Origin of the sequence: Congregibacter sp., assembly GCF_045107095.1 — a bacterium.
Classification (GTDB): domain Bacteria; phylum Pseudomonadota; class Gammaproteobacteria; order Pseudomonadales; family Halieaceae; genus Congregibacter.
In genome coordinates this window covers 1-52,996 of the sequence record NZ_JBGCFU010000002.1, presented here as the reverse complement: position 1 = coordinate 52,996, position 52,996 = coordinate 1, and the positions used below count along the sequence as shown (strand labels likewise).

Annotated in this window: 52 protein-coding genes; 19 read left to right on the top strand and 33 right to left on the bottom strand. The window is 54.5% G+C overall.

The annotated features are described in order from the left end of the window. Together AB8B76_RS00580 and AB8B76_RS00575 are read right to left on the bottom strand one after the other, a co-directional pair. A partial coding sequence (locus AB8B76_RS00580) for a DEAD/DEAH box helicase (protein WP_405268727.1) occupies positions 1–1,695 on the bottom strand: 1,695 nt, incomplete at its 3' end. A 119-nt stretch (positions 1,696–1,814) separates the two neighbouring features. Then, complete coding sequence (locus tag AB8B76_RS00575) at positions 1,815–2,717, bottom strand: PA4780 family RIO1-like protein kinase (RefSeq protein WP_405268724.1); 903 nt, start codon at positions 2,715–2,717, stop codon at positions 1,815–1,817. A 215-nt stretch (positions 2,718–2,932) separates the two neighbouring features. Here AB8B76_RS00575 and AB8B76_RS00570 point away from each other — a divergent pair, with 215 nt between their 5' ends. From AB8B76_RS00570 to AB8B76_RS00545, 6 genes are all read left to right on the top strand, one after another. After that, complete coding sequence (locus AB8B76_RS00570; protein WP_405268721.1) at positions 2,933–3,841, top strand: MBL fold metallo-hydrolase; 909 nt, start codon at positions 2,933–2,935, stop codon at positions 3,839–3,841. Between the two features lie 112 nt (positions 3,842–3,953). After that, positions 3,954–4,970, top strand: a complete 1,017-nt coding sequence (locus AB8B76_RS00565) for an ABC transporter permease (protein ID WP_405268718.1) — start codon at positions 3,954–3,956, stop codon at positions 4,968–4,970. Between the two features lie 3 nt (positions 4,971–4,973). After that, complete coding sequence (locus tag AB8B76_RS00560; RefSeq protein WP_405268716.1) at positions 4,974–6,041, top strand: ABC transporter permease; 1,068 nt, start codon at positions 4,974–4,976, stop codon at positions 6,039–6,041. A 21-nt stretch (positions 6,042–6,062) separates the two neighbouring features. Then, complete coding sequence (locus AB8B76_RS00555; protein WP_405268714.1) at positions 6,063–8,024, top strand: extracellular solute-binding protein; 1,962 nt, start codon at positions 6,063–6,065, stop codon at positions 8,022–8,024. Between the two features lie 3 nt (positions 8,025–8,027). After that, on the top strand, positions 8,028–9,008 hold the full coding sequence (locus AB8B76_RS00550; RefSeq protein WP_405268711.1) for an ABC transporter ATP-binding protein: 981 nt from the start codon (positions 8,028–8,030) through the stop codon (positions 9,006–9,008). Continuing rightward, the gene (locus AB8B76_RS00545) at positions 9,005–10,000 is read left to right on the top strand and encodes an ABC transporter ATP-binding protein (protein ID WP_405268708.1); all 996 of its coding nucleotides are present in this window, start codon (positions 9,005–9,007) and stop codon (positions 9,998–10,000) included. The genes AB8B76_RS00550 and AB8B76_RS00545 overlap by 4 nt, the downstream gene beginning before the upstream one ends. A gap of 15 nt (positions 10,001–10,015) precedes the next feature. Here the strand turns inward: AB8B76_RS00545 and AB8B76_RS00540 are convergent, their stop codons facing one another. From AB8B76_RS00540 to AB8B76_RS00505, 8 genes are all read right to left on the bottom strand, one after another. Next, entirely contained in the window at positions 10,016–10,660 is a 645-nt protein-coding gene (locus tag AB8B76_RS00540; RefSeq protein WP_405268705.1) for a sulfotransferase family protein, read from the bottom strand. A gap of 81 nt (positions 10,661–10,741) precedes the next feature. Next, positions 10,742–12,292 (bottom strand): amidohydrolase family protein, encoded by a 1,551-nt coding sequence (locus AB8B76_RS00535; RefSeq protein ID WP_405268701.1) that lies wholly within the window; start codon positions 12,290–12,292, stop codon positions 10,742–10,744. Then, positions 12,289–12,903, bottom strand: coding sequence for a GNAT family N-acetyltransferase (locus AB8B76_RS00530; protein WP_405268699.1), 615 nt, complete (start codon positions 12,901–12,903; stop codon positions 12,289–12,291). Before AB8B76_RS00530 ends, AB8B76_RS00535 begins: the two co-directional genes overlap by 4 nt. Then, positions 12,896–13,678 (bottom strand): SDR family oxidoreductase, encoded by a 783-nt coding sequence (locus AB8B76_RS00525; RefSeq protein WP_405268697.1) that lies wholly within the window; start codon positions 13,676–13,678, stop codon positions 12,896–12,898. The genes AB8B76_RS00530 and AB8B76_RS00525 overlap by 8 nt, the downstream gene beginning before the upstream one ends. Before the next feature lie 98 nt (positions 13,679–13,776). Then, on the bottom strand, positions 13,777–14,574 hold the full coding sequence (locus tag AB8B76_RS00520; RefSeq protein ID WP_405268695.1) for an enoyl-CoA hydratase/isomerase family protein: 798 nt from the start codon (positions 14,572–14,574) through the stop codon (positions 13,777–13,779). Between the two features lie 33 nt (positions 14,575–14,607). Further along, entirely contained in the window at positions 14,608–15,570 is a 963-nt protein-coding gene (gene meaB, locus AB8B76_RS00515; RefSeq protein ID WP_405268692.1) for a methylmalonyl Co-A mutase-associated GTPase MeaB, read from the bottom strand. Positions 15,571–15,581: 11 nt separating this feature from the next. Next, positions 15,582–15,968: a cobalamin B12-binding domain-containing protein gene (locus AB8B76_RS00510; protein ID WP_405268689.1), complete on the bottom strand. Its 387-nt coding sequence runs from the start codon at positions 15,966–15,968 to the stop codon at positions 15,582–15,584. 9 nt (positions 15,969–15,977) lie between these two features. Next, the gene (locus AB8B76_RS00505; protein WP_405268686.1) at positions 15,978–17,633 is read right to left on the bottom strand and encodes a methylmalonyl-CoA mutase family protein; all 1,656 of its coding nucleotides are present in this window, start codon (positions 17,631–17,633) and stop codon (positions 15,978–15,980) included. Positions 17,634–17,778: 145 nt separating this feature from the next. Here AB8B76_RS00505 and AB8B76_RS00500 point away from each other — a divergent pair, with 145 nt between their 5' ends. The 5 genes from AB8B76_RS00500 (at position 17,779) to AB8B76_RS00480 (ending at position 24,901) form a co-directional block, all read left to right on the top strand. Next, complete coding sequence (locus AB8B76_RS00500) at positions 17,779–18,954, top strand: iron-containing alcohol dehydrogenase (protein WP_405268683.1); 1,176 nt, start codon at positions 17,779–17,781, stop codon at positions 18,952–18,954. A 29-nt stretch (positions 18,955–18,983) separates the two neighbouring features. After that, on the top strand, positions 18,984–19,688 hold the full coding sequence (locus AB8B76_RS00495) for a TetR/AcrR family transcriptional regulator (protein WP_405268680.1): 705 nt from the start codon (positions 18,984–18,986) through the stop codon (positions 19,686–19,688). Positions 19,689–19,699: 11 nt separating this feature from the next. Further along, the gene (locus AB8B76_RS00490) at positions 19,700–21,325 is read left to right on the top strand and encodes an AMP-binding protein (protein ID WP_405268677.1); all 1,626 of its coding nucleotides are present in this window, start codon (positions 19,700–19,702) and stop codon (positions 21,323–21,325) included. 86 nt (positions 21,326–21,411) lie between these two features. Further along, positions 21,412–23,610: a TonB-dependent receptor gene (locus AB8B76_RS00485; protein ID WP_405268674.1), complete on the top strand. Its 2,199-nt coding sequence runs from the start codon at positions 21,412–21,414 to the stop codon at positions 23,608–23,610. A 109-nt stretch (positions 23,611–23,719) separates the two neighbouring features. Beyond that, a complete protein-coding gene (locus AB8B76_RS00480; RefSeq protein ID WP_405268671.1) occupies positions 23,720–24,901 on the top strand; it encodes a class I SAM-dependent RNA methyltransferase in 1,182 nt (393 codons plus the stop codon). Positions 24,902–24,911: 10 nt separating this feature from the next. Here AB8B76_RS00480 and AB8B76_RS00475 read toward each other — a convergent pair whose 3' ends face one another. Together AB8B76_RS00475 and AB8B76_RS00470 are read right to left on the bottom strand one after the other, a co-directional pair. Beyond that, positions 24,912–25,229: an AzlD domain-containing protein gene (locus tag AB8B76_RS00475; protein WP_405268668.1), complete on the bottom strand. Its 318-nt coding sequence runs from the start codon at positions 25,227–25,229 to the stop codon at positions 24,912–24,914. After that, positions 25,226–25,957 carry an AzlC family ABC transporter permease gene (locus AB8B76_RS00470; protein WP_405268665.1) on the bottom strand — a complete coding sequence of 244 codons (732 nt, stop codon included), beginning with the start codon at positions 25,955–25,957 and terminating at the stop codon, positions 25,226–25,228. Before AB8B76_RS00470 ends, AB8B76_RS00475 begins: the two co-directional genes overlap by 4 nt. Positions 25,958–26,014: 57 nt before the next feature. Between AB8B76_RS00470 and AB8B76_RS00465 the strand changes: the two genes are divergently transcribed. Next, positions 26,015–26,926 carry an alpha/beta hydrolase gene (locus tag AB8B76_RS00465; protein ID WP_405268662.1) on the top strand — a complete coding sequence of 304 codons (912 nt, stop codon included), beginning with the start codon at positions 26,015–26,017 and terminating at the stop codon, positions 26,924–26,926. On the opposite strand, the gene AB8B76_RS00460 is transcribed toward AB8B76_RS00465, so the two are convergent. The 3 genes from AB8B76_RS00460 to AB8B76_RS00450 form a co-directional block, all read right to left on the bottom strand. Continuing rightward, entirely contained in the window at positions 26,923–27,177 is a 255-nt protein-coding gene (locus AB8B76_RS00460; protein ID WP_405268660.1) for a YkoF family thiamine/hydroxymethylpyrimidine-binding protein, read from the bottom strand. The two genes, AB8B76_RS00465 and AB8B76_RS00460, sit on opposite strands and share 4 nt — an antisense overlap. A gap of 91 nt (positions 27,178–27,268) precedes the next feature. Beyond that, the gene (locus AB8B76_RS00455; RefSeq protein ID WP_405268657.1) at positions 27,269–27,844 is read right to left on the bottom strand and encodes an ACP phosphodiesterase; all 576 of its coding nucleotides are present in this window, start codon (positions 27,842–27,844) and stop codon (positions 27,269–27,271) included. Positions 27,845–27,862: 18 nt separating this feature from the next. Further along, a complete protein-coding gene (locus AB8B76_RS00450; RefSeq protein ID WP_405268654.1) occupies positions 27,863–28,258 on the bottom strand; it encodes a hypothetical protein in 396 nt (131 codons plus the stop codon). 171 nt (positions 28,259–28,429) lie between these two features. Between AB8B76_RS00450 and AB8B76_RS00445 the strand changes: the two genes are divergently transcribed. After that, positions 28,430–28,993 carry a CIA30 family protein gene (locus AB8B76_RS00445; protein ID WP_405268651.1) on the top strand — a complete coding sequence of 188 codons (564 nt, stop codon included), beginning with the start codon at positions 28,430–28,432 and terminating at the stop codon, positions 28,991–28,993. Here AB8B76_RS00445 and AB8B76_RS00440 read toward each other — a convergent pair. Genes AB8B76_RS00440 through AB8B76_RS00425 form a run of 4 tightly spaced genes read right to left on the bottom strand, consistent with a single transcriptional unit; the run spans position 28,990 to position 33,877 of the window. Next, positions 28,990–30,027, bottom strand: coding sequence for a DUF2955 domain-containing protein (locus tag AB8B76_RS00440; protein WP_405268648.1), 1,038 nt, complete (start codon positions 30,025–30,027; stop codon positions 28,990–28,992). The genes AB8B76_RS00445 and AB8B76_RS00440 overlap by 4 nt on opposite strands. 48 nt (positions 30,028–30,075) lie before the next feature. Then, positions 30,076–31,185 carry an HlyD family secretion protein gene (locus AB8B76_RS00435; RefSeq protein ID WP_405268645.1) on the bottom strand — a complete coding sequence of 370 codons (1,110 nt, stop codon included), beginning with the start codon at positions 31,183–31,185 and terminating at the stop codon, positions 30,076–30,078. Then, on the bottom strand, positions 31,182–32,735 hold the full coding sequence (locus AB8B76_RS00430; protein ID WP_405268642.1) for an efflux transporter outer membrane subunit: 1,554 nt from the start codon (positions 32,733–32,735) through the stop codon (positions 31,182–31,184). The genes AB8B76_RS00435 and AB8B76_RS00430 overlap by 4 nt, the downstream gene beginning before the upstream one ends. Positions 32,736–32,749: 14 nt before the next feature. Then, the gene (locus AB8B76_RS00425) at positions 32,750–33,877 is read right to left on the bottom strand and encodes an AI-2E family transporter (RefSeq protein ID WP_405268639.1); all 1,128 of its coding nucleotides are present in this window, start codon (positions 33,875–33,877) and stop codon (positions 32,750–32,752) included. A gap of 170 nt (positions 33,878–34,047) precedes the next feature. Between AB8B76_RS00425 and AB8B76_RS00420 the strand changes: the two genes are divergently transcribed. Continuing rightward, the gene (locus AB8B76_RS00420) at positions 34,048–35,232 is read left to right on the top strand and encodes an endonuclease/exonuclease/phosphatase family protein (RefSeq protein WP_405268636.1); all 1,185 of its coding nucleotides are present in this window, start codon (positions 34,048–34,050) and stop codon (positions 35,230–35,232) included. A 33-nt stretch (positions 35,233–35,265) separates the two neighbouring features. Here AB8B76_RS00420 and AB8B76_RS00415 read toward each other — a convergent pair whose 3' ends face one another. Next, on the bottom strand, positions 35,266–36,501 hold the full coding sequence (locus tag AB8B76_RS00415) for an NADH:flavin oxidoreductase/NADH oxidase family protein (protein ID WP_405268633.1): 1,236 nt from the start codon (positions 36,499–36,501) through the stop codon (positions 35,266–35,268). A gap of 148 nt (positions 36,502–36,649) precedes the next feature. Here AB8B76_RS00415 and AB8B76_RS00410 point away from each other — a divergent pair, with 148 nt between their 5' ends. Both AB8B76_RS00410 and AB8B76_RS00405 read left to right on the top strand, forming a co-directional pair. Then, positions 36,650–37,120 carry a Dps family protein gene (locus tag AB8B76_RS00410; RefSeq protein WP_405268631.1) on the top strand — a complete coding sequence of 157 codons (471 nt, stop codon included), beginning with the start codon at positions 36,650–36,652 and terminating at the stop codon, positions 37,118–37,120. Between the two features lie 55 nt (positions 37,121–37,175). After that, positions 37,176–37,601 carry a hypothetical protein gene (locus tag AB8B76_RS00405; protein ID WP_405268628.1) on the top strand — a complete coding sequence of 142 codons (426 nt, stop codon included), beginning with the start codon at positions 37,176–37,178 and terminating at the stop codon, positions 37,599–37,601. A 384-nt stretch (positions 37,602–37,985) separates the two neighbouring features. Here the strand turns inward: AB8B76_RS00405 and AB8B76_RS00400 are convergent, their stop codons facing one another. From AB8B76_RS00400 to AB8B76_RS00390, 3 genes are all read right to left on the bottom strand, one after another. After that, positions 37,986–39,497 carry a diguanylate cyclase gene (locus tag AB8B76_RS00400; protein ID WP_405268625.1) on the bottom strand — a complete coding sequence of 504 codons (1,512 nt, stop codon included), beginning with the start codon at positions 39,495–39,497 and terminating at the stop codon, positions 37,986–37,988. Between the two features lie 77 nt (positions 39,498–39,574). After that, positions 39,575–39,865 (bottom strand): EscU/YscU/HrcU family type III secretion system export apparatus switch protein, encoded by a 291-nt coding sequence (locus AB8B76_RS00395; RefSeq protein WP_405268622.1) that lies wholly within the window; start codon positions 39,863–39,865, stop codon positions 39,575–39,577. Next, complete coding sequence (locus AB8B76_RS00390; protein ID WP_405268619.1) at positions 39,862–40,986, bottom strand: flagellar hook-length control protein FliK; 1,125 nt, start codon at positions 40,984–40,986, stop codon at positions 39,862–39,864. Before AB8B76_RS00390 ends, AB8B76_RS00395 begins: the two co-directional genes overlap by 4 nt. 160 nt (positions 40,987–41,146) lie before the next feature. Between AB8B76_RS00390 and pomA the strand changes: the two genes are divergently transcribed. Genes pomA through AB8B76_RS00375 form a run of 3 tightly spaced genes read left to right on the top strand, consistent with a single transcriptional unit; the run spans position 41,147 to position 43,435 of the window. After that, positions 41,147–41,905, top strand: a complete 759-nt coding sequence (pomA, locus tag AB8B76_RS00385; protein ID WP_405268616.1) for a flagellar motor protein PomA — start codon at positions 41,147–41,149, stop codon at positions 41,903–41,905. 29 nt (positions 41,906–41,934) lie between these two features. Further along, positions 41,935–42,831: a flagellar motor protein MotB gene (locus AB8B76_RS00380; protein WP_405268613.1), complete on the top strand. Its 897-nt coding sequence runs from the start codon at positions 41,935–41,937 to the stop codon at positions 42,829–42,831. 4 nt (positions 42,832–42,835) lie between these two features. Next, complete coding sequence (locus AB8B76_RS00375) at positions 42,836–43,435, top strand: PilZ domain-containing protein (protein ID WP_405268610.1); 600 nt, start codon at positions 42,836–42,838, stop codon at positions 43,433–43,435. A 180-nt stretch (positions 43,436–43,615) separates the two neighbouring features. On the opposite strand, the gene AB8B76_RS00370 is transcribed toward AB8B76_RS00375, so the two are convergent. The 10 genes from AB8B76_RS00370 to fliP all read right to left on the bottom strand — a co-directional run. Next, on the bottom strand, positions 43,616–44,428 hold the full coding sequence (locus tag AB8B76_RS00370) for a flagellar motor protein MotB (RefSeq protein ID WP_405268607.1): 813 nt from the start codon (positions 44,426–44,428) through the stop codon (positions 43,616–43,618). A 2-nt stretch (positions 44,429–44,430) separates the two neighbouring features. Beyond that, on the bottom strand, positions 44,431–45,228 hold the full coding sequence (locus AB8B76_RS00365) for a flagellar motor protein (RefSeq protein ID WP_405268605.1): 798 nt from the start codon (positions 45,226–45,228) through the stop codon (positions 44,431–44,433). 11 nt (positions 45,229–45,239) lie between these two features. Beyond that, positions 45,240–45,950 (bottom strand): RNA polymerase sigma factor FliA, encoded by a 711-nt coding sequence (locus tag AB8B76_RS00360; protein ID WP_405268602.1) that lies wholly within the window; start codon positions 45,948–45,950, stop codon positions 45,240–45,242. 18 nt (positions 45,951–45,968) lie between these two features. After that, entirely contained in the window at positions 45,969–46,793 is an 825-nt protein-coding gene (locus AB8B76_RS00355; protein WP_405268599.1) for a MinD/ParA family protein, read from the bottom strand. A gap of 138 nt (positions 46,794–46,931) precedes the next feature. Beyond that, positions 46,932–48,059, bottom strand: a complete 1,128-nt coding sequence (gene flhF / locus AB8B76_RS00350) for a flagellar biosynthesis protein FlhF (protein ID WP_405268597.1) — start codon at positions 48,057–48,059, stop codon at positions 46,932–46,934. 38 nt (positions 48,060–48,097) lie between these two features. Beyond that, the gene (gene flhA / locus AB8B76_RS00345; RefSeq protein ID WP_405268594.1) at positions 48,098–50,272 is read right to left on the bottom strand and encodes a flagellar biosynthesis protein FlhA; all 2,175 of its coding nucleotides are present in this window, start codon (positions 50,270–50,272) and stop codon (positions 48,098–48,100) included. Further along, entirely contained in the window at positions 50,259–51,413 is a 1,155-nt protein-coding gene (gene flhB / locus AB8B76_RS00340; protein ID WP_405268591.1) for a flagellar biosynthesis protein FlhB, read from the bottom strand. Before flhB ends, flhA begins: the two co-directional genes overlap by 14 nt. 15 nt (positions 51,414–51,428) lie before the next feature. Next, positions 51,429–52,199: a flagellar biosynthetic protein FliR gene (gene fliR, locus AB8B76_RS00335; protein WP_405268588.1), complete on the bottom strand. Its 771-nt coding sequence runs from the start codon at positions 52,197–52,199 to the stop codon at positions 51,429–51,431. A 5-nt stretch (positions 52,200–52,204) separates the two neighbouring features. Beyond that, the gene (gene fliQ / locus AB8B76_RS00330) at positions 52,205–52,474 is read right to left on the bottom strand and encodes a flagellar biosynthesis protein FliQ (protein ID WP_405268585.1); all 270 of its coding nucleotides are present in this window, start codon (positions 52,472–52,474) and stop codon (positions 52,205–52,207) included. Between the two features lie 9 nt (positions 52,475–52,483). Beyond that, the coding region (fliP, locus tag AB8B76_RS00325; RefSeq protein ID WP_405268582.1) for a flagellar type III secretion system pore protein FliP at positions 52,484–52,996 on the bottom strand (513 nt) is incomplete at its 5' end.

Sequence of the window (52,996 nt, the reverse complement as noted above, 5' to 3'; positions counted from 1 at the left end):
CTTCTGCCCACTTACCCAGACTGTTTGCAGGTGTTTGAAGATTTCCTTGGGCATTCCCTCGGGCAAATCCACAAAGCTATGATCGTCTTCAATCTGAATGCGTCCGATGTACTCCGCATCAACTTCCGCTTCGTTGGCAATAGCACCCACAATATTGCCGGGCTTAACGCCGTGCTGATGACCTACTTCGACGCGGTAGCGCTGCATCCCTACATCAGCGTCTTTACCCACCGCCTCTTTATCACGACGGGGCTTAGGCGCTCTTTCTGCGTCACGTGCTTTTCCGCGCTCTTTGCGGCTATCCCTGTCCTTATTTCGATCCTGCCCTCGACTCTCTCGCACAGGTCTATCTTTAAACTGCCGAGCTGGCTCAGCTGCCGGTGTAGCTGGGGCCTTGCCCTGATTCATCACAACCAGTGCCGCGGCAATATCGATAATCGGGACGCCAAACTCCTGCTGATAGGATTCGACCAGGGCTCTCGCAGATTCTCTATCCTGCGTATCGAGCGTCTCGGTGATTCGCGCCTTAAAACGTGCAGCACGTTTGTCACTGACCTGCTCTGGAGTCGGCAGTGCCATGGCCTCGATCTTTTGCCCCGTCACCCGCTCGATGGTGCGCAGTAAACGACGCTCACGATTAGCCGCAAACAAAATCGCTTCACCGGTGCGCCCTGCTCGCCCCGTGCGCCCGATGCGATGGACATAGGCCTCGGGATCGTTGGGGATGTCGTAGTTGATCACGTGACTGATGCGCTCCACATCCAGCCCCCGCGCAGCGACATCCGTCGCCACCAAAATATCCAGACCGCCCCTCTTCAGGTTCTCAACGGTTTTCTCGCGAAGGTTCTGGGGGATGTCGCCATTCAAGGCTGCGGTGGCGTAACCACGAGCCGATAGCTTGTCTGCAAGTTCCTGGGTCGCGATACGCGTTCGCACAAATATGATCACGCCGTCAGAGTCTTCCGTCTCCAGAATACGTGTGAGCGCATCGAGCTTGTGCATACCGCCCATCATCCAGACTCGCTGACGTATGGACGCATTGGTCACAGTCTTAAGCTTGATCGTAATCTCTTCGGGCTTGTTTAAATGCTTCTTGGCGATACGCCGAATAGCGTCAGGCATCGTTGCCGAAAACAGGGCAATCTGTCGTTCGTTTGGCGTTTGCTCGAGAATCCACTCCACATCGTCGATAAAGCCCATGCGTAGCATTTCGTCAGCTTCATCCAGTACCAAAGTCTTCAGCTCAGACAAATCCAAAGAACCACGACGCATGTGGTCCATCACGCGACCCGGCGTGCCAACAATCACGTGAACGCCGCGCTGTAACTGGCGCAGCTGTGTTCGATAGTCCGAGCCACCATAGATAGGCAGAACCTTGAAGCCTTTACTATGTCGCGCGTACTTCTGAAAGGCTTCGGCCACCTGAATAGCAAGTTCGCGAGTAGGCGCTAGCACCAGCGCCTGAGGCTTGTTCAGCTTGGGATCGAGGCGCGCCAAAATGGGCAGCGCAAAGGCCGCCGTCTTACCGGTGCCGGTTTGGGCCTGCCCTACCAGATCCTTGCCCTCAAGAAGAGGAGGAATAGTCATGGTCTGAATGGCAGAAGGTGTTTCATAGCCCACATCGCTGAGTGCTTTCATCAGAAATACAGGAAGTTGCAGCTCATCGAAGCTGCCTGGGGTCGTTGGGGTGCTCATGGGAATTACCGAAAGAAAGTATGCTGCGCCCGGCTTCGCAACAAACCCTTTAACGGGGTCACACGCGAGCACACAGGCAAAGGGTAATTATACAACTTAAGCGTCACGCAGAGTTGTGACTAATTAAGCCCTTCCTGGTAGTCCTCTCCGGGCTCTTTTTCTGGTTCTTCGTCGCTTTCCGCCGCCTTGAGACGCCGCTGGCGAGCCTCTTCCTCGGCGAGCACAGCGCGAATCTCTGCCATCACAGAGTCCGTATCCGCTTCGTGAGTATCAAGCTCGGCCCACCCCGTAAGCTCGTGTTCCGGATTCAGATCGCCTTCTTCAAACAGACCCCAGAGCTCTTCGGCATAGTGAGTGTCGAGCAATTCCGGGGCGAACTGCGCGTAATACTCAGTGACATTGCGGATATCACGGGTAAGCATGGATTGCGCGTTGTTGTTCCCAGCCGCATCCACCGCCTGCGGGAGGTCAATAATTACCGGGCCGTCTTCATCGACCAAAATGTTGAACTCAGATAAATCGCCGTGAATCAAACCGGCCGCCAGCATCCGCAACACGTACTGCATCATTAATGCGTGATCTTCGCGAGCCTGCTCCGCGGACATGGACACGTCGTTCAGTCGTGGCGCGACATCGCCATCTTCGTCGGTGACCAATTCCATGAGTAGTACGCCATCGAAGCAACCGAAGGGCTGGGGAACACGAACGTCGGCGCGCGCCAGACGATAGAGAGCGTCCACCTCCGCGTTTTGCCAGGTTTCCTCCTGTTGCTTACGCCCGAACTTTGAGCCCTTTTCCATAGCGCGGGCACGGCGACTATTGCGCACCTTACGACCCTCGGTGTACTGGGCGGCTTTTTTAAAGCTACGCTTTACGGCATCTTTATAAATTTTGGCGCAGCGCATCTGCCCTGAGCTGCGAACGATAAATACATCGGCCTCTTTACCGCTCATCAGCGGACTGATGACTTCGTCGATAATCCCCTCTTCCATCAGAGGCTGAAGGCGCTTTGGTGTCTTCATGGCTAAACGAGTAAGTTCCGAATTATGTAAGGGAAAACCAATCCTGACACTCTGCCATATAAACGCGACGACTTCGATGCTCCACGAAGGGCCTCGGAGTTGACCCACGGTGAGTGCGTCGAGCAGCTACAATGACCCTGCAGATGCATCAATTATAAGAGCCACGGAGAAAGCCCATTAAAAATCCCGATATTGCGCAGCACGGAGCTGCGCCTTTGATCCGAGCAGATACGACGCGCGCAAAACTGGCATTAGTGGCTGCTCTCTGGGTTGGTTCAGCACCGCTCTTTGCGCAGTCGCAAATGGAAGACACGCGAATCGAAGCGCAGCAGGTCGCTGACGGGATCTACATGATCACAGGCCGCGGTGGCAACATGGGCCTCAGCACCGGAGACGACTCGACCTTTCTCATCGACGATCAGTTCGCACCACTGACGGACAAGATCGTCGCGGCGATCGCCGGCATTACAGATCACCCCGTTGAATATATTCTGAACACCCATTGGCACGGCGACCACACAGGAGGGAATGAAAACTTCGGTAAACAGGGTGCTTTGATCATGGCTCATGACAAAGTGCGCTCAAGGCTCGTGAACGGCAAAACCACCGACACAGGTGAAGTTCTACTGCCAGAGCCGGAAGCATTGCCTGTAGTGACATTCAACGACTCCCTAACACTCCATGTGAACAAGCAAACTATTAAGGGGGTGCATGTACACCATGCGCATACCGATGGAGATGTGATCGTGCATTTCGAAGAAGCCAACGTCATACACATGGGTGATACATTTTTTAACCAACGTTACCCATGGATTGATCTTAAAAGTGGCGGTCACATCGATGGCGTCATTAAGGCCGCAAAGGTAGCGCTTGCGCTAAGTGACGAGCACACCAGAATCATTCCGGGGCACGGCCCCCTCGCCAGTAAGTTGGATTTACAGAATCATCACGACCGGATTGTGGCTATCCGAGAGGAAATAACGTCTATGATAGCTGCGGGACAAACACTGGAAGAGATACAAGCGGCCAAACCTACAGCCCCTTTTGATAGCGAAGTAGACTCATCGGTATCTATCTCAGCGGAACGCATGGTCGATATCATTTACAAGTCTCTGAGCCAGTAAGCATTGGCAGACAGGACCGCAGACGCAGGAGCTTAATTCACTTGTTGCACCCTCGATCATGGCCATGTAACTTTGCCCCCTCACTGAGGTCTATCGATAACGCACTCAACTGATGCGCGACTATTTTTTGCGGCGTCTGCTCTTGATTCCGCCCACCCTACTGGGTGTAACCATTATTGTCTTCGCAATCACTCGGCTTGTGCCGGGTGGTCCGCTCGAGCGCGCAATCATGGAAACGCAACAAATGAGTCAGTCTGGTGGCGGTCAAGTTGCCGGGCAAGGCATGGCAATTTCTGACGAGCAACTCGAAGCACTAAAGGAGTATTACGGCTTCGATAAGCCTCTATTGCAAAGCTACGCCGAATGGCTTGGCAAGGTGGTCACGGGCGATCTAGGTTCTTCTTACCGATACAATGAACCGGTCTGGGACGTCATCAAAGAACGATTCCCGGTATCGCTCTACTACGGCATCGTAACGCTCATCCTCACTTATGCCGTGTGCATCCCTTTGGGTATTCTCAAAGCTATTCGCCACCGCACGTTCGTGGACAACATATCCTCCGTACTGATTTTTGTCGGCTACGCTATCCCGGGCTACGCCCTGGGCTCACTCCTCATATTGTTTTTTGCGGTGCGACTGGAATGGTTTCCTATGGGAGGGTTCGTCAGCTTCAACTTTGACGAATTGAGCGCCGCGGAAAAAACACTGGATTTACTGAATCATTCCCTGCTCCCGCTCATCTGTTACCTGGTAGGGAGCTTTGCACTAGTTACCCTTCTTCTAAAAAACCATCTCATGGACAATCTGGCCGCGGACTACATCCGCACGGCCATTGCCAAGGGCGTTTCCTTTCGCAAGTCCGTAACCGGACACGCCATGCGCAACTCCTTGATCCCCATCGCAACGACCTTCGGACAAAACATCACGCTTCTCGTCGGGGGTTCTTTTCTTATCGAAACCATTTTTGATATCGATGGTTTTGGTTTGCTGGGGCTTAGTGCGATTTTGGACAGAGACTATCCGGTGGTCATGGGTGTGGTATTGCTCGCCAGCCTTTTGCTACTCATTGGCAATATTGTCTCGGATGTTCTCGTCGCCCTCGTGGACCCAAGGATACGATTCAGCTAACCCATGCTGCAGCTCAACCCCCAGACTCTGAAGAAGCTTCGCCGTTTTAGGCATATCAAACGCGGGTATTACAGTTTCCTGATTCTTGCGGGGCTTATGGTCTTACTCAGCTTTGGTGAACTACTGATAAACAGTAGAGCATTGCTCGTCAGCTACGAGGGCGAGCTGTACTTCCCCACGTACACGGCCTTCCATCCGGGCACGGACTTCGGTCTCGACTATGACTACGAGGTCAACTATCGAGACCTCAAAGAGCAGTTTACCAAGGACAATAGTGGCAACTGGCTACTCATGCCGCTTGTGCCTTACAACGCATATGAGAACCATGCCCCCGGAGGTATTTTCACGCCTCTGGCACCAAACGCCGAGCAACAACACTATCTCGGTACGGATACGACGAGTCGCGACATTCTCGCCAGACTATTTTACGGCACGCGCATCGCACTGATCTTCTCTATCGGTTTTATGTTGTCGGTGTACCTCATCGGCATCGCCATCGGCTGTTCCATGGGGTACTTCGGCGGCGTTTTCGATTTGTTATTCCAGAGACTCATCGAGATCTGGTCAAACGTTCCCTTTCTTTACATGGTCATCATCATATTCTCGGTGATACCCGCCGCGTTTTCAGTGCCGACCCGCATCGTTATTCTGTTAATGGTCATGGTGTTGTTTTCCTGGACAGGTATGACCTACTACATGCGTACAGAGACGTACAAAGAAAAGGCCCGGGACTATGTTGCCGCCGCGCGCGTCATCGGCGCGTCCAACTCTCGCATTATCTTCCGGCACATATTGCCCAACGTTCTCTCCACATTGGTGACCTTCATGCCGTTCACCATCGTTGGCGCTGTTTCAGCGATTACCGCCTTGGATTTTCTCGGTTTCGGTTTACCACCACCGACCCCGAGTCTTGGAGAGCTCCTCAAACAGGGTACGGCAAACTTGCGAACCGCACCCTGGATCGTGACTTCAGCATTTGGCACCTTGGTGGCACTACTCACTCTTGTGACCTTTGTGGGTGAAGCCGTCCGCGAGTCCTTTGACCCAAAAACCTATTCAATTTATCGCTAAGAATTCAAAAGAGCATTGTCTATGAAACAACGATCTTCATCTAAGTGGCTTTTAATCCTTGCAGTACTAGCACTAGCGGGCTGCGGCGGTGAGAGCGATGGCGGGGACGAAGCAGCAAACGCGCCAGCGATAGATAACACCGAAGAAGTCAACGCGGCCTACGCTGCAGAACCCGACTTCTATCAATTCAAAACACTTGAAGAATTGCCTGATGGCCTCGTCTGGGAAAACGGATCAGAGCTAGCAGAGATTGGCTCCCCGGAAGCTAAGAAAGGCGGTACCCGCTACATTGCTCTTCCGGATTTCCCAAGAACATTGCGGACCGCCGGGCCCGACTCAAACGGGGCGTTCCGGCCGTACATACTCGACGATGTTGTAACGCTCATCGCCCACTTGCATCCGGACGAGCGTGAGTTTTATCCGGCTCTCGCCGAATCCTGGGCTTTAGACCCGAAAAACTCTACGGTGTACGTAAAGCTGGACCCAGCTGCCAGATGGTCCGATGGAGAACCAGTAACCACCGGCGACTTTTTCTTCATGTTTTGGTTTTACAAATCCGAATACATCCGGGCGCCTTGGTACAACAACTGGTACAGCACACAGTACACAAACATCACCCGCTACGATGACCGTACCTTCTCGATCACCACGGCATCAGCAAAACCTGATTACTCTGCGAGAGTTCTTGAGCTACATCCTCGCCCCCAGCACCACTTTAAGGAGCTCGGTGATGATTATCTTGAGCGCTACCAATGGAAGTTCACACCCACCACGGGTGCCTACGTTCTTCGCGATGGTGACTTAAAGAAAGGCCGATCTATCGTCCTAACCCGCAACAAAGACTGGTGGGCTAAAGACAAAAAGCACTTTAGATATCGCTTTAACCCCGACCGAGTCCAATTTAATGTCATTCGAGACACCCCTAAGCGATTTGAAGCTTTCAAGCGCGGCGACATTGATCAGTTTGGCCTGGCTCTCTCGGAGTACTGGTACGAGAAATTGCCTGACTCCGATCCTGATGTGCAGGCAGGTTACATCGCTAAATCAGCGTTCTATAACGACTATCCTCGTCCACCCTATGGGCTCTGGATGAACACATCCCAGCCATTACTAGATGACCTGAATGTTCGTTTGGGCATCCAACATGCAAGCAACTGGCAATTGGTGATAGATCAGTACTTCCGTGGGGATGCGGTGCGCTTGAAAACCGCCAACGAAGGGTTTTCGGAGTTCAACGACCCCAGCATCGAACCCCGAGCCTTTGATATCGAAAAGGCGCAGAACTACTTTGCCGCCGCTGGTTTTACCGAGCGCGGTCCTGACGGAATCCTAACCAATTCTGAAGGACAAAAGCTCGCCTTCACTTTATCCACCGGCTACGAAAACCTGGCGGACGTAATGACGATCCTGAAGCAGGAAGCCGTGAAAGCTGGTCTCGAGCTTCGCATAGAAGTTCTCGACAGCACCACCGGCTGGAAGAAGGTGCAAGAGAAGCAACACGAAATTCACCTTGTTGCCTTCGGACGCTTTCTTGAGATGTACCCTAGGTATTGGGAGCACTACCATTCCGACAACGCCTATGACGATGCTTTTCTTGAAGACGGGAGCGTCAATCCAGATCGTGAGTTGAAGACCCAAACCAATAATCTCGAAACATTCGCCAACTTCGAGATGGATGGCCTCATTGACCAGTATCGAGCGTCTCAAGACAAAGACGAGATGATAGAGCTGTCTCACAAGATCCTGAATCTACACCACGACCATGCATCGTTCTCTCCCGGCTGGTACCAACCAACAGCGCGCCTCGGTCGATGGCGTTGGATACGCTATCCGGAGTACTTTAATCACAAGCACATCTCTCAGATAGACGATCTCTGGGTGCACTGGATCGATACAGATTTAAAGAAGGAAGTCCTCGAGGCACGCAAATCCGGGAAGACTTTTCCTCCTATGATCGATGTTTACGACCAGTGGAAGCCATAACTCTTGGCTGATACACCCATACTGGAGGTCGATGGACTCGTCACTGAGTTTGAAACGGACGAAGGCGTCGTGCGCGCTGTCGACGGCGTTAGTTTCACGGTAGACCCTGGAAAGACCGTTGGCATCGTGGGCGAGTCAGGCTGCGGAAAGAGTGTGACCGCGCTGTCAATTATGCGATTACTACCACAGCCCATGGGCCGGGTGGTCGGCGGCGCCATCCGTTTGGAAGGGCAAGACCTTGCAAGCCTGAGCTTTGAAGAAATGGAATCTGTGCGCGGCAACAGAATCGGCATGGTGTTTCAGGAACCTATGACAGCCCTAAACCCCGTGCACACTATTGGCCGCCAACTGACCGAGGGACTCAGACTCCACAAAGGTTTGAGCGGGCAAGATGCAGTTCTCGAAGGAGTAAAGATTCTCGACAAGGTCGGGATTCCGTCTCCAGAAGTGCGTATGGGGGAGTACCCGCATCAGTTATCCGGCGGTATGCGCCAACGTGTCGTCATCGCCATAGCGCTGGCCTGCGGGCCCGCCCTCCTCATCGCCGACGAACCCACGACAGCTCTAGACGTCACTATTCAGGCACAGATTTTGGAACTCATTAAGGAGCTTCAGAGTGACATGGGCATGTCGGTCATGCTGATCACTCATGACTTAGGTGTGATCGCAGAAACCTGCGACGAGGTTGTTGTGATGTATGCGGGTAAAGTTGCTGAAAAAGGCACTGTCTACGACATTTTTGATCGCCCTTCCCATCCCTACACCCAGGGTCTGCTGCGGTCCATACCAACCTTGGAAACCACACCCAAATCGACACTGAATGTGATTGACGGAATGGTTCCCGGTTTACGGGATTTACCCAAGGGATGTCGGTTTGAAAACCGTTGCCCGAATGCGACGGACAAGTGCCGGGAGACACCTCCGTCCGAGGAATCTATAGAAGGTATGCACCAAGTGAGCTGCCACCAGTGGCAAGCGCTATGACACCGCTTCTGGAAGTTGACAATCTGCGCATGCATTTTCCGGTCAAGGAGGGCCTATTCATGCGCTCCAGTGTGGCCAACCGGGCAGTCGATGGGGTTTCTTTGCATATCAATCCCGGCGAAACCCTGGGGCTTGTCGGCGAATCGGGCTGCGGTAAGTCGACCCTTGGTCGCTGCCTCGTGCGTCTATACAAGCCCACGGAAGGCAGCATTCGTTTCGCAGGCCAGGACATAACGCATCTCAAACCCCGTGAACTGCGCCCTTTGCGACAGAACATCCAGATGATTTTCCAGGACCCCATGGAGTCGCTCAATGCACGACACACCGTGGGCGAGATTCTCGAAGAGCCCATGATCATCCAGGGAATCGGCGGAAATAGCTCCGAGCGTAAACAACGGGTTCGAGAGCTACTCAATATTGTGGGATTACCGGCACGATCGGTGAGCCGCTATCCCTTTGAGTTCTCTGGGGGGCAGCGACAACGTATTGGCATCGCTCGCGCTATCGCACTAAACCCTCAACTGATTATCTGTGACGAGCCGGTGTCGGCGCTGGACGTATCTATTCAGAGTCAGATACTAAATCTTCTGATAGAACTACAGCAGGAGTTCAATCTTGCGTACCTGTTTATCGCGCACGACCTAGCAGTGGTAAAACACGTTTCCGACCGCGTAGCAATAATGTATCTGGGCCGGATTGTTGAAACTGCAGAGTCAGAGACCTTGTATCGGAACGCCAGCCACCCCTACACCAAAAGTCTCATCTCGGCGATACCGATCCCTGATCCTCACAGAAGTCATGACAGGCAGATACTCGTGGGAGACGTTCCGTCGCCTATCGCACCACCGAGCGGCTGTCACTTTCATCCGAGGTGCCCGGTTGCGCAGCCAGCGTGTAGTCAAAGCTATCCAGCGACTCAAAGCATAGGCGAAGCCCACGAAAGTGCTTGCCTGCTCGATCCAGTGACGGGATTGGTTGCTGCATCGCAATAACTCGGGGCAGCAGATCTAATCGGGGTGTGATTCCTCGACCGTCGCGCCTCCATCTTCCATAAGCTGCCAGAACTGCGCTCGATCATTGGTGCGCGGAAACTCCGTTGCCGGTGCTTCTTCGCCCAAAAAATCGCACAAAGGCCCCCAACCTTCCTTCACTTGAAACAACAACAATTGCTCGGCGGGTATCGCAGCTTTGACGGCATCAGTGTGGGCGACAAATCTAGCCGCTAACTCGTCTTTACTCATAGCGGGATCTAAGCCCGAACGAGCTATGACCTTCATACACATGTCCAACCACGGCTGAACTTCGACCGGGGCATCCTCACGACTTAACAAGGCAGCGAAGATTGTTTCACCAATACTCGCCACCCAGGAATCTGGATCTCGGTGGGTGAGCACAAACTTTGCGTTAGGATACGCTGCATGTAGCTCGGGATAAAACGAAGCCGTTGGCCAATCCACTGCCGACTGCTGTCCCTCATAGATGGTGGTCCAATCGGGCTTTCCCGCCACTGCTGCATTCCACAAAGGCACATGAATGGGAGGATCACTCAGCACTACATCCATGTGATAGCACGGCCCCAATCCGAGTTGCTGAAGTGCCGTTCGCAAAGACATGGTGCCTGTTCGTCCAACGCCTGCCCCAAATACCTGCATCTTGCTCCTCCGATTCACTGGTCTCGAATAAGCAAGCTAGCGCAGCCGCTCAATCATGGCAACGTAGCTCGTCACCCAAAGCTAGCGAGGTGTAGCCGTAAACCAGTCTTCCTGATCAAGTTGACGCCAGATTTTCCTGGCGACCTCGCCGCCTGCGTGGAGAACCCCCTGAGGATCATCCGCGACAAACTGACCATTGCGCACTTGAATACGCCCACGGATCATCACAGTACGCACCATGCGGCCGTTGGCATAAAGCAGATTGTTCAGCGGCTCCGGCGGTAGGGCGCCGGTACCATTGAGCATGCTGGACACTTCTATGGACACCAGATCAGCCTGCGCCCCAGCTTTGATTACACCCAGGTCATCGCGACCCAGGCCTTTCGCCGGGATGCGCGTTGCGCCATCAACGGCGTTCCAGACCGTGGGACGCTGGCTATCTCGATCCGGGTTCAACTCACCGAGAAGCTCGTGTCGCGCCTGCCCGTAAAGCACCGCTAGCTTGAGGTTCTCGAGGTAGTCGTTGGAGTGAGTGTCGATGCCGATGTTCACTGCCATGCCTGCCGCAAGCGCTTCGGGATAGGGCTGTGTGCCGTTACCCGCGCCCCCGCCCGAGGGGCAATGGGCGTAGACCACTCCATACTTGTTCAGAATGGGTGGATCAATTGTCCAGTCCAAACCACTCATGTGCGCGCCGAACACCGGCCCGTCACTGAGCATACCGAAGCTCTCCATCCACTGCGTCGGCGTCTTTTTCCAAAGGCGCTTTACCGTATCGGTCTCCCGCTGACCCTGCGAGAGATGAATGTGTAAACCCGTACCAAGCTCTTTAGCTGCATCGGCTATTGCGCGCATGGTGGCCGGTGTCTGCGTGTCGCAGGCGTGAGGAGAGATCATGGGGTTAATCAGGCCATTGCCTTTGCCCATGTGCGCTTTGCAAAACGCCAGGTTTGCGGCGATCTCCTCGAGGGTGCCCTGCTCTGAGTCCATAAGGACTTGATCATCGGCGCGAAACCAAATGCCAAACAAGCGCTCGATACCGGGAATCATCGCACCGGGATAGGCGCGGACGCCCCAGGGCGCAGCGGAACGAACGTAACTCTCCGCCTGACGAAGACTCAGGCTCATCTCCAGGTGCGTTGTGCACCCTGAGCGCAAAAGCTCCGCCAAATTGAGTGCGGTAAGCGCATCCATCTCGTCATCCGAGAGCATCTCAACGAGTTCCAGCGGACGCGCATAAGAGCGTGGGCCCTCGATGATTCCTCGGGTAGGAGTGGCACTACAGCAATGGGTATGGCCAGAAATAAACCCTGGGAGCAACAGCTGCCCTGGCAGCTTCAGCCTCGGCAGGGCGTCAGTAAACACGCCTTCTCGCACGTCCTCAACAACACCGCGGCGTACTAAGACCTGCCCATTACGAACGAGCTTCAACTCACCTTGGGTTTCGGTGAGTATCCACCCAGCTTCAACAATAAAATTTTCGCCCAGCCCTTTGCCAAGCTCCTCCAGCTTTGAAGTCTGACTTGTCTTTGGAGCTGCAGCACCCGCTGCAGGCCCCACAGCAAGACTGCTTAGCGCCAGGCTTTGAATAAAGCCTCGGCGGGAAAACCCGGATGAGCCTGAGTGATTCACACCCTGGCCTCTCTCAGCATAGGCACGACCGCAGGAGAAGACCCGCTTTGGATAGTACCCATTTCCTCGAAGCCATGGCGCTTGTAAAGCGATATATTGAGAGGGTTCGATGATTCCAGATAAGCCTTGGCACCCAAATCATCGATTTTAGCTAGAGCATGCTTCATCAATTGAGCACCGTGCCCGCGCCCCTGATACGCATGGTCTACACCCAGGACCGCCAGGTACCAGCAATCATCCTTGGGGTGATATCTTTCCATTTCTCCCATCAGGCCGATACAGTCTTCATGAATAGATGGCCGTACGGTAGTGACCATACTCTCGACGAGGCGCTCCTCGTCAGGCCCTAGCCCCGGGGGGTACCACAGGGCTATCCCTTCGAAGCCAGGAGTACGGTAGGCCGTACCCGCAGCAATCGCGCCACCGCCAAAGGCGTCATAAAAATCACCGGTTGCTGCTTCGAGATAATCCGCAGCTTCCGGAAAAAACCAACGCATCAGGGGGTCTGCAGAAAAAGCGCTAGCCAAAGACGCAAAGACACGCGCTCGCTCATCTTCGACAACCTGACTGACTTCCCCATGTGATGGTGCCTCCACCACAGAATCAGACATCGATGCTCTGCCCAACTGCAGCATGCACTATGCCACCATCGATGGTGATGGTGTCGCCGACGACGTAGTCACCGGCGCGACTGGCAAGGTAAATCGCTGTACCCGCGAGATCCTCATCGGTGCCAATACGCCCCAAAGGAATGCTCTTACCGATCTCATCACCATGATCCCGAGCCGCCTTGTTCATATCTGAGGCAAATGCTCCGGGGGCGATAGAGGTAACAATGATGTTGTCTTTTACGAGCCTTGCGGCCATGCGTTTGGTCAAATAGATCAAACCGGATTTCGACGCATGGTAACTATAAGTCTCCCAGGGGTTCAGGCGCTGACCATCAATCGAGGTGATGTTGATTACCTTGGCGGGAGAACCGCTCGCACCGCCGGCCTTGAGCATTTCGTGCAGGGCCTGGGTCAAAAAGAAAGGCGACTTGAGGTTCAGATCCATCACCTTGTCCCAGCCTTTCTCCGGAAACTCTTCGAACGGCTGTCCCCAGGCTGCGCCCGCATTGTTGACCAGAATATCCAGCCTCTGCTCTCGCTCGCTCAAGGCCTTTGCTACAGACTGGCAACCCGCCACTGTCGATACATCCTGGGGAAGAGAATGGCAGTTAGGGCCCAACTCCTCTGCCGTGGCATCGCAATCCGCGGCCTTGCGTGAGCTGATGTAAACCGTCGCACCCTGGGCAATGTAGGCTGCGGCGATTGTCTTTCCGAGGTTGCGTGATCCACCGGTAACCAGCGCTACGCGCCCCTCCAATGAAAACAGTTTTTGCATGTCCAAAGTTATTCTCCATTACTGTGCAGATTGAGTTGGGATTGATGTGTGGGTTAAATGAGATTGATGTCAGAGTTAGGTGCAATTGCAGTAGTTATTCATTCACCGGTAAAGATCGGCGCGCGTTTTTCTCTGAAGGCATGAATCGCTTCCCGGGCATCGTTGCTCATGGCCAGCAAACTCTGGTGACGATTCTCCATGGCCATAGCGGCTTCCAGCCCCTGGGTGTCCAATGCATGATTCAGCGCCTCTTTAGTCAGCCGCAATCCCATGGGCGCGGCCCGCAGCATAGTATCCGCATAGGCCTGCGCCGCGCCAAGGAGTTCGTCGCGCTCAAGCACATGCGCAATCAGTCCCAGTTCGTAAGCGCGCTCGGCCTTGAGGAACTCCCCCGTGAGCAATAGCTGCGATGCGATAGACGCATTGATCAGTCTGGGGAGAAAATAGCTACTACCCATATCGCAGCCGGTCAGCCCAATATTGAGATAAGCCGCGTTCATTTTAAGGTCTGTACTGCCCACGCGAACATCCGCCGCCAGAGCCAGACTGAAGCCCCCGCCGCAGGCTGCCCCCTGCAGTGCTGCCACGATGGGCTGGGGGCAACGACGCATAGCAGGATAGATTCGCCCGATGGACCGCTGTATTGCCCACAAGGCCCCGGGGGTTCGCTCTCGCGGCGACATACCAGGGTCTTTCAGATCGAGACCACTACAGAAGTGTTTTCCCTCAGCCCTAAGAATCACCACGCGAACAGACTCGTCGTACATGAGCCCCTCAAAACAGGACACCAGACTGTCCACCATTGCTGTGCTTAGGGCATTGCCGTTTTCCGGACTATTGAGCGTTACGGTAAGCAGCGCATCTTGACGCTCGATGATCAGGGGGCTGTTAGTCATAAGTCAGGACTCTTCGGTGATGGGAAGCGAATGCTAAGCATCACTGCGGAACTTCAGCACCGCAGGTAGCATCTCATCAATGAGCGTTTCGATATTAACGTCACCCCTGGCAAGGGACGCTATCCCGCCGGCAAAAGCATCGCTGGATTCATAGCCTGCCAGCTCCCTGGCAAAACGTCGATTCATTTGTTGCGATAGTTCCATTCCCAACTGGGCGTAACGGCGACGCGCGAGCTCGCCCGAGGCCGCCAGGGATTGCCGTACCTCGGCGATCGCCTGAGCCAGCTCTTCAATCCCCGTATCTTCCGTAGCAACCGTCTCAATGACCGGGGGTCGCTGCGACTCAGGTCTGGCCATGATTACCCCATCAATGTCCCGGCGGGTCGATTCCAGTCCCGGTCGATCGGCTTTGTTGATAACGAAGATATCCGCGATTTCCATCAGGCCCGCTTTGTTGGCCTGAATCTCATCACCCCAGCCGGGATTAAGGACCACCACGGCAATGTCGGCGGTGTTCACGATGTCCAGCTCTACCTGCCCAACACCCACCGTCTCTATAATCACTAAAGGCCAGGCGCAATGCTGCAAAAGGCGGCGAGATGCCTGAGTCGCGCCGGCCAAGCCACCGTGATGACTACGGGTTGCCATGGACCGGATAAACACTTCGGGTCGGGTCGCGTGTTGATGCATGCGTACACGATCGCCCAGTAGTGCGCCGCGACTTATAGGAGAAGAAGGATCCACCGCCAGCACTGCGGCTGAAGACGCGCTCTTCAACAGCACCTCGGTGAGCGCGCTCACCAGCGTGGATTTTCCAGCGCCGGGAGCACCGGTGATCCCCACGCAGAGCCGAGACGCATCCTCGACATCCCCCAAAGGAATACCGGGCAATCGCTCTCCTCGCTCGATGGCACTGATCAAGCGCGCCAGGGCTCTACGATCGCCCCCCTCGGCCTCCTTCAGCCTGCTCTCAAGCGTGTCCGATGACGAGGCCATGCGCGAAACGCTTAGGCAATACCCGTTAGTCGGCGCGCCGAGTCGACTATATCCGGCAACTGGGACCCGGGCGGGAACACTTCGACGCCCAGAGCCTCAAGACGGCGCTTTGCGTGGGGCGGCACCACCCCACCGCAAAAGATGGGCATGCCTTCGCATTCCTTCTGCACGGTCTCAACCGCACGTAGCGCGACATCAATGTGCCCACCAATATTCAGTCCGACCAAATCAACATCCTCGTCGATCGCGGCCTGCAGTACCTCATCTGATCGCGCCATTCCAATCATAATGACTTCAAAGCCCGCGTCGCGGAGTGCCGTGGCGACAATAGTCGGCCCACGCCAATGACCATCAAGGCCTGTCTTGGCCATGAGAATACGTTTTCCAGTGTCCGCCATTTCTTATCCTCAGGTCTGTATGGGTGTGGCCCAGTCACCAAACGCCTCGCGGTAAATATCACCGACCTCACCCAAGGTCACTTCCGACTCAAGGGCGTTCATCATCGTTGGCATAATATTGTCCGAGGTTCGTAGCACGGCCTCCAGATCTCGCATAGCGCTTGCTGCCGCTTTTTCATGTCGGGTTCGCTTGACCTCTTCGAGGCGTGCAAGAGCTACATCAAAGGCATCATCCACACCCATAAAGCCGTCAACCTCGTACGGTGAAATGTCGTCTGTGTGATCAGTGACACCGATAATCTTCTGCGTACCGTCGCTCTGCGCCATAAATTCACGATGCTGGTTCTCTGCGGCTTTTTGGTGCATCCAACCGCTATCCAGGGCGGCCAGAAAGCCTCCCTGCTCCTGAATTTCTTCAAAAAACGCCCAGGCGCGCTCAATCAACTGCGCAGTCAGAGTTTCGACATAGTAGGAGCCTCCAAGAGGGTCGGTAACCGCGGCGATGTTGGTTTCTTCCTGCAGTACCTGCTGAATACGAACTGACATCTGATGCGCATGTTCCGAGGGAATCGAAAGCGCTTCGTCATACCCGCTCACGCCCAGGGACTGAACGCCGCCCAAGGCAGCTGCCAAACCCATCAGAGTGCCTCTGACAATGTTATTGATCGGTTGCTGGTAGGTCATGCGCGAACCTGCTGTCACGCAATGAATACGCAGGTTACTAACTTTGGGGTCGTGGACGTCGTAGCGCTCATTCAGTAGCTGCGTCCACATGAGCCGCGCGGCGCGCAGCTTGCTCGCTTCCTCGAAGACGTCCATGGACATGCGAAAGCTGACGCCACCACAGGCTCTAGCCGCTCGTGCAATGGGCATGGTTCCGCGGCGTTTAATCTCTTCGAGATACTCCACAGCATTCGCAAACAGTGCACCTAGTTCCTGGGGGGCGTTCAGGCCGCTGTCCGCACCGTTGTACCCAGCAATGGATACCGGGACCCAGCGCGGCAGGTGTTGGTCGCAAAACTCCATAATATCTGCGTTAAAGCGCAGTCCCGCGTCCGTGGGAATTTGCTGCTTGGTGACACAACCTAAATACGTGAGAAAGAAATCACTTTGGCCGGTCCCCGGAAGGCGCGCCAAATCATAGCCTCGCTGCTTGGCAACGCTCCAGTACCCGGCGAGTGCAAAGGGAGCGTGCTGTACTACGGCGCCCCCTGCATGTCCATAACTAGTCTCGATGGGAAGATCTTTCATGCAGATATCGATATCGCGGATGCTTTGCATCACCGCACCGGTCAGACCCACGTCTTCGCGCCGAGCCAAAACCTCAGGGTGGTCCACGTTATAGAGGTGATCAGCGGTATTGCGGTCGTGCTCCATGATGAAGCCTGTTTCGCCCTGCTCCAGCAGAAACTGAATCCGCTCATTTTCGTCTTCGGGTTTTCCAAAACCACTGAGCTGGAAGATCCGCCAAGGCTTGGTTCGATAGCCCGTTGGATAACTACCGCGATGAAAGGGAGCTTCCCCCGGTGCGGAATTCAGCACTTTCTGATGCGCCGAAGGAATGTCATCGGCCATGTAATAGCTTTTGAGAGGAATGCCCGAGGCACTCACCCAGTCGCGGGAATCATCGGGTGGTTGCTGCATAAAACGCCCTGACTTATTCATTATTTGATGGCTACAGGCAAGAGAAGATACTACCGGCTGTCCGCCCCTGTCTACTGAATAAATATTTACTTGACTGTTAATAAGAAAATATTACTCTACCTATCTAACCGCAAGCGCTGACATAAACAAATATAAGGAATCAGCAATGGTGTCTCCCTCGGCTCTCGATCTGACAGCTACAGAAAAGGTTTACATGGGCGAGCGTGCTGCTACCGCCATTACGCAGGAGGCTGAGCGTTTGGGCGCCCAGCGCGTGTTCTTGCTGGTCAGCTCTACGCTCCTGGAAAAAACCGATGAGATCGACCAGATCCGTAAGGCTCTGGGCAGTAAAGTAGCTGCGACCTACCACGGCATGCCCCCACACGCGCCCCGAGGCGCCGTGTTGGAAGCTGCCGCGATGGCGCGAGAAGTTAACGCCGATCTGGTAGTGACCGTCGGCGGCGGCTCCGTTACTGATGCAGGAAAAATCGTCACCATCTGCTTAAAGCACAATATCCTCACCCACGAGGACATGGATGACTACCGTGTTTACGTTAACGACGAGGGTGAAGTTGTGAAACCAGTTTTCGATGGCCCCGACGTGCGCGCCATCATCTGTCCCACCACACTTTCCGGGGGTGAGTTCAACCCCTTGAGCGGTGCGACGGACGAGAAAGCCAAACTCAAGCAAGGCTATGAAACACGATTAATGGCCCCCGTTACGGTAGTGCTGGATCCAGCCTTAACCGTGCACACACCAGAGTGGCTGTGGCTGTCGACAGGCGTGCGCTCTGTTGATCACGCATTGGAGGCTCTCGCCTCCTTCGAATCAAACTACTTCGCAGACGGCATGGCCGCGAGCGCTTTGGAACTGCTCAGCGAAGGTTTAGCGCGCGTAAAAGCTGACCCCCAGGATCTGGATGCGCGCCTGAAGTGCCAGGTCGGAGCTTGGCAATCCATGGTGCCGATCGTTGGCGGTGTTCCCATGGGACTCAGCCATGCCATTGGCCACGTGCTGGGCGGCAGTTTTGACGTACCCCACGGCTATTGCTCTTGCGTTATGGCACCGGCGGTATTGGCGTTTAATGAGCCTGTAAATGGCGAGCGTCAGAAGCGTATTAGTCGCGCCTTCGGTCGCCCGAATGACCCAGCATCGGTGATCGTCGATGAACTTATTACGAGTCTGGGAATGCCTCGCTCACTGACCGCTGTCGGTGTTAACGAAAGCGACCACGCTCTGGTCGCCGAAAACACCATGCATGACTTCTGGGCACGCACGAACCCACGTACCGTAGAAAAAGCCGAAGACGTGTTACCCGCGCTCAAGCTGGCTGCGGGATAAACCGGGCATTGGCAACGCAAGCTTCAGCGGTGAAAAAAGAGCCCAACAACAGCGGACTCAAGGGCGAGCTCGCTACGTTCAAGCGCAGACGGATTCGCGAAGAAGCTGCACACCTATTTTTTCAGCAGGGCTACGAAAGCGCCACTATTGACGCCATTGCTGATCGGTTAAAAGTTACCAAACCCTTTATCTATAGCTATTACAAAAACAAGGGCGAGATACTCTTCGACATCTCCAAGTTAGGCATCTCCCTATCTCTCGAAGCATTAGATAAGTGCCTCGCATCGCCGGGGTCGCCCTGGGATCGCTTGAAGCTCATCGTAGATAACGTTACGCGTCTTATTTTGGACAACGAAGAGAACATCGTCGTCTATCTTCGTGAAGAGAAGAACCTAGACGGCTCGGCCGCCAGAGAGATTCGTGAGCTGCGCTCGCTTTTCGACCACCGCATTGCTGAGCTACTGCTCGAGGGTAGCCAATCCGGTGATTTCACCGTCGACAACCCTGGTCTTACCGCCACCACTATCGGCGGAATGATGAGCTGGGTAGCGCTCTGGTATACGCCCGGCGGTCATTGGTCAGAGACAGAGGTGCTGGCAACTCTCATACAGAACGTTGCACGCATTGTGCACTCGCCGATTCGCACCGAGACCCTGGATCTTGAGTCCCGTACAAAATCTCAGGGCCCTATAGACAAAACATCAGCAACCCCCATAAAGAGCATCAAGCCGTAGAGGAAAGCGTTGTGAATGCAGTGAGCGATGGCCATCAGGACTCCCGGGTGCCACCAAGAGAAGAATGCGTGGTCAGGTACCTCATTGACCGTTGGGCTGTCGAAACACCTGACACCGTCTACGCCATCTTTGAAAACGGTGATACCTGGACCTACCAGGAACTGCGCGAGAAAGTCATAAGCGTCGCGGCTGGACTAGCAAAACGGGGCGTTTCTCAGGGCGATCACGTAGCGGTTTGGCTATTCGGTGGACGAGAAGGGATTCTCACTTTCTTTGCCATCAATTATCTTGGCGCTGTTTTTGTCCCCTTTAACACGGCCTATAAAGGCAGCCTTCTGGAGCACGTTCTTAATAACTCTGATGCTGCGCTACTTGTCGCGCACAAAGACCTGGTTCCAAGGCTCGCTGACGCCGACACCGCACAACTTACGGCTGTAGTGTCTGTGGGCGGCGAAGCACAAAACTCCGCGCTCCCTTGCGAGGCGTTTGAGCAACTAACGGGACTGGAGAGTGAGCTTCCCGAACTTGAGCGCCCCATCGAGCCCTGGGACAACCAGTCAATCATCTACACATCGGGCACCACGGGCCCCTCAAAGGGCGTGTTGTCCTCTTATCTGCACCTGTTTACCAACGCCGGCCCTGAAACATGGCACTTCGTAAATGGTAGCGATCGCTTCCTCATTAACATGCCTTTGTTCCACATTGGCGGCATGGGCATTATCTCGGTGATGCTCGCGCGAGGGGGATCCATCGCGGTAATGGAAACCTTTGATACGGAGCGTTTTTGGCCTTTCGTACGCGAGACCAAAACCAGCGCAGCATTCTTACTTGGAGTAATGGCCACTTTCTTACTCAAACAAGCACCCTCATCCCAGGACAAAGATCACAGCCTGAGACTGGCGTTCATGGTGCCCATGACTGAAGCCGCAGGAGAGCTGCACACGCGGTTCGGGATCGATATTTACACGATCTTCAACATGACAGAGATCTCTTCGCCCATAGTCTCTGACCCCAACCCCACGAGCCGCGGCACCTGCGGTAAAAAACGAGATGGCGTTGACGTTCGCCTTGTGGACGAGAACGACTGCGAAGTAGCCATCGGCGAAATCGGTGAGATGCTAGTTCGCACGGATCGCCCTTGGGGCATGAACTCCGGATATTACAAAAACCCTGAAGCAACCGCTGAGGCGTGGCGCAACGGTTGGTTTCACACAGGTGACTGTTTCCGTAAAGACGAGGAAGGCTACTTCTATTTTGTCGACCGGCGCAAAGACGCTATCCGACGACGGGGAGAAAATATTTCATCCTTTGAAGTTGAAGCCGAAGTTGTCGCCTATCCGGCAGTTCGCGAAGCCGCCGCCTATGGCGTGCCCAGCGACCTGAGTGAGGACGACGTCATGATCTGCGTGGCTCCGGTGGAAGGACACAGCATTGATCCCGAGGAACTCACACGGTTTCTTATCGAGCGCATGGCCTATTTCATGGTCCCCCGCTACATCCGCATCATGGATGAACTACCCAAAACACCATCAGCAAAGGTCTTGAAACATCTTCTTCGAGGAGAAGCTGTAACCAGTGATACCTGGGACAGAGAAGCGGCAGGTATCAAAGTTAAACGGGAGGCGCTAGGCAGCTAATCAACAGCAAGTAATAAATTACAGTTAGGCAACACGCAAGACACACCCGTGCAAACCCATAACTAATAACAGGGCAGGGAAACATCATGCAAAGCACAGCTTACAAAGTACTGGCCGCGGCCGTGGCCGCCGCAGTCATCTCACCGAGCCTTATGGCTCAGAATGTACTCGAGGAAGTCGTGGTCACAGCCACGAAGCGTAACTCGAGTCTTTCAGACCTGTCGGTGGCGGCCAACGTTATTGGTTCAGATGCTATCGGCCCCGGCGGCGTACAAACCGTCCGCGATATGTACACAGAAGTTCCCAACCTATCCATCGGAGATCAATTTGGCTTCGCCCGAATTTTTATGCGTGGCATCGGTATGACCAGTATCGATATCGGTGGCGAGGGAGCGGTCTCGATCCTTCAGGACGGCGCAATTATTCCACGTCCCGCGGCACAGCTAGTCGGCATGTTTGATCTCGAACAAGTAGAAGTCCTGCGCGGGCCTCAAGGTACGCTCTACGGACGAGGCGCGACTGCTGGTGCTATCAATGTAGTCACAGCAAAGCCTGGCAGTGAAATGGGCGGCTATCTAAACCTCACAGCTGGCAACTACAGCATGGGTACTTTGGAAGGTGCGGTGGACCTGCCTATCTCGGACGCATTGGCCTTACGTTTAGCCACAAAGATCGAACGTCGCGATGGTTACGGCAGTAATCTGTTCACAGGCAATGACGTCGACGATCGCGATGCAGAGGCCTATCGTGCCACCTTGAGTTACAACCCTGATGCCAACTGGGACGCCACCTTGTCTTACCAATACTACGAGGAAGATGACAACAACTATGCGTTTCACTACTTCGGTCCATCGGCAGGAACGGCTGGCGGCTTACCTCCCGCAGTAACCGCTCTCGGTGGCAGCACCATCTTTGATGTCGGCGGGACGCTATATGACATCTACTCGGATCAGGAAGCCATCAATACCCGTGAGGGATTTATGGCCAACATGATCCTCAACTTCCAGTTTTCGGATCGTGTATCTCTGCGCTCCACAACGTCGGCGCAGAACATGGACCGCTTCCTTAGGGACGATCTCGACTCCACCGAAGTAGATCTGTTTGGGCAGAATAACTACACCGAAGAGAGCGACTCCTTCGGACAGGAATTCACTCTGAATGTAGAACGTGACACTTACAGTATCTTGGCTGGAGCCATGTACTTTGAGGAAGATCTCTTTGGTGAGGTGTTTGTACCCCTCACAAACTTTTGCGAGTTTGCAGCGCCAGCCACCTGCGGAACACCGATAGGTGACTTTCTAAACAGTGGAAAATATCTCCAGGACGGCGACGTTGATATTACTGCTTATGCCGCGTTTGTAGAGTTCACCGTGCCTCTAGGTGATCGATTCACGGTCATCGCAGGCGCCCGGTACAACTATGAAGAACGCGAGGGCACCGGCGCTTTCATTTTTGATGCTGCCGGACTCAATGTCCCCACCGACGCAAAAGCTGACTGGGACGACATCACACCGCGGGTAACCCTGGAGTATCGTCCTAGCGATGACACTTTGATGTACGCGACTTACAACCAGGCGTTCAAGTCCGGCGTCATCAACACCGGTAGCCTTAGCCCACCGCTTGATCCCGAAACCGTTGATGCCTTCGAGGTTGGATACAAAGGCAGTAGTAGTGACGGGCGTATGACCTACGCTCTGGCTGCCTTCTTCTATGACTACCAGAATGTACAAATCTCCTTTGTCGACGAAACCAGCACGGTGAGCACTATCAACGCTGCAGAAGCTGAAAACTACGGAGCAGAGCTTGAACTAAACTACGCGATGACGGATGCCTTAAGTTTTGATCTGTTCGCAACCTACCTGAGCGCGGAGTACAAAGAGTTCATTAACGGTGACTATGCCAACGGCTTTGAACCGACGGACTTGAGCGGTAACACGCTGCCGAACGCACCAGAGTACACGTTCAAGTTAGGAGTGACTTATCAGACTGCGCTTGGAGACGGTAACTTGCGGCTTCGCGGCGAGGGCTACTATCAAGACGATGTGTACTTCACAGAGTGGAACCGAAACGATGCGTACCAGAAAGGCTACGGCTTGATCAACGCGAACGCTGACTACAGCTTTGGTGCCGAAGGCCGCTGGATGGTCAGCCTCTGGGGTCGCAACCTCAGCGACGAAGAGGTCATCTCCAACAACATCATCACGGCGCCCTTGTACAATTCCCTGCGCGTTGGATCGATGTTGCCCCCTCGTACTTATGGCGTAACCGGGTCTTACTCCTTCTAAACATCTGCGCCAGAAAGCTAGCCTTCGGGTATTTCGATACCCGGAGGCTCCCTATCCCGCCCCCACTGCTCCTAGCATGGTAAGTTTGTTTTCCGTATAGGAGGCAAGCTTGTTCAAACGCCCAAAAACCAAAGCTCCAAAACGCGATCAGCTAAGACCCGGCCAGCGATTCGAAGGCGAAGTCCGCGACCTGAGTAGTGATGGTCAAGGAATCGTTGCACACCCCAATGGCCGTGTCTTTTTCGTGCCGGGCGTTTGGCGAGGCGAACAGGGTCTGTTTGAAGTCACAGGCCTCAAGGGCCGAATGGGCTTTGCGCGGGTGCTTACTCTCAACGAAGTATCGCCTCGACGCAGGCCATCACCCTGCCCTCATCACGGATTTACAAACGATGCCTGTGGCGGTTGCCCCTGGCTGTTCATGGACTATTGCGAACAGCTAAAGAACAAACAACAGCTCGTCAAGAAAGCGCTTCAAGCGCTGAACGAGAAACTGGAGATAGCCAGCATCTGGGCGTCTCCGGAAGAACTGGGATACCGCAATCGAGCACAGCTAAAGACTGACGGTAAGCGTTTAGGCTATGTTGCGGGCAACTCCCGTGAAATCGCCGAAGCCAGCGACTGTTTGGTGCTGAATGAAAAAAATCGCTCGACCCTCAAGAATCTCCGAGGGAAACTCCCCAACCACTCCTGGAAGCCGAGTCGGGGAAAGCAGTGGTCGACACTCGATTTCGACGATGACATCACTGCAGAGGAAGTCGTCGTCAATCAACGTCGACCCTTTCGTCAAGGGAACACTGCGCAAAACCAGCGGATGCGTGATTGGCTGACAGAGCGAATCACTTCTCTAAATCCGCAGGATCCTGTTCTGGAGCTTTTTGCAGGGTCCGGAAACTTCACCGAGGTACTAGTGAACGCTGGCTGCAAAGACATTTATGCTGTGGACAGCTTTCGACCCGCGGTCGAAAGCCTCAAGGATAAAGCCTTGCCAGGGGTTTCTGGTCATTGCAGTGACTTAGATCGCATTGGCAGTGCAGAGGAGCTCTCGGCACAGCTTTCACGAGCGGGACTGTTGCTCCTGGACCCACCAAGGGAGGGCCTTAAGAATCTCGCGGACTATCTGGCACTCGCAAAACAGTTACATACAGTTATTTATGTTTCCTGTGACCCCGCCACGCTTACGCGAGATCTAAAAGTAGCTTTGACTCATGGATTTGAATTACAAGAAGTCCAACCCTTGGACTTATTCCCCCAGACACCCCACGTTGAAGTGTTGACGGTGCTGAATCGCTAGTCGTTCTCTGTCACCACGTGCTTAACAGCGCGGCGACTATCCAGAAGACCGCCATCCCCGTTATTAAGGTGAAGATGTGATTGCGTGTCTTCCAGGCAACCAACGCCGCGGAGCACAAGCCCGCCATCTCTGGCCCTGCAATACGTACTTGTCCGTCGGTGCTTGTGAGCATTGATACGATAAGTGCTCCCATCACCGCAGGAGCGACATACTCCAAAGCTCGAAGCGCCAAGGGAGGAAATGATCGATCCGCTAATGCGATCACGAAAATCGCACGGCTCAAATAGGTACCGATCCCTGCGAGCAAAATAGCAAAAAACTGGCTCACGAGCGCTGTCGCCGGCTTTCCAGGAGCAGCCCCAGTAAAACGCCAAGCATTGCACCCAATAAGAGCCCCGATCGATTGGGCATATCGGCGAAGAGCATTGTGAAAGCTCCGGATAGCAGCGCAACAACAAGCTTCTCCCAACGATCAATGGCGGTAACCAGCAAGGCAGTGAATAAAACCGGCGCCGCAAAAGAAATACCCCAACCCGCGGGCACAAGAGGACCAATGAACAAGCCCAGCGCAGTGCAGACCATCCACAATCCCCAAAACGTAAAGCCTGCGGCCAAAAAGTAAGCACGGAAGGCGGCGGGCTCCTCGTCTTTGCGCAAGACCGCCAAGGCGAATACCTGATCGATGAGCACGTAAGGGCCGACCCAGCGAAACCAGGTCGGTTGCCCCTGAAATCTCGGCGCGATGCTCACGGAATACAAAAGGTGCCGGGCGCCAACGATAAGAGCGGCGGTTACAGCGGCGGCAGCAGAGGCACCTTCGCCGAGCAAAGTAACAATAGTGATTTGCGCGGCGCCGCCAAACATCAGAGGCGATGAGCTCCACCCAAGCCAGGGAGCGATACCCGACTCTCCCACAACCACGCCGAACACCAGCGCAAAGGGGATCGCGGGAATAAAGAGAGGAATACTTTCGAAGATTCCCCGCCTTACATGGAGGTACTGATCACTCATGCGCGGCATTCTACGCCAGCTTATCGTCGCGGGGAATTTCGTCACCTCGCTTCCTCGCGTTATATTGCAAGACTCCTACAGCAACATGGGCTGTTACTGTTCATGCGGTATATCTCCATCAGTAAGTTACTCATTGCTTTGATCGCCTTTGCTTTACTCCCTAGCGCTAACGCTGAGGAGTCCGTATCGCTATCAAACGGAGAGTACGCTGTACCCGGCGTATTCTCGCGCCCTGTCTCCGCCGAAAGGCCCTCGCCCGCATTACTGCTATTGCATGGCACTGCATCAGAAAAGAATGAAGTGGGTGATCTGTATCTGAAACTTGCTAAGCGCCTCGCAAAAGCCGGCATCGCATCTTTGAGGATTGATTTTGCTGGCTCCGGGGAGAGCAAGGTAGATCACCAGCGCTATAGTCTTAGCGGCGCCACCAAAGACGCTCAGACTGCGTTTGATTTTCTTTCAGAGCACCCGCTGGTCGATGGTGATCAAATTGTGGTTCTGGGTTTTAGTCAGGGAGGACTGGTTGCCCAGCGCCTGGTGTTACAGGAACCAAAGGCGCTCGCTCTTGCCACCTGGTCGACAGCTGCTGCAAATGGTCGTGGCAGCTTCGCGCGTTTTTTTGACGCACATTATGCCGTTGCCATGAAAACGGGCTACGCCACGGTGGCGTTTCCTTGGATTCCCGAGCCCTTGAGATTTAGCGCTCAGTGGTTCAAAGAAATCGATGAGCAGCAAACTCTGAACGACATGCAGGATTTTTCGGGGCCGATTCTTTCCATCGCTGGCACAGGCGACACGACCGTTCCTTTTCAGCAGAGCGTGGATTTGGTGCAAACCTCTAGTCACCCCATGAGCCAGGTCGTTCTTTTGGCTGCTGCGGACCACATTTTTAATGTACTGGCTCCCAGCGATCCATCGTTGGACGGTATCGCCAGCTCCGAGCGACTACTGAGCGTGACGAGCTCATGGGCCTTGGATATCTTCCAACATTACCCTGGCCCAAGGGCGCCCTAGGCTATGTCCAGTGCCATCGGTATGAATTTGCAGACCAATACCTGCGAGGGGCCATAACGTTCCGCACTAGCTAAGAGCGTGTCACTTACCGCACTCATGACAGCTTGATGCTGGCCCTGTATCTGGGTACTCATGGCATTTGTCACAATTTTTAGACCTTCTCGCGTGTTGAGTTCATCGATAAGTGACTGAATAACAGGGATGTACTCTGCATTCAGAGGATAGAGACTGAGCTCAGCGGTAAGTGTCATCTAGTAATCCTTTGTCGGGGCTTGTTATGGCAAGAGTCGTGGATCGGGTCATAGGAGCGGTCATAGCGATAGCGGCGGGAACTGCCGTCAGTCATTGGGCATTAATCGTGCGCTGTACATCGGTGAACACGCGGAGGAAACCCCAATCAAAGTCAGGCCCGTGCATGTCGGCAACGTCTAACATCGAAGCCAAGGCAACAGGACGTTTGAGGCGTAAAGAGAGGCGCTCCAGCACGGCCACGACCCCCTCTCGGGTTTCATAAACCCTTAACCAGTCAGCGTTGGTCCAGCGCTCGGCGACGAGGGCAAGGCCCGTGGGAAGCAACTGTGGATTTTCTCGAAGCACGCGATAGGTACCCTCCAAAAAGGCATCTCGCTGCCACTCACTGAAGCGCTGCCAATGACGCACAAGGTAATGATCAAAGAGCACATCCAACACCAGTCCGGAATACCGCCGCTGATCCTCAGGAAAAAGTAGTCTCAGGGAACGATAAGCCTCGTGGCTATCAGTCAGAGCATCGACACGCCGATGGCGACGTACCCCATCGGCAACCCGGGGATGGAGCTTATGCCGATGCAAGGGCCCTTTTACCAAATCACCGGCGATGTTGCCGATCAGGCTATGCGCATAAGGCTCGGCGAGAAGCGCGTGGGCGAGATAGTTCAAAGGCTTTCTCGGGGAGAACTATTTCGCGCTGACCGCTCGTGCTGCTGCAAACACAACAAGAAACGTAATAATCTCGGCCACAATGGGCTCCACAGTCAAAGCCGCTCCGTGGACCTGCCAAGCGACGATACGCGCGGGAGCCACCAGACCGATCAATAGCGCGCCGGCCATCAGGTAACTTGGATGTCGGCGGATAACGCCATAGAGCATAAACAGCCCGGCACAAAGGAAGAACGCGGCACTGTCTCCAAGCTGAGTAGAAAGACCGGTCCCCTGCAACAATGAGGCACCGAGGGCGCCAGCGATTACCGAGGGTGCTCCAAGCCACGCCAGACCAAAGCTCAGGTAAAGCAGGCCAAACAATGCCGAGGCGCCAAGGGCAAGTTTGCCCGGCAATGAAAGAGACTGAGTCATGGGATGAATCCTTTTATGTTTTCATTGAGGGGTCATCGCCCAGGAAAGCTTTATGCTTCACGATTAATAACGTAAGCACGGCCGCGGCGATACTTGGAGCGTATACAGTGCGCGGCTCAGTGACAATAGACCCGAGCTAATCACTAAAAGCACGAAGAGAGTTTGCAGACTATGGCCACAACTACGGCTACAACTACGGCTACAACGATGGATGAGATATTCCTGATTGACGACTTCAGCAACGCTCAGACGGCAAGTAACGGGCAGCGTTGGCAGTATGTCAGTGACACCGTCATGGGAGGTATCTCTCAGGGCCTTGCGCACCATGAATCTGTGGAAGGCCGCCAAGCGCTGGTACTAAGGGGCAGCGTTAGTCTCGAGAACAACGGTGGATTTATTCAAGCTGCTCTCGACCTTGGAGCCACGGGGCAATTCCTCAATGCCAGCGCAGCTGCCGGTATTGCAGTGAGTATTACCGGCGATGGACGTTCCTATGCGCTAAATCTCCGCACGGGTGATACGCAGCAGCCCTGGCAGAGCTACAGGTGCAGTGTCGATACTGACAGCCATTGGCACACTCACTATCTCCCCTTTACGGCTTTCACACCGCATAGGCTTGAGCAGGCATTGGATACTCGCAGCCTTCGACGTATCGGTTTGATCGCCATCGGTTCACCCGGCGCGGTGAGAGTAGCCATATCCAGAGTTGCCTTCTATGGGGACAGCGAGAGCTAGCCCGGGGACGGATTCGCGGTCTTAGATTTAGCAAGACGTCGAGTACGCCAACTTTCCAAAAATGCCAAGGCGCCCCAAGCGTAAAGCGTCACCGCCACAAACGTCGCGAAGCGCTGAAAGAAAGCCGCGAAGGCATCCTTCCCATTGGCGGAATCTTCCACCGCCGGCCCAAGCAGAATGAGCATCGTCACCAGGGCGTTAATCCAAAATGATGGGGCCACGCGGGTCTTGAGAAACCCGTACAACTTTGCCGATGTGTACAGCGCAAAAACAAACATCCACAGGGAGAACATCCACAAGGTCGGAGATATAGAAAGCAGCTTCCAAAAAACTACGGCCATGATCCCACCCACAAAAGTCGACCCAATAAGTTCCCGCCCCGCGTGCCGCGCGTCCATAGCGGAGGTTTGCTGGCCAAGGGACACTGACTTCATGATCGTCATCAAATACTGCGATGGATTGGTAAGCGCCAGCAAATACGCCGGCATTACAATTAGCATCGCTCGCACAGCAAGCCAATTAGACTGTGATTCACCGCTGGCAGCTTCCTGAGGCGTTGCGCTCGTGGCTTGCTCGGGAAAGAACGGATAGACGATCCATTGACAGAGCACCGCCGAAAATATTCCCAGCGCCAGAGACTTAATCACCGTCGTAGCCAGCAGATAGTCGACGCTGCCGGCGACTGAAATCAAAGTAAAACCGATGGTTAAAAAAGTACCCAGCAAGCGCTTCCCATGAATCAGCGTCAGGTACATGGAAAAGTAGAGGCCCACAGCAACGATCAGTACCGCACTCACCGGGTAATAGCGAATCAGCGGGATGAGCAGTACACCCACGGTGAGCGACACAATCATAATGAGCAGCAAGCCCAGGAGGCCTTTTGGCCCCATGGGTGGCCCCGGCATGGCACTCAAGAACACCACAAAGAGTGGCGCAATAAATGGCAGAGGAAAGCCAAACGCGTAAGCCACTGCCAAGGCCAAAGCCGTCGCAAAGGCGAATCGCAGAGCTCGGTTCTCGGCCGTTTTTGTCACAAGCCGCTTACCGTTGATCTTGCTTGCTTGGCAGGCATCTCAGATTCATTAGTAGGCGTAAGACAGCCAGCTCATAAATCGGATATAGATCTGACCCAACCAGCGCAGCACTGTGGCGTCATCGCTATAGACAATCACCGAAGCTTGTCCGCCAATACGCAGCTGGTTCACGGTTTGGTCACGGGGGACCTTAAACCCCACTTCAACAGGAAAGCGCTGCGCCTGACGCAACCAATCGCGACTATTGCTAACCGTCGGCAAAGTACCCGGAGCCGGAGCCTGACCGGCGCTTATGCCTAATCCAACGTTCCTGACGCTGCCCGGAAACACTTCACCCGGCAAAGCATCGAAGAGAATCTCTGCGGTAGTCCCGGGCCGCATGTGCCCAAGATTGTTCTCTGTAAATGCCGCACTAATCCATAGATCATGGATAGCAATAATGGTCATCACAGGCTTACCTGTACCAGCGTACTGGCCAACATCAGCGCGCAAGTCTGTGATCAAACCGGCGGACGAGGCTTTTACCACCGTGCGCTCAAGATCCAGGCGCGCCTTCTCAACTGCGCTCTGTGCGGATAACAAGATAGCGTTGCTGCTCTCATCATCTCCACCCTTCTGCTCGATCGCGCGCTGAATATCAGACTTCGCGGCAGCCACTTTGGCCTCTGCCTGATCCAGAGACGCCTTTGATGACTCCAAGCGACGTACCGACAATGTACCGGGATCGGTCTCTCGAAGCCGCTTTAGCCGAGCATAGTCCTGACTCGCACGGAGCCGATTAGCCTCGGCCGCCGTGAGATTAGCGCGAGCACTCAGTACTGTTGCGTTACCCGCCTCCACCTGGCTTCGGGCATTCACCAGATCTGACTCTGCGCGGGAAAGCGCGATCTGATATTGCGATGGGTCTATTTCAAAAAGCGGATCACCTTCTTCCACTTCCTGATTGTTGCTTATCAATACCTTGGTAATGGTACCCGCTACTTCCGGCGCGACGCCGATGACGTAACCCTGCACTCGTGCCTGACTCGTATAGGGAGCATAGCGATCCGATAGAAGATACCAGCCGAGGCTTCCTACAATTAACGCCAATACAATCCAGGTCGTACGCTTCATCGCAGGTGCTGATGATTCCTCTGCTCCTGCTTCGATATCACTCATTGGGAACTTCCTCCTGATTGGGCGTTATCCAGCACCTCGGGAACCGGTGACTCCAAGTCGTCGCCCCAATTCACCCGATTGCGCATGGTTTCGCGCAGATCCTCGGGAATCATCTCTTCCAGAGACTGAGGCTGCCATCCACCACCCAAGGTTTTATAGAGCGTGATCACCGCAGAAATGTGTGCCCCTTCATTGACGAGCTCTTTCTCAGCTTGAGAGAACAACGATCGCTGCGCATCGAGCACTCGCTGAAAGTCGGCGTAGCCTTCTTTGTAACGCCGGTTTGCCAGCTCCAAGGCTCGTTCCGCAGCGGAGCGGGACTCTGTCAGCACATCGCCCGCCTCTGCCGTTTTGATGACCGCGATGGCCGCATCATCAATCTCTCGGGCAGCTTGGTAGACCGTCGCATCGAATGCCACCAGCGTTTGCTGCAAACGCGCGTCCTGTACACGAACATTCGAACGAATACGTCCGTAATCAAAAATATTCCAGCTGATCGCTGGACCGGCTGCGAAAGTCAGACCATCAGCTGTTACGCCCAGGCTATCGCCGTTCCAGCCAAAGCTGCCAAATAGCGATAGCGCAGGATACAGATCAGCCTTAGCGACGCCGATTTGAGCTGACTGAGCGCCCGCCTGCCAGGCACTAGCGCGCACATCTGGCCTGCGCAGCACAAGCTGTGCGGGTATACCTGTTAGCGCAACGGGTTCCACGCTGGGAAGCTTTTCAGGCTCACCTCCCAACTCGGCGATGGGACCCGGAGGACGGGCCAAGAGGACTGCGAGCGCGTTACGCAACTGCACGCGGCTGCGCTCAAGATCAGGTATGGTCGCGAGCGTAGCGAGATATTGGGTTCGAGCCTGCTGTAGATCGAGCTCGGATTCCTGGCCGCTATCAAACAGTTGCTGAGTAATATCGAAGCTGCGCTTTTGAATAACCGCGTTTTCATTAGCAATAGCAATCCGCAATTGCACCGTACGATAGGCGTAGTAAATGTCCGCTGTTTGCGCCACGAGCAGAACCTGCAGATCTCGTTGGTTAGCCACCGATGCCATGAAAGCGGCATCCGCCGACTCGATACCGCGGGCGAAACGGCCCCAAAAATCCAGTTCCCAGCCTACTGACACACCCGCATCGTAGCTGCCAAAACTATCTTCACTAGCGGGTAAAAGGCCATCGCTGCGCCGCTGGCGAATGTATGCCGCCTGCGCCCCTATTTGCTGAGACTGCGGGAAACGCAAAGCCTGTGCACCACCCAGTCTCGCCCGCGACTCCAGGACGCCCAATCCAGCGATCTGCAAGTTCGGATTCTGGGTAAGTACCTTTTGAATTAATGAATCGAGCGCCGGATCTTCAAAGCGCCGCCACCATTCGGTAAGTTCAGAGTCCGTTGCCGCAGCCGTTGTATCTAATTGACCATAAAGATCAGGCTGCCACTCCACGAGCCAGCTGAGCTCGGGCTCCTGATAATCCGGGCCTAGCGTGGTGCAACCGACAAGGACGACTCCCGCCAGAAAGACAAAGCTATTGCGCAGCGTCATAATTGTCATTAAACGAGCTTGAACTAACCAGAAACGTCTGCGGTATCGCCACTGTCTTCTGACGCGTCGGGCGCTGGCGCGGTTTCATCGACCCAGTCCATGAACAATTCATAGCCCACGCTGAGTATCACCGCGCCTACAAACAGCCCAACGATTCCGGCTCCCATCATGCCTCCCAAAGCACCAATCAAGACGACAGGCATCGGCACACTGACCCCCCTGCCCAGCAGCATTGGCTTGAGCACGTTGTCAGCAAAGCCCGCCACAATGAAGTACACAGTCAACGCGACATTGACTATCGTGCCGCCATCTCCCATGCCCCATACGTAGGCAATCGCCGGGATGGAGACTATCAATGCGGGTAGCTGAAGTATGCCAATCACTAAAACGACCAAGGCAAGTAAACCAGCAGCCGGGATACCTGCCAACATAAAACCGACACCCAACAACAACGCCTGAATAAATGCGACGCCGACGACTCCTGTTGCAACAGATCGTACGGTGAGTGTTGTGATCGTGTGCAAGCCGGGGCCTCTCTGCTCTCCCACCATGCGGGAAAAGATGCGCGCCATGGCGGCAGTTCCTGACTCACCATAAGCCATCATGATTCCCGCAATAATGAGTGCACCAAAGAAGAAAAATAGCGTCCCCGCGGTACTCGCGGCTGCTTGCAGTGCGCTTTTACTGAAATTTCCTAACTGCGGCTGGAGACTCTCGATATACCCTGGCAAATCAGTGTGCGCCGCAGACCAGGCAGCGTAGACGCGCTCACCCACAATAGGCCACTCTTTGACGGAGGGGTCGGGTAGCTCAATGGTCACCGTCTGCGCATCGAAATTTCCAATGACATCGAAGATATGCGTGGCAAAGGAACTACCCAACATTACTGTAGGAACACCCAGCAGCAGTATGCCCAAGACGACAATAAGCGTAGCAACTTTGCCGCTTCCCCAGCCTAAACGCCGGCACAGATACATGAACATGGGATACAGCGAAATTGACAAGATAATGCCCCAGATCATTATTGGCATGAATGGCGCAAACACACGGACACAGGCCACGATCACCACGAAGGTAAGTCCCAAGCGGATACAGAAGTCCATGAAGTCTCGGGACAGAAACTTTCTTGCTGCATCGGTATCGATAGTCATGGGCTGAAGGCTCCAGTAGATAGCAGTGGGGGGGTAAGCAGGTTTACCCGCGTAGTTTACGCGAAGAAGCTCCCAAACGCTGCGAAAACCATGGGTGATACGCGATGGCCGTGCTAACGTGTCGCCCTTCGAATTTATGGAACTTTCCGGTTACACACGATGGAGTTCAGATGCCACGCTTACCCTTCCTTTTTTTACTCGCGGTCCTGCTAATGCCTGCAGGAGTCCATAGCGAAGGACGCGTCATTCGTATTGCGACGTTCAATGTCAGTATGGAAGGCGGTAACTATGTGGGTAAGGGTGTCACTCCAAGTGGTCACGAACTCCCTGCTGCATTGAGCAACAGCGATCATCCCCAAATCAGCAATATTGCTGAGATTATTCAGCGGGTTCGCCCGGACATACTGTTACTCAACGAATTCGACTACCACGCGGATCCTGCCCAAGGAGTAAAGCCATTTCTTGAGCGCTACCTTCAGCAAGCAAGGGCTGGCGTTGAGGCGATCGACTACCCCTATTTTTATCAGGGACCTGTTAATACAGGCGTTGATTCAGGCATGGACCTTGACAGGGATGGCAAAGCGTCAGGCACCGGCAATGACGCCTTTGGCTATGGTCTTTACCCGGGCCAGTACGGGATGCTTTTGCTGAGCCGCTACCCCATCGACTTCGAGGCGATCAGAAGTTTCCAGTTGTTTAAGTGGAAGGATATGCCCAACAACCTCATGAAGGACATGCGCACCGAGAACAACGAGCTTTGGTATCCCGAGACGGTTCAGGAAAAACTGCGCCTCTCCTCGAAGTCACACTGGGATGTTCCTGTACGAATCAATGGCAAATCACTGCATGTATTGGCCAGCCACCCCACGCCTCCGGTCTTCGATGGCCCCGAGGATCGTAATGGGCGCCGAAATCATGATGAGATACGGTTTTGGGCAGACTACATCGAAGACGCTGAAACGAGTTCCTATATCTACGACGATCAAGGACGCTCGGGCGGCCTGAAGGGCGAGCGCTTTGTCGTGCTTGGCGACCTCAATGCCTCCATGGAAGAAGGTGATGCCCGACGGGAAGGCATCAGTGCTCTGCTGGGTCACGAAAAGGTACGACGAGGCCTACTACCCACCAGTGATGGTGGACGCGCTAACAATGCGGACAGTCGGTTCAGTCCTACCCATACAGCGAGTTGGGGTATGCGAGCCGACTACGTAGTGCCCAGTAAAAGCGGGTGGCGGGTGATTGATGCAGGCGTTTTTTGGCCCACACCCGATGATCCCCTGAGGCGACTGGTAAAAAAACGCAGCGCGTCGTCCGACCACCGCCTTGTGTGGATGGATCTAGAGCTGACCGACTGAACGGTCGCCCTTTTAATTGACTCTTTTTCGATCCTAGCCCTGGCTGCGTCGAGCCTTCAAAAACGTCGATTGCTGCTTGCCCACCTGCATAGCCGCTTTCAGAACGGACAGCTTCGGCAGCACTTTTCCAGTTCGTCCCAAAGAATCCAGCTGCGCGTAGAACCAATAGGTGGTTGCAAAGGTGCTCAGGGTCTTGATCAGACTGATGCCCTGCAAGAAGCCCAGCCATGAAGGCAATAAGGCAAGCTCATCTTCATAGCGAGGCAGCGACTCGGCTCCCGCGAGCAATCGCGCAGGACCATCCGTCTGTACACAAAGCGGCCGGCCCAAACCGATCAATGAAGCGCCCCCCTCCGCCAAGGCCTGCTCCATCGCAGCGCGGGACCGAAAGCCTCCAGTCACCATCAACGGGATAGAAACCTGTTTTTGCATAGCCAGAGCAAAATCAACAAAGTAAGCCTCTCTACGCAGCGTTGATTCGGCCACATGCTGCTTCTCCGTGGGTTCTATGCCCTCCATACCCAGCAGCTTGGGCTGCTCGTAAGTGCCGCCGGAAATTTCGATAACGTCAACACCGTGCTCTTCGAGCCACTTGGCCACTTGAAGGCTGTCCTCAAAAGCAAACCCGCCTTTCTGAAAATCGGCGCTATTGAGCTTTACGGCGACAGGAAACGCTGGCCCTACAGCCTCGCGAGTCGCATCAATAATTTCCAGTAGAAAGCGCGCTCGATTGGCAAGTTCACCTCCGTAGTTGTCGTCCCGTTGATTACTGCGAGGGCTAAGAAACTGCGAAATGAGATAGCCATGAGCGCCGTGAATCTGTACGCCGCTGAATCCCGCTTCCTGCATCGCCTTTGCCGCAACGGCAAAACGATTCACCAAATCGGCTATCTCTTCAGTGCGTAAGGCCTCTGGCTCGCCGAACTGGCCGCCCGGCAAGCCGAGCTTCACAGCCGAAGGCGCCTTGGGATGGGGATTTACCGTTTTGAGGGTTTGTCGCCCCGCGTGGCTGATTTGAACCCAGGTATGATTGCCCGCGCTCGTAGAAGCCGCCGCCCATTTGGCTAGTGCCTCTTTCATGGCCGCATCAGGCTCGCGATCAACCACAACGTTACCCGGTCGTTCCAGATGATTCGCATCCACCACGACGTTTCCGGTAATCAGCACACCGGAGCCGCCCTCCGACCAGATCCTGTAAAGCTGCTCATGGGCCCCCGTGGGATATCCGCCAATATCAGCCAGCCCCTCGGTCATGGCAGCTTTTACCATTCTATTAGGTACAACCGTGCCACAAGGTAGTGTCAATGACTCAGATAACGTTGTCACAAATAAACCCTCTATCGCTTGAATTCAGGCAAACCGCCACCATATCAGTCGTATAGTGAACACGAAACCAGAAGCGAAAAAAGGAGTGGTTATGAGTGGCATAGATATTGGTATTAACGAGGCAGATCGACTGAGCATTGCGGGCGGTTTAAAAGTCTTGCTCGCCGACTCCTACACCCTGTACCTCCAGACCCACAACTTTCATTGGAACGTTACGGGGCCCCAGTTTCGAGAGCTGCACTTAATGTTCGAAGAGCACTACAACGAGCTCGCGCTCGCGGTCGATGAAGTTGCTGAGCGAATTCGAACCCTCGACGTTGTCGCACCCGGCACTTACAAGGCATTTGCCGAGCTGTCGAACATCAAAGAAGTTGACGGTGTGCCGCCAGCCTCGGAAATGATCCGCATCCTGACTCAGGGACACGAGCAAATCGTTAAAACCTGCAGAGAAGTCTTGGTGAAGGCCCAAGGTGCTGACGATGAGTCATCTGCTGCCCTTGTTTCAGATCGCATGCGCGTACACGAGAAGACCGCATGGATGCTCCGCGCGCTAGCCGCCTAAGCCGACTCGGTTCTTAGGTCGAATCAGCAATTACTAGTGGGTGCTGAGGAACGCTATGGATAGGTTTGCCAGAAACTATCTAATAGGTCTACTGACCGTGATTACCCTGAGCGTAGCTTGGTATTGGCTGTCGCAAGACAGCCGTGTCACCGAAGTTAACGAGCGTCTGGCGAGGGATAGCCAGCTTGCCGAATTCCCTTTTCCCTTCCGCGTAATCGGCCTGGAAAATGGCATTGCCACGATGAACAGTCCGCGATCAGCGCAAGTTCCGGCAATGCGATTTCTGCGCACCGCCTACCCGGAACTCGGCGCCACCGCCGTGGATCATCCGGACATGATGGCAGCCCAGGATACGCTCGCAAAAGCGCAATCCCGGGCAATGGAGCTAGTTGAAGGCCTGCCTGATGTGAGTAGTATCCGATGGGTTATCGATGAACGCTGGTTCAATGAGCACGGGGTTTTTCTGAACCTCGATAACTGAAGCATAACCGCGAGCTTGTTTATCGCTGGACCGGTCTGCTATCGCCACTTACTTCGCTCGCTAGAAGGGTTAACGCTCGCTGCGCAAGCACCGATAGCAGACCTGCGCAGGTCGCTACGTAAGCAACGGCAGCAGTCCTCCACGCCGGCGTTAGGCAAGCAGGCAAAAAAAAGCCCCTATGCACAAAGGCTTAGGGGCTAACCGTAAGCTAATGCTCACGGACCGAAGACGAGTAACACCGAGCGGCGGTGGTGGGCCGCTGCAGTATTATTAGAAAATTATAATATAAAAGATCGCGAGGCGCGAGCAGTTTGCGATGGGAACTTCCAGCGCAAACTGTTGAGAGATAGATTTAGGAGAGGAGCCCCGCGATAAGCGGGACAACTATTTAACGACGCAGACCTTCATGCCTTCCATTTTCTTGGCTTGGTACATAGCCTCATCAGCGCGTCCAACAGCGCTTTCGAGCGTGTCACCCGTGACAAGCTCCGTTACGCCACAAGAAATAGAAACATCGAGGGGTTTGCCGTTATCGTTGAAGCCGGCGTTGAGCACTTCGTCACAAGCGCTTCGGGCGAAGACTTCCGCGCCCTGCACATGGGTATCAGGCAGAAGAATCACAAACTCATCTCCGCCATAACGACAAACGATGTCGCTGGCGCGCGCTCGAGCTTGAAGCACATCTGAAACCTTTACGAGTACGAGATCACCTGCGGTATGACCGTAGGTGTCATTGATCTCTTTGAACTTATTGCAATCAACAAAGACGATGGACAGGGCTGCACCAGCACGCTGCCATCGAGCGAAGAGCTCCTTGGTACGCTCGTCATAGCCCGCTCGATTGTAAACGCCGGTCAGCGCATCTTTTAGAGCGAGATCATTCTTGTTTCGAATCTCGCTGCGCAAAATATCGGCTTCGTCTTCCAGGTGCGCAAGACGATCATTGAGCTCAGCCACACGTGCTTTCGCGGTCTCGTGCTGCTCACGCTCTGCGACGACGTGTTCTTCAACGCGTTTTGTGAGAGTGCTCAGACCCTCTGCGATAACGCTACGTATCTGATTAATGTCATCGGTCTTAACAGCTTCGCCAAGGTTCTGGGTGTCCTTACCAACGCCACTCTGTAGCTCTTCTGAACGCTTGAGTGAACTGTCGCCATCATCGGACAGTAAATTCAGTACTTCCTCAAACCCATCGAGACGCGAGCGAAGATCACCTAAAAAGTCAGTTGTTTGATTCCTTTCCGCACGAATCCGCGCATCAATGGTTTCGATTTCGTCGGTGACTTCGGCAAGAAGCTTCTGCGCCTCAGCCGGATGTACGGCCTGCTCCAAAGACTCCTTGATGGCATGACTACGTATCGCGTTGCCGTTCAAGACATCAATGTGCTCTACGAGGCGCTGTAACAACTGCACAAACAGCGCTACGTAGCGATCATCTTCCCCTTCGGCACCGGACTTTTTACCAAGCCAGCCCAAAACACCGCTGTCTGATTTATCCCGGGTCGCCACCTCTCGCAGCGCTTCGGCAGAGGCACCGAGTAAGTCGACCAAAGCTTTCTGCCGCGCCATTGCCGTTGTACCCGAGGCGACCTGTTGAACAAGCTTACTCATGCGTTCTTGTTCGTCACCGCGTACCGGCATGGTCTTTATCAGCTTACGTAAACCGGAGAGGTCATAACCTCCCTCCACAGTTTTAGCTTTGTCGGCGTTAACGCCCGTATTGGCCAGCATGGTGCGAGCCAGGCGTCCTGACAGGCTCTCAATTTTTGAGGCATCGCCGCTGCCTTTGAGGAGCTTGCGGATCTGTACCAGCAGAGCGTCGACTTCTTCGTCCACGCCATCAGCCATGTGCGAAAGGCGAATCGACAGTTGCTCTAGTGCTTTGACCTTATCCATAACCGCATACATACATCAGCAAATCATAAGTTAGAGCATACAACAGCGCTGCCCCAGACGCGATATGCGGGGGCGACTTAGACGCGGCGGTCCACCTGTGCGTTAAGGCGGTAAACGTAAGCAAGCACTTCGGCGACCGCAACGTAAAGTGCTGGAGGCACTTCGTCTCCGAGAGGTATTTGGCACAGTAACTCCGTGAGCTGTTCGTTCTGCACAATCGGAACATCGTGCTGTGCGGCAAGCTCGACGATGCGGTCGGCAATCGCATTCTCACCCTTTGCTACCAGTACCGGCGCGCCCTCACCACTATAAGAGAGTGCCGCGGATTGCGAGCCGGAAGAGTGCGTTGGCTTATCTTTAACGCTCATACTCGGAGGTCCAGGGCAGGCCCGGTGGTTGAATCATCTAAAGAAACCTCCTGAGGTAGCAACTCAGCCGCGGGGCTCGTCGTGACCGATATACCGCGACTATTGAGAGCATTGATCAGACTGGGCATTCCCGCATCGATGAGACCTCGTACAGAGGACTGCGCCGCCGCGACACGCAGCGTTACCGCGTCATCCTGAAACTGCATCGCTATCTCCAGCGCGCCCAATGCAGCGGGAGCCAACTGAAGCTTGACGCTCCATTGCTCAGCGGAGTCATCGTCATCCGATTGGGCCCCGTTTCCAGCGTCTCGCTCAATCTCTATACGCAAGCTGTGTACAGAATCAGCCAGCTGAACTGGAATCTCCAGTTGCCACTGACGAGCGGCGGGGGTATCAGCATGTTGAGAGTTCAACTGGTGCAGCGTTATGCGGCCAAGGCCCGCCTCAAGCTCCCGCTTCATCTCCAGAAGCGCCTCCGCGTCGGATGCGGGCATGGCTAAGGCCTCAATACGAGCTAAGGCGGCCTCGACCTTTGCCAAAGCGCGGAACAACCCAGCTTTAAGGTCTCCTTGAAGCGCAAGAGGCCTACCCTCTGCAGATGCACGAACGTTACTTTCAAGAAACAAGCCGGATTCGCTCATCGCATTCGCCAGTCCTGAGGGCTGCGTCAACTGAACGGGCCGACTCACCTGTTTTAAAATCTGTGCAATCGAATCCGCTACCACGGGCGGCAAGATATTCGCGATCTGGCTGGCTTGCAGTGCTTGAACAACGTTTGCGATCGGCGGACTCGCAATACCTGAGGCGTTGCCGGGGAGTAACTGCAAAGTACCTCCCACATTGGCGGCCGCCGGACTAATGGTGGGGTTCAACACCTTCAGCGTTGGGACGGGCTGTAACTGGGCGACCTCCAACTGCAATCGAGCACCCTGCTGAATGGGAATGTCGGCTGTCGCAGTAATTTGTTGGCCGCCCACGCGCAGCACCAGCTCCCCCGTCGGCAGCTGATTTGTCACCAACGCATTGAGAGTCTGACCGATCTGCCAGTTGTTGATCCATAAACCAAAATTACGCTGATCAACACGGGCGGTCGTAAGTGCCAGTTGCAGTTCTTCCAACACCACCTCGAAATAGTGAATTGCGGAGGGCTCTGCTGCTCACCGCGTGCCACATTACCAGCGAAACATGTAGCTTTAGATAATTGCCAGAGTGCCGCTATATTTACATACCCTGTGTATACTTTAGCGGTTATTTTGACAACGATCTTTACCGAGGACTGAAATGGATCTGGCGACACTACTTGGTATGGTCGGGGCAATAGGTATTGTCTTGGCCGCCATACTGACCGGCGGCTCGGCGTTGGTATTTATCAACGTGCCCTCCATCCTCATCGTGCTTGGTGGCACCATCATGGTGGTGATGATCAAGTTCTCCATGGGCCAGTTCTTTGGCGCATTCAAGGTCGCTCTCACCGCTTTCGTCAATAAATCTTCTGATCCTGAAGAGCTCATCGAGAAAATTGTTGAGCTGGCAAACATTGCGCGAAAAGAAGGCATGCTCGCCCTCGAGAATCAGGAGATAGACAACGACTTTTTGGACGAGGGCGTGAAAATGCTCATCGATGGAAACAGCCGAGAGGTCGTCGACACAGTCCTAAGCAAGGACATGCAACAAACTATTGAGCGGCACAGTTGGGGCGCCAAGGTCTTTAGCGCAACAGCTGATGTGGCTCCCGCGATGGGAATGATTGGAACACTCATCGGCCTGGTACAAATGCTCTCAAACATGTCGGATCCCAAGTCTATCGGTCCAGCGATGGCCGTTGCCCTACTGACCACGCTTTACGGTGCGATGCTCGCCAATATGGTTGCCATGCCTATCGCAGACAAGCTCACTCTTCGCAAAGCCGATGAATTGAAAGTTCGATCCATGTGCATCGATGGAGTGCTGGCTATCCAGGAAGGCCAAAACCCCCGAATTATCGAATCCATGCTAAAAGCCTATCTCGAGCCCGATAAACGTGGCGGAGATGACGGATAACCAGTGACTGATGTATACGAGTAAATACGATGTCTGAAGACGGCCCCGCAGGCTCCCCCGCATGGATGGCCACCTTTGCAGATTTAATGTCGCTGCTCATGTGTTTCTTTGTGCTACTACTTTCCTTCGCAGAAATGGATGTAGAGAAGTTCAAGCAAATTGCGGGCTCGATGAAGGTTGCCTTTGGTGTTCAAAACGAATTTGAGCTGGAGGATATTCCCAAGGGCACGAGCGTAGTGGCAACGGAGTTTAGCCCCGGACAAACGAGCGACACCATCGTCGAAACCATCCAACAGGTAACTGACCAGACCACGGACCCGTCTTTGAGAGTCGGTGAAGGCGAGTTGGAAGATGCCGAAGCTGAAGAGCTGCTACAGCAGAAAATCACCGCACTGCTCGCTGAAACGGCGGCAGATGCAGAGAAGCTGCAGGACATGCTCGAAGACGAAGTACAAACCGGCAAGGTCGATGTGGAATCGGACGGCAGAACCATTACCGTACGTATCCGAGAGCAAGGCTCTTTCCCCTCAGGGTCTGCGACTCTCAACACAGACTTTGTACCCGTCATGGCTCGTATCCGAAATGCACTCGCTGAAATTCCAGGAACTATTTCTATTGAGGGTCATACCGACAGCACTCCGCTGCGCGGCGGTCGCTATGAATCCAACTGGGGTCTTTCATCAAGCCGTGCCTTGTCAGTAACACACGAACTCCTGCGGGAGGGCTTACTCAAAGATGATCGCATGATGGTGGTGGGATTCGCGGACACTCGTCCCTTTACTTTCAACGACACCGTGGAAGGCCGCGCATCTAATCGAAGGGTAGAAATCGTTATAAGACAAGGCATCGAGGACGCAGAAGAGTCAGAACTCAAGAGCATCCGTGAGATTAATCCGGACGCTCTAGAAATTCTCGGGATAGAGTAAAGCCATGACTGAACCACGAACCAATCTCATAGAGCGACGAAAGTACTACCGCATCAATGATGTGGTCCTTTTGCGTTATGAAGTTATTCCCGAGGCTCCAGAAGGACAACAAACCAGTCAAGACACCGGTGGCCTCGAAATTAGCACCGGCTCACTCCTGGCCGAGCTGGATCGAGAACTGAACAAAAGCATTAATGCGGTATGGCGCGAACACCCGATGGTGGCCCAAGCTCTCGGCCTGCTCAATCGGAAGGTATCAGTGATCGCCGCGCAGTCTCTAGAATATGAAGAGGAGGGCGTACATTCCTATGACAGTAGCATGGTCAATCTTAGCGGTTGCGGCATCGCTTTTGAGGGACGTCATACTCTAGAGCCTGGAACTAGACTGCAGCTCAGTATTATTCTGAAGCCGTCGCAGGTGACTCTATCTATAGCTGGGACCGTTGTGAGCAGTGAGGAGCGCCTTGACTCAGCCACCATGCCTTACTGGATTCGCGTTGACTTTGATGATGACCTGCAAGCTCAGGAACAGCTTATTCAGCACGTCGTGCAGAAGCAGGGAGCGCTTCTATCAGATAGCCCCGGAGAGGAAGGGGTCGCCTAACAGCGCTCGTCTAAAAACCGCCCCTTGCGGCTACCCTGATCTTTTGGCGTTTCGTCTTTTCCGTTACCGTTTTCTGACTCTCGTTGCTGGCGCCGACGCGTTTTGCGTTCGCCACTTCGGCGGAGCCTTCGCAGAGGCGGTGTCCCCGAAACCCCGGTCACGGGGCCAGGTCCAGACGGATCAGCCATCGCCCACTACCTGGGTTAACAAGGAACTGCGCACCAGAACAACCACGCGACGGTTTTCCGCTTGCCCCTCCTCGGTGGCGTTGTCTGCAATGGGACGATTCGGACCAAAACCCACTGCGCTGAGTCGTGAGGGGTCGACCCCCTCCTCCTCAAAGACCCGTGCAACAGCCGCTGCCCGCGAAGTCGACAGCTCCCAATTTGAAGGGAACTGCCCATTGCGAATCGGTTGATCATCAGTGTGCCCCTGCACCACCACCTCGTTAGGCAGGCCTATGAGCGTGTCGGCCAGGCGTTGGAGCATTGGTATAGAGCTGGCAAGGAGCGAGCGAGAGCCTGAGGGGAACAACATGCGCGCGGGAATTTTGATCTCGAGCCACTTGTCGTTCCCCGTCACGGCGAATCGATCCGGAGCGATAAGGTCGCCGACAGAAGATTGTAGGGCCATTTCCACTCCAGCGATTTCTTCTCCGGACGACACCTCCCCGGCCCCCGCAGTCAATGCATCTGTATTCCCCGCAGACTTTAGGGGTATCCCAGAGGGTTCATCAAGCTCCCGCGCCATGGGAATACCAAGTCTTGAAGACAGGGTGCCGTCGCCATCTGGCCGACTAGGGTCATAAGACACCCCCGGCAGCCCGAAGGCCTGCACAATGGAGTCTGACAGGACACGAAAGTCGCCAACATTAACCGCAGAAGTCGAGTACATCACCACGAAAAATGCGAAGAGAAGGGTAATAAAATCCGCATAGGACACCAGCCAGCGTTCGTGATTATCGATACTCTCTGGCGGCTTGCGTCTAGCCATGGTTAGTCGAGATACCCTTCGAGCTTACTCTGAATGGCCTGCGGATTATCACCATCGGCAATCATCGCAATCCCGTCGACGACCATTTCGTAGTACTGCATTTGATCCCCAGAGATCGCCCGCAGCTTATTAGCAATGGGCAAATAGAAAAGGTTTGCAAATCCAACCCCGTAGATTGTGGCTACGAAGGCAACAGCGATACCAGCACCCAGTTGCGTGGGGTCGGACAGATTATTCATGACATCGATGAGGCCCAGTACAGCGCCGATAATGCCTATAGTTGGAGAGTAACCACCCATGGCTTCGTAAACTTTTGCAGCGCGAACGTCCTGCGCAAGCGCGTTATCAATCTCGACATCCATGATCGTTCGGATCACTTCGGGCTCTAAACCGTCAACAAGTAACTGGAGGCCTTTCTGCGTGAGGGGGTCCTGTTCCTTACCTACCGCAGACTCGAGACCCAGAAGACCCTCTCGACGCGCCGCCTTGCTCCAGTCGATGGTTTTACTCAACACCGCAGAGCGATTGTAGGCGGGAGGCAGCAATACCCAGCCAAGCCGACGTAAAGCTGCCAGAAAATCGCTAAGTCGAGTCTGGACCAATACCGCGCCGAGCGTACCCCCCATAACAATCATGAACGCGGTCAACTGCATGAGGGCTGAGATATGCCCACCTTCGAGCCAGTTACCACCCAGAATCGCACCCACCGCCATGGTGACGCCGATGAGGGTCAAGAAATCGAAACTCACCCCTGCGGGTTTGCCTTTCTTCTTAGCTGACTTGGCTGGTTTTTTTGCCAATTTCTGGCCCCCTATTCGCGCCAGTGTGAAAGCGTGACACGCAATCGCGCCAACGCTTGACCATGCAGTTGAGAAACCCGCGACTCAGATACCCCCAACACCGCGCCAATCTCCTTCAAGTTCAGGCTCTCAGCGTAATACAAAGACATCATCAATCGTTCTTTCTCTGGCAGCTGCGTGACAGATTCTGCCAAAGCCTCCCGAAACCCCTCGGCTCTTACTTCTTCAAAGGGGTTCTCAGTATTGAGTAGGGCGCTCTCTGCCTCAACGCTATCTTCGATGTGAGTCATCCTAGCGCAGGCGAGCTGACCTGACAGCTGCTGATACTCCCCCAAAGGCATTTCAAGCTCTGCGGCAATGTCGGCATCCTGCGATGGCCGCCCCAGGCGCATATCCGCTCGATCTATTGCCTCTGACACCTGACGCAGCTGCGTTTGCACCGAGCGCGGCAACCAATCGTGGGTACGTATTTCGTCGAGCATAGCGCCTTTCACACGGATACCCGCATAAGTGGCGAAGCTCGCCCCCTGAGAAGCATCGTAGCTATCTCTCGCTCGGAGCAGGCCAATCAATCCAACCTGCATTAGATCATCGAGCTCAATCTCAGCGGGTAGCTTAGCGGCAAGACGGAGACCAATTTTTTTAACGAGCGGCAGAAACTCACGCACCATCGCGTCTGCACTTGGCGCCTCAGATTCTGCGTAGGCCGACGCTCGGCTCACACTCGACTCACTCTTAACTCAGACGCTGCCGCTGCGGTATTCGATCAGACGCTCTACAAAAAAGCCCAGTCCACCCGCTGAACGACTAGTAGGCAGCGCTTTCACCCGATCACTCATCGCCCGGAGGGCCTGTGCGGAGTCTGACCGAGGGTAGGCTGTGACCACAGCTTGCTGCGATCGAATAGCGCGCCGAAGATAATCATCTCTGGGGATCGCACCAAGGTAGCCAAGATGAACGTCCAGGAATCGATCCGTGACGCTGCAAAGCTTCTCAAAGAGTTGGCGCCCCTGAAGATCGTTATCCACCATATTGGCCAGAATCTGAAAACGTTTTACGTTGCAGTGCTGATTGAGCACCTTAACCAGTGCATAGCCATCGGTGAGGGACGTGGGCTCATCGCAAATCACCACGATCAATTCCTGACATGCTGCGGTAAAGGTTAGAACCGTATTGTCGATACCGGCTCCGGTATCCACAATGAGTGTGTCCACGGGCACGGCCAATTCACTAAACGCCCTTACGAGACCCGCCTGCTCTGTTGGCGAGAGTGCCGCCATCCGAGCGACACCCGATGAAGCTGGAATAACGCGAATACCAGACGGACCGTCTATGAGGATCTCGTCTAGGGTGCGCTCTCCTTTGATCACGTGCTGGATGTCGTATTCAGGCTTAAGGCCCAAGGCGATATCCACGTTAGCGAGACCTAAATCGGCGTCGAAAAGGAGAACCTCTTGCCCGCTCTCCGCTAAACTCACCGCAAGATTGACGGCGACGTTGGTCTTGCCAACCCCGCCCTTGCCACTGGTGACAGCAATTACATTTACGGGTGCTGCACCTGTCATTGCTGTTTCCTGTCCATCACTACACTCTACACACTCTGCGCAACTCTACACACTCTGCGCACTCTACACACTCTGCGCACTCTAAGTTGAGAACGCTGGCTGTCATTTTTTTGCAGTCCGCGGTTCTCGTGCAAGTCGCTAACTAGCGACGCGCAGCTGTCTGGCCGGCACTGCCGGATCAACATCGGCAAGTTGTACGGCTCTCCGCACAAGCTCAAGACCGTCTGCATAATGCAGGTCTTCCGGAATCCGTTGACCGTCGCTAAAACCTAACAGCGGTAATCTAGCACTGATAACAACATCCAAAACACCGCCGAGACTCTGAGCCTCGTCCACCTTCGAAATGATAGCACCGCTAAGTGCCCGAGGCGCAAAGTTTGCGGCCAAAGCTCGACATTGGGAGGCTTGCGCAGAAGCAGCAAGCACCAGGACATGCCTGACCGTTTTGCCGAAGCCTCGAACCAGCTCGTATTGCCGTCTCAGGCGAGCGTCATGCTGACTCATTCCCGCAGTATCTATGTAGATCTTTCGTCCCTGCATCTTCTTCAATGCCAAAGACAGACTTTGCCGATCATCGGCGACAAACAAAGGCACACCCAAGGTATCAGCAAAGCTCGCCAACTGTTCCTGCGCGCCTACACGGTAACTATCAAGCGTTATCAACCCCACTCGATTAGGCCCTATGCGCTGGATATCCTCTCCTGCCAAACGAGCAATCGTGCTGGTTTTACCCACACCGGTACCGCCGTAGACCGCTGTCAGCTCTCCTGGGATAGTTTCAGCTTCTGAGACCTGAAGTCGATCTCCAAGGGTTGTGACAATTTGGCGCCAGGCTACATCCAGACGCTCCGTGCGTGGGAGGCGATCAAGCAGCTCTCCTGCAAGCGTTCGCGATAATCCCATCCGCAGCAAACGCTGTCGCAATACGGATTTCTGCGCGGGCCCTTTACCTGTCTCCTGCCACTTCCGTCCACCCAGCTCCTTATCCAAAATATTGCGAAGACGCTCCAACTCATTCTCCAGCGCTTTCAGCTGAATCTCATTGGTAGGACTCGCGACTGACTTGGGTCTGCGCTCCGGCTCGGGCGCAGATCTTTGCTTAGGCACTGCGTTAGCGACAGCGTGCTCAACGTCGATGGCAGCGGTAATTTCAACCTGCCCCGCCACTCGGCGGTTGGCAAGTATCAGTGCATCAGCGCCGAGTTCTGCGCGCACTTGTGCCATGGCACTGCGGCTATCTCTTGCTACGTAGCGTTCAACTCTCATTTATCTTTACCTCTGCTGGTATAAGGCTGCAGCTCTTATCAGGCCGCAGCGCTAACGGCGCCTGCGGCAGCGCCACCCGCCTGACCACGTTCTGTTCCCGGATTGCCGCCCGGATTATTTCCAGGGCTATTCCCTGGGTTGCTGCCAATCGTGGCAACAACGCGAATGGACTTAGTGGGCGGCACTTCTTCGTAAGCCAGTATGTAAAAGTTGCTCATGCGCCCCTTGAGCAGCCGCGACAGGAACAACCGAATGTTGCTAGCAACCAGTAGCACTGGGTTATGACCATCCGTTTCCAGCTTTCCTGAAGCCTGAATTACCTGCTGAATCACCGCGTCCATTAACGAAGGCTCCAATCCACCGGGAGACCCCTCTACCGAAGACAGCAATATCTGTTCCAACTGTGAGTCAAGCACCATAACTGGCATCTCCCGTGCCGTTCCGTTGACGGTTTGAAAGATTGCAGGACCCAGAGCGATGCGAACTCTGGCGGTTAAAGCGTCAGAATCCTGACCCTTTCCACCATGATCCGACAGGGCTTCCGCGATGGTCCGCATATCCCGAACAGGAATCCCCTCCTCCAAGAGGTTGTGAACTACGCGGGTAACCTCCGAGAGACTCATAACACCCGGCACCAAACTCTCAACCAGCTTCGGCGACGACTTCGACAGCTTGTCCAGGAGCTGCTGTACCCCATCCTGACCGATAAGTTCGTGCGCCTGATTCTTGAGAATCTGACTCAGATGCGTGGCTATCACTGTGCTGCTGTCCACCACCGTGTATCCCATGGTCTGGGCTTCATCGCGCTGGGAAGCGTCAATCCACACAGCATCCAAACCAAAGGTGGGATCTTTTGTTGCAACGCCCTCAAGCTCACCAAACACTTGACCGGGATTAATCGCCAGCTCCCGCCCCGGGAACACTTCTCCCTCGCCGGCGATCACATCATGCAGGCTTATTCGATAATTGTTGGGCGATAAATCCAGGTTGTCGCGAATGTGCACTGAATGCACAAGAAAACCCAGTTCCTGTGACAGCTTTTTACGTACGCCCTTAATACGACTGAGAAGATCGCCGCCCTGATTTTTGTCGACGAGCGATATGAGTCGATAACCCACTTCCAAGCCTATCTCGTCAACCTGAGCGACATCATCCCAGCTCAGGTCCTTTGCCTCGGCAGGCTTGGGCTCTTCTGTAACTTCGGGCTCCAATGTCGCCTCGGGCGCTGGCTGTGCTTTTAGATAGCCTATGGCCCCTAAAACACCGGCGATACCGAGAAAAACAGTATTAGGCATGCCGGGAACAAGGCCGATGATGCCGATAATCGATGCCGCGACAAAGAGAATCCGCGGATTGTCTGTGAGCTGCGAGACCACCTCAGCACCCATGTCGGCAGTTCCCGACATGCGTGTCACGATGATCGCCGCGGCCGTTGACAAGAGCATGGACGGTATCTGCGCGACCAGCCCGTCGCCAATCGTTAACAACACGTAGTTTTCCGCGGCTTGAGCAGCGGTGAGATCATGCTGCAATGTACCGATCGCAAAACCCCCGAGAATATTGATAAACAGAATCAAAATACCGGCGACCGCATCTCCACGGACGAACTTACTAGCGCCATCCATCGCCCCGTAAAAGTCCGCCTCGCTACCCACTTCTTCGCGTCGGCGTAAAGCTTCGTCCTGCGTAATCAGTCCGGCATTCAAGTCAGCATCAATTGCCATTTGCTTACCGGGCATGGCATCCAGGGTAAAACGCGCCGTGACCTCAGAAATTCGCCCCGCACCCTTGGTAACAACGACGAAGTTGATGACGACGAGAATGGTGAAGAGCACCAGACCCACGGCGTAACTGCCGCCTACAACAAAATCACCAAAGGCCTCGATGACGCTACCGGCTGCGCCGGTACCAGTGTGCCCTTCGAGCAACACTACTCGCGTCGACGCCACATTGAGCCCCAGACGCAGCAAGGTAGAAATCAGCAGCACCGTGGGAAAAACCGCAAACTCCAGAGGCCGGCCTGCGTAAACGGCGGCGAGGAGAACAATAATCGCCAGCGCAATATTGAAGGTGAAGAGCACGTCCAGAATCACCGGCGGCAACGGTAATACAATCATCGACAAGAGCAGCATCATCACCAGAGGTGTGCCGATGCCGGACATCAGACCCATGGGTCCCTGAGTAGCACCCGGTAGCGTGTTAGTCGTCGCCATCATTAGGCTCCTTGTCCATCAGGTGCTCATAGTTGTCGGGTACTTCCAAATCCAGAGGACGGGGCACATAGTCCGTCGGTCTGGAGCGTCGCAGCTGGAACAAATATGCCAGTACGCGCGCAACGGCGAGATACAAGTCATTGGGGATTTCGTCGCCAATTTCGGTGCTGCCGTACAAGGCCCGAGCAAGAGGCGGCGCTTCATAGAGTGGAACGTCGTGCTCATTAGCTATGGTTCGAATCTGCAGTGCAATCAAGTCCCGACCTTTAGCCACAACCTTCGGTGCGCCACCACTGTCGGCGTAAGACAAGGCAACGGAGTAATGCGTCGGGTTTGTGATAACAACATCGGCCGTAGGGACGTCCTCCATCATGCGCCGCTGGGAGACCTCCCGTTGCAGGGCACGAATGCGCTGTTTCACTTCCGGACGTCCGTCGGTCTCTTTCATCTCATCGCGAACTTCCTGGCGCGTCATGCGCAGCTGCTTATTGAAGTTCCAGAGCTCGAAAGGCACATCAAACATCACAATAAGCACCATGGCGGCGCTCAGAATAATCAGAGATGTAACCAGCATCACAACGACGCGACTGCTGGCCTCTCCCGGCGTTAGAGCACTCAGCGTCAGAATCTCGTGCTCAAAGGCCATGATCAGAAAATAGGCGACGGTCATGAGCATTAGGAACTTCAGCAAAGCTTTTACCAGCTCCAGTAGTCCCTTTGCGGAAAACACCCTACCCAGACCTTTTACGGGATCGAGCTTTTCAAGCTTAAAAGCCATGGCTTGGAGACTGAAGGACCAGCCACCCATGATGAGTGGTCCCGCGAGTGCGGCAACGACAGTCACAGCAAACAGCGGGGCCAAGGTAAGCAATGCTGAAACTGCCATATGCATGAAATGCACCGGCAGCTGTTCTGAATCAAACGCCGCGGCGCGATCAACACTAAAGCCATTCGTGGTCACAGCGAACAAACCATCGATGAGTCCGCCACCCAAAATCCACAGACCAACGCCGGTGATGAGCAGCGAGAGCATGGTGTTGAGCTCTCGGGATCGCGGTACCTGCCCTTTCTTTCGCGCCTCTTCTTTGCGGCGCTCTGTAGGCGGTTCTGTGCGTTCTTGTCCGGTCTGCTCTTCAGCCATAGCGCCCTCCCCCTATCAGCCCAGCACCAACAGCGTTTGCTCGAGCCCAAGACTCAAAAAACGCTGGAGGGTAGATATGAACATTGGGAGCGCCAGTAACATGAAAACGAAACCGGCTACGATAGTGACGGGAAAACCCACTGCAAAAATGTTCAGCTGAGGGGCGGCCCGCGTGATAACGCCAAAGGCCACGTTAATCATCAAAATAGCGGTCAATGTGGGCAGCGCCAGTAGCAACGCGCTGGCAAACAGCTGACTGCCAAGAGCTGCGACATTCGCAAACATTCCCAACGGAGAAAACCCACTTCCCACGGGAATCAGCGCGAAGCTTTCTACAACGGCGCTGATCAACATGAGGTGGCCATCAATCGCCAGAAACAACAGTGTTGCCAGTACGACATTGAGCTGGCTCACTACCGGCACCTGCACGCCGTTCTGCGGATCAATGGACATCGCGAAACCGAGACCCATACTCATAGCCACGCTGTGTCCGGCGACAACCACCGCCGCAAACACCAATTGCATAACAAAGCCCATCACCAGACCAATGGCGACTTCGCGCACCGCGAGCACCAAACCCACCGCAGACAGTGGCTCGACTACCGGCGTCGCTGGTAACAAGGGAGCCACCAACGCAGCAACAGTCACCCCCAGCAAAATTCGCACTCTGATGGTAATAGAGGCGTAGCTGAAAATAGGTGCGGCGAGAAGCATTGCCGACACACGCAAGAAGGGCCACAAATAAGTGTGGAACAGCAGAATCAGTTCATCAGGTGTGAACACCATAGGATTCACCCCAGCAGGGATGGAATTTCCATGAACAGGCGTCTCGAGAATGTCACGACCACCTGGAGCATCCAGGGCCCCGCAACAAACAATGCGACCACCAACGCCAGAAGCTTGGGAATAAAACTCAGGGTCATTTCCTGAATCTGCGTCGCGGCCTGAAAGATACCGATGAGCAAACCCACCGCGAGTGCTGACAGCAGCAGCGGGCCGGCGAGAAGCACTGCAAGCCACAAAGCGTCCTGTCCAACGGCGAGTACTGCTTCGGGTCCCATACTCTGCTCCTAGACCGTAAAGCTGGTGACAAGCGTGGCGGCGATAAGCGACCACCCATCGATGAGCACAAACAGCATGAGTTTGAATGGCAGAGAGATCAGCATTGGAGAGAGCATCATCATGCCCATGGACATCAAGACCGCGGCAACCACTAAGTCGATGATCAGGAATGGCACGAACATCAGAAAGCCAATCTGGAAAGCGGTTTTTAACTCGCTGGTGAGAAATGACGGCAGGAGCACCACCATCGGAACATCATCTTGCGTGGCAAAGGGCTGATAGCCACCAAGCTCAGCGAACAACATCAAGTCTGTTTCGCGAGTCTGACCGAACATGAACTCGCGAAAAGGAATCTTTGCAGCGTCCAAGGCTTCGGTAAATCCGACGGTTTCGTTCATGTAGGGCTGCAGCGCAGTGGCCCAGGCAATTTCAAACACCGGCGCCATGATGAACAAACTCAAAAACAGCGATAAGCCCAAAATGATCTGGTTCGACGGCGTCTGCGCGGTACCCAAGGCCTG

What these genes read in the sequence shown, in the direction of transcription:
- fliR (WP_405268588.1), bottom strand. Translation starts at nt 52,199, where the DNA reads ATGGTGTTCACACCTGATGAACTGATTCTGCTGTTCCACACTTATTTG.
- AB8B76_RS00525 (WP_405268697.1), bottom strand. Translation starts at nt 13,678, where the DNA reads ATGCAAAAACTGTTTTCATTGGAGGGGCGCGTAGCGCTGGTTACCGGT.
- AB8B76_RS00575 (WP_405268724.1), bottom strand. Translation starts at nt 2,717, where the DNA reads ATGAAGACACCAAAGCGCCTTCAGCCTCTGATGGAAGAGGGGATTATC.
- AB8B76_RS00545 (WP_405268708.1), top strand. Translation starts at nt 9,005, where the DNA reads ATGACACCGCTTCTGGAAGTTGACAATCTGCGCATGCATTTTCCGGTC.
- AB8B76_RS00380 (WP_405268613.1), top strand. Translation starts at nt 41,935, where the DNA reads ATGTCTGAAGACGGCCCCGCAGGCTCCCCCGCATGGATGGCCACCTTT.
- fliQ (WP_405268585.1), bottom strand. Translation starts at nt 52,474, where the DNA reads ATGGGACCCGAAGCAGTACTCGCCGTTGGACAGGACGCTTTGTGGCTT.
- AB8B76_RS00540 (WP_405268705.1), bottom strand. Translation starts at nt 10,660, where the DNA reads ATGCAGGTATTTGGGGCAGGCGTTGGACGAACAGGCACCATGTCTTTG.
- AB8B76_RS00485 (WP_405268674.1), top strand. Translation starts at nt 21,412, where the DNA reads ATGCAAAGCACAGCTTACAAAGTACTGGCCGCGGCCGTGGCCGCCGCA.
- AB8B76_RS00370 (WP_405268607.1), bottom strand. Translation starts at nt 44,428, where the DNA reads ATGGCTAGACGCAAGCCGCCAGAGAGTATCGATAATCACGAACGCTGG.
- flhA (WP_405268594.1), bottom strand. Translation starts at nt 50,272, where the DNA reads ATGGCGACGACTAACACGCTACCGGGTGCTACTCAGGGACCCATGGGT.
- flhB (WP_405268591.1), bottom strand. Translation starts at nt 51,413, where the DNA reads ATGGCTGAAGAGCAGACCGGACAAGAACGCACAGAACCGCCTACAGAG.
- AB8B76_RS00560 (WP_405268716.1), top strand. Translation starts at nt 4,974, where the DNA reads ATGCTGCAGCTCAACCCCCAGACTCTGAAGAAGCTTCGCCGTTTTAGG.
- AB8B76_RS00445 (WP_405268651.1), top strand. Translation starts at nt 28,430, where the DNA reads ATGGCCACAACTACGGCTACAACTACGGCTACAACGATGGATGAGATA.
- AB8B76_RS00410 (WP_405268631.1), top strand. Translation starts at nt 36,650, where the DNA reads ATGAGTGGCATAGATATTGGTATTAACGAGGCAGATCGACTGAGCATT.
- AB8B76_RS00420 (WP_405268636.1), top strand. Translation starts at nt 34,048, where the DNA reads ATGCCACGCTTACCCTTCCTTTTTTTACTCGCGGTCCTGCTAATGCCT.
- AB8B76_RS00375 (WP_405268610.1), top strand. Translation starts at nt 42,836, where the DNA reads ATGACTGAACCACGAACCAATCTCATAGAGCGACGAAAGTACTACCGC.
- AB8B76_RS00405 (WP_405268628.1), top strand. Translation starts at nt 37,176, where the DNA reads ATGGATAGGTTTGCCAGAAACTATCTAATAGGTCTACTGACCGTGATT.
- meaB (WP_405268692.1), bottom strand. Translation starts at nt 15,570, where the DNA reads ATGGCCTCGTCATCGGACACGCTTGAGAGCAGGCTGAAGGAGGCCGAG.
- AB8B76_RS00435 (WP_405268645.1), bottom strand. Translation starts at nt 31,185, where the DNA reads ATGAGTGATATCGAAGCAGGAGCAGAGGAATCATCAGCACCTGCGATG.
- AB8B76_RS00510 (WP_405268689.1), bottom strand. Translation starts at nt 15,968, where the DNA reads ATGGCGGACACTGGAAAACGTATTCTCATGGCCAAGACAGGCCTTGAT.
- AB8B76_RS00460 (WP_405268660.1), bottom strand. Translation starts at nt 27,177, where the DNA reads ATGACACTTACCGCTGAGCTCAGTCTCTATCCTCTGAATGCAGAGTAC.
- AB8B76_RS00500 (WP_405268683.1), top strand. Translation starts at nt 17,779, where the DNA reads ATGGTGTCTCCCTCGGCTCTCGATCTGACAGCTACAGAAAAGGTTTAC.
- AB8B76_RS00430 (WP_405268642.1), bottom strand. Translation starts at nt 32,735, where the DNA reads ATGACAATTATGACGCTGCGCAATAGCTTTGTCTTTCTGGCGGGAGTC.
- AB8B76_RS00450 (WP_405268654.1), bottom strand. Translation starts at nt 28,258, where the DNA reads ATGACTCAGTCTCTTTCATTGCCGGGCAAACTTGCCCTTGGCGCCTCG.
- AB8B76_RS00400 (WP_405268625.1), bottom strand. Translation starts at nt 39,497, where the DNA reads ATGGATAAGGTCAAAGCACTAGAGCAACTGTCGATTCGCCTTTCGCAC.
- AB8B76_RS00425 (WP_405268639.1), bottom strand. Translation starts at nt 33,877, where the DNA reads ATGACTATCGATACCGATGCAGCAAGAAAGTTTCTGTCCCGAGACTTC.
- AB8B76_RS00505 (WP_405268686.1), bottom strand. Translation starts at nt 17,633, where the DNA reads ATGAATAAGTCAGGGCGTTTTATGCAGCAACCACCCGATGATTCCCGC.
- AB8B76_RS00355 (WP_405268599.1), bottom strand. Translation starts at nt 46,793, where the DNA reads ATGACAGGTGCAGCACCCGTAAATGTAATTGCTGTCACCAGTGGCAAG.
- AB8B76_RS00520 (WP_405268695.1), bottom strand. Translation starts at nt 14,574, where the DNA reads ATGACTAACAGCCCCCTGATCATCGAGCGTCAAGATGCGCTGCTTACC.
- AB8B76_RS00565 (WP_405268718.1), top strand. Translation starts at nt 3,954, where the DNA reads ATGCGCGACTATTTTTTGCGGCGTCTGCTCTTGATTCCGCCCACCCTA.
- AB8B76_RS00395 (WP_405268622.1), bottom strand. Translation starts at nt 39,865, where the DNA reads ATGAGCGTTAAAGATAAGCCAACGCACTCTTCCGGCTCGCAATCCGCG.
- pomA (WP_405268616.1), top strand. Translation starts at nt 41,147, where the DNA reads ATGGATCTGGCGACACTACTTGGTATGGTCGGGGCAATAGGTATTGTC.
- AB8B76_RS00530 (WP_405268699.1), bottom strand. Translation starts at nt 12,903, where the DNA reads ATGTCTGATTCTGTGGTGGAGGCACCATCACATGGGGAAGTCAGTCAG.
- AB8B76_RS00555 (WP_405268714.1), top strand. Translation starts at nt 6,063, where the DNA reads ATGAAACAACGATCTTCATCTAAGTGGCTTTTAATCCTTGCAGTACTA.
- AB8B76_RS00415 (WP_405268633.1), bottom strand. Translation starts at nt 36,501, where the DNA reads ATGGTAAAAGCTGCCATGACCGAGGGGCTGGCTGATATTGGCGGATAT.
- AB8B76_RS00465 (WP_405268662.1), top strand. Translation starts at nt 26,015, where the DNA reads ATGCGGTATATCTCCATCAGTAAGTTACTCATTGCTTTGATCGCCTTT.
- flhF (WP_405268597.1), bottom strand. Translation starts at nt 48,059, where the DNA reads ATGAGAGTTGAACGCTACGTAGCAAGAGATAGCCGCAGTGCCATGGCA.